A 57,671-nucleotide genomic window follows, 5' to 3' on the forward strand; every position below is an offset into this window, starting at 1 on the left:
TGCTCAACGTTCGACAAACGATAGCATCGCACGCCGCAGTCAAAAGATCACTCTTGTTGGCTACGTGCCAGTAAATCGCGCCAGGGCCAGTGGCAAGCACCTTGGACAAGGCTTTGAACGTCAGCCCCGCCTCCCCGCCATCGTCCAAGAGTTGGATCGATGCGTTAATGATTTGCTCCCGCGTCAGGGATTGCTCTCGTCTTTGGCGACTGTCGCTCTTTTTTCTCATGGGAATATCTTGACATATATGGAACAACATTCCAACTATGGAATGATATTCCATTGATGCAAGGCAAGAGAATGAATAAGCCAGTCACGATCATCGGCGCCGGTCTTGGTGGGCTCATGCTCGCCCGCGTGCTCCACGTCCACGGCATCGCATCGGCAATCTACGAAGCGGACGCTTCGGCGGACGCGCGCGCTCAGGGCGGGATGCTGGATATCCATGCGGAAAACGGACAGCGCGCACTCAAGGATGCAGGTTTATTCGAGGAATTCTCCAATCTCGTTTACCCCGGCGGACAGCAGAGCCGGGTGTTGGACAAGCATGGGAATGTCCTCTTTGATCACCCGGATGATGGCACAGGCGGCCGTCCGGAAGTGCAAAGAGGCGAGCTTCGTCGTATCCTGATTGAGTCACTTCCGCCGGGCACAATCCGCTGGGGACACAAGGTGAAGTCGGTCTCGTCGCTGGGCAGCGGGAAGTTTCTGGTGAATTTCGCCAGCGGTTCGACGCAGGTTACCGAACTTCTTGTAGGCGCGGACGGAGCATGGTCGAAAGTTCGCCCCCTTATTTCGGATACCAAACCCGCCTACTCCGGGATCTCGTTCATCGAGACCTATCTTTACGGAGTCGACACCTCCCACAAGAAGACAGCCGCGGCTGTCGGTGGCGGCTCCCTGTTTGCGGTCGCGCCAGGCAAGGGGATTCAGGCCCACCGCGAGCCTCACGGAATACTGCATGCCTATATAGCACTGAAACGACCGGAAGCGTGGTTCGATCGCGTCGACTTCTCTGACAGGAAAGCGGCTTGTGCCGCGATCGCCGGAGAATTCGATGATTGGGCTCCGGAGTTGACGAGCCTGATCACAAATGCCGATACAATGCCGGTGCTGCGAATGTTGTATACGTTGCCTGTCGAGCATCGTTGGGACCGCGTACCCGGCGTGACGCTCGTGGGTGATGCGGCGCATCTGATGATCCCTTCAGGCGAAGGCGCCAATCTCGCGCTCTATGACGGTGCGGCACTTGGAAAGGCAATCGCGGCCAACATCGAAGATATAGAGACCGCATTTGCCGGATATGAACGGGAACTCTTTGTGCGCAGCGCCGCTGCGGCTGTGGATGCAAACGAGATCATGCAGGTATTATTCGGAGAGAATGCGCCGCAAAGTCTGCTCGATTTCTTTGCGAGCAACATCAGCGGCTAAACCTTGGCCGGAGACAGCCGCAGGCTCTATGCTGGCCGCGCAAATCTCAGTGAACCTCGTTCCACTCCGCGCGGATTATGCTCTAATCGTATTGAAAATCTTGCCACGTGGCTTTATGCGAAAGCAATCTTCCATATTTTTCCATGGCAGAGACGTAATGAAATTTTGTTTGCCCGGCGTTACAGGACATTTGTTGCGTCCGGCCGATACCCGCATCGGAGGAGAGCCAGAATGGATTTCACCCTGACACGCCGTCAGACATTGATGGGACTTGGTGCGTTGAGCATCAGCACCGCTTTCGGCTCCCCTGCCCGCGCTGCGACACGAAATCTGGCTGTTCTTCATCTGGCGAGCCACGCGCCGAGTTACATCGCTTATGAGCGTGGTTATTTCAAAGATGCCGGTCTCGATATCGAGCTGAAATTTTTCGAAGCCGCCCAGCCTATGGCTGTTGCCATCGCATCCGGCGATGCCGATTTCGGTGTGACTGCGATGAGTGGGGGTCTGATCAGTCTGGCGGACAAGGGCGCAATCAAGGTAATCGGTGGCGCGCTTGCGGAAGAAAAAGGCATTACCGGCAATGTCATCCTGGCCTCCAACAAGGCCTATGAAGCCGGGCTGACCGAACCGTCCAAACTGGCAGGACACAGTTTTGGCATCACCACGGCTGGATCGTCCTTTCATTTCATGGCGCACAAGATCGCCAAGGCCAACAATATTCCGCTTTCCGAGATCCAGTTACGTCCGCTTCAAAAGCTCGGCGCCCTTGTCGGCGCTCTGTCAACAGGACAGATCGACTCCTGGGCGATCCAGCCCAATATCGCCAAGAAACTTATTCGCGAAGGCGCTGCCAAACAGATCGGTCTCGTCTCTGATTATGCGCCGGATTATCAGGTCACGACGGCCTTCACTTCCACCAAGAATGCGAGCGACGAGCGCGCCATGACGGAAGCCTTCGTCAAAGCCTATTCCAAGGCAATCGACGATTATAATGCGGCCTTCGTTGACAACACTACAGACGATGCGGCGCGCGATGACATTGCAAAGATCGTGCACAAATATGTCGAAAGCGACAGTCCGTTCGAAACTGCAAAACGAAACCTGATTGATGGCGCAATGCGCATCAACAAGGGATTGGCCCTGTCGCTCAACAGTTGTGTGGAGCAACTGGATTGGTTCCGATCCGAAGGCATGGTCAAGGAAGATGTCACGCAGGAAAAGCTGTTCGACACATCCTACGTCAAGACAATCTGAGACTGAGCATTCAGTGTCCGGCGGTTTTGCCGGGCACTAAATCCGACAACGGACATCTCAAACCGGGATACTATTGTCGGAGGGTGGACTTTCCGACTGGAGTTGAAATGGATCTGCAACTAAAAAATATCAGCCATTTTTATGGTCCGGTCGAAGTTCTGAACGATATCTCGCTCATCATCCCGCAAGGACAGATTATCTGCCTGATCGGCCCTTCGGGCTGCGGAAAGTCCACGCTCCTGCGTTTTCTTGGTGGCCTCGAAAGGCCATCATCAGGCGAAGTGCTGCAGATCGGCTCGCCGCCGAAGGACTCGCTTAACCCCCTCACCTATGTTTTCCAGCATTTTGCGCTGCTGCCATGGCGCACTGTGGAAGGAAATATCAAGCTGGTGCTGGAGGATCACGGTCTTGGCCGGGCCGAAATGGACAGGATCGTCACCAATGTTCTGGAACGGACCCGGCTCTCGGATTTCCGTCAGGCTTTGCCGAAACAACTGTCCGGCGGCATGCGCCAGCGCGTGGCGATTGCACGCGCCTTGTCGGTGCGCCCTGCCGTCATGCTGATGGATGAACCCTTGTCGGCGCTCGATAGCCAGACACGGGAATTGCTGATGGATGATCTGATTGCGCTGTGGACGCGCCAACCATTCACATCTGTCTATGTCACGCACAATCTCAACGAGGCCGTGCGGCTCGGCCATCGGGTCGTGGTCCTATCGCGAAGGCCGGGGCGGATCAGGGAGATTGTCGATATCGATATTCCTCTTTCCGAGCGTCATCTTGGCGATCCCGTTCTGGAAGAAAAGCAGAAGCAGCTTTGGGAGCTGATGCGAGCTGAAGCGCAGGCCGCGGATCAGGAGTTGATCAATGGTTGAGGTTGCAGAAGTGAAACCGTCCGGCCAGAATGTTCGCCCGGTCCCTTTCCGGGGCGGCGGCTTCGCACCCCAGCCGGTGCGTCATATAGCCTTGATCCTGTTTGTTGCACTGCTTGCGCTGGCAGAAGTTGGAACCCGCAGCGGCTTCATATCCAATCTGACATTGCCGCGCCCCTCCGCTGTACTCGAAACCTTCGTCCAGCTCTGGCAGACCGGCCTTCTGTGGCAGCATCTGCTGCCGTCGCTGCGGCGACTTGTCGTCGGTGCCAGCCTTGGCATCGCGGTCGGTGTCAGTTTGGGAGTCATGATTGGCCTGTTCAGCTATGTGCGGGCCGGTCTGGTGCCGCTTGTGGCTGCCCTCTTCCCGATCCCGAAGATCGCACTCCTACCACTCTTCGTGATCTGGTTCGGGATCGACGAAATGTCGAAATATATGCTCATCGCTTTCGGTACCTTTACGCCCACCGTCGTCGCCACGTACGGCGCGGTGGATAATGTGGACCGTTCCCTCGTGCGCATGGGACAAAGTTTTGGCCTCGAATGGTGGTCGATCGTGCGCAAGATCATCCTGCCGGGAGCCTTTCCTGCGATCCTGTCGGGATTGCGGGTGTCGATCTCCATCGCCATCATCCTGCTGGTCGCAGCGGAAATGCTGGGCGCACAGTTCGGCATCGGCTCTTATATTCTTGAGGCGGGATCGCTTTACGACCTTGAAAAGCTGTTTGCCGGGGTCACGATCCTGTCGGTGATGGGGCTGATCGTCAATTTCGTCATCGGGCAGATCGAGAAGCGCTTCCTGACCTGGCGCGGCTGATTGCAACAATATTTCGTATAGACATATTTTTGTCGATAGAATGAAATGCGTTGTCCGCTTTTCGTTGCATGTTGTTGCCGGGACGTTATACGAAGGGACTCTATCGCAAATTTTTGCGCCTCACTTATGACGGACAAGTTTATGCATCTTGTCTGTTCCCCCGTTTATGAGGCGCTACCCGAAAAGGAGCGGATATATGAGCCGTTATGGCAAAGCACATCGTCAGTTTACCGGATGTGACGAGCGATGAACGCCGAACCAAGCCGTATTCAGCCGAAGGAAACAGGCAAGGCAGTAATCGCGCTCAAGGATGTGCAGATTTCGTTCAAGCTGGCCGACGGTGGTCGTTTCGACGCCGTTGCCGAAAGCAATCTTGAAGTTGCTGAAAACGAATTCGTTGCGATTGTCGGTCCGACGGGTTGCGGAAAATCCACATTGCTCAATGCTGTTGCCGGGCTTCTTGTGCCGGCCGGTGGCACCGTCGAAATAAACGGCCAGCAGTTACAAGGTCTCAATCGCAAGGCAGGCTACCTCTTCCAGCAGGATGCGCTCATGCCATGGAAGACCGTGCTGGATAATGTTTCCATTGGGCTGGAGATTGCAGGCATGCCAAAAGCGCGGGCACGCGAGCAGGCCCGTGAATGGCTTGGCCGCGTCGGTCTTGCAAGTTTTGGCGATCGTTATCCGCATATGCTTTCTGGTGGACAGCGCAAACGTGTCGGCCTTGCACAGGTACTGATCCGCAATCCGAAATATCTGCTGATGGATGAACCGTTCGGCCCCCTCGATGCGCAAACCCGCATCATCATGGGCGACCTCCTGCTCGACCTCTGGTCGCAGGACAAGAAGGCTGTCATGTTCGTGACCCACGATCTGGAAGAGGCCATCGCGCTGGCGGATCGCGTCGTCATCATGTCCGCCGGACCGCGTGCCCGCATCATGGCGGAATATAAGATCCCCCTCGCCCGTCCGCGCGAGATTTCCGAAATTCGTCTCGACGATCAGTTTCACGAAATTCATCGCGAAATATGGAGTGCACTCAAGGAAGAGGTTCTCAAGGGCTATCAGCAGACGAGTGGGGAAAAGAAATGAAAAAGCCTATGCTGTTTCTGGCGCAGCTCAGCGTGGCTGTCGTCGTTATTCTGGTCTGGCACCTCTTCACCGCTACCAATTTGCTGGGTAATCCGGCCAAGGCGAAGTTCTTCTTTGCGACACCGGGCGATGTCGCTCTACGCATCTATAAATGGTTCATGGATGGAACGATCTGGTATCACCTCGGCATCACGCTGCTTGAAGCCATGCTGGCTTTTGCCATCGGCGCAATTGGTGGCGTGCTGATCGGGTTCTGGTTTGCACGCAAGCCCCTGCTTGCCGCGATCTTCGACCCTTATGTGAAGGCGGCCAATTCTCTGCCGCGTGTCGTTCTGGCGCCGATCTTCGCTTTGTGGCTCGGCCTCGGCATCTGGTCGAAGGTGGCGCTTGGCGTTTCGCTGGTTTTCTTCATCGTCTTCTTCAACGTCTATCAGGGCGTGAAGGAAGTGAACCAGACAGTACTCGCCAATGCGCGTATGCTCGGCATGAACGAGCGTCAGCTCCTGCGCAACGTCTATCTGCCATCTGCGCTGTCGTGGATGTTCTCAAGCCTGCACACGGCCGTCGGCTTTGCCGTCGTCGGTGCGGTGGTCGGCGAATATCTCGGTTCGTCGGCGGGCCTCGGCTACCTGATCCATCAGGCGGAAGGCGTGTTCGACGTCACCGGCGTCTTTGCCGGAATGCTGGTGCTGACGGCATTCGTGCTGGTCATCGACTGGGGCGTATCCATCGTTGAAGCGCGTCTGCTTGTCTGGCGTCCGAAAGCTGCAGGTCACAACGGTTAAAAAGATTCAAGGAGGAAACCATGACGACAACGCGTAGAGATATATTGCTGGGCGCCGCCGCCTTCGGGCTTGCAGGCATCGCCTCGCGCCTTCCCGCCTATGCGCAGGATGCATCCGCAACGCCGGAAAAGCCGGAGCTGATGTTCGGTGTCGGTGGCAAACCGCTCTTCTATTACCTTCCGCTCACTATTGCCGAGCGCAAGGGCTTCTTCGAGGAAGAAGGCATCAAGGCGACCATCAATGATTTCGGTGGCGGCGCAAAGTCCTTGCAGGCGCTGATCGGTGGTTCTGTCGATGTGGTGACCGGCGCATACGAACACACCATTCGCATGCAGAACAAGGGGCAGGATATCAAGGCTGTCTGCGAGCTTGGCCGCTTTCCGGGCATCTGTATCGGCGTGCGCAAGGACCTTGCCGGTGAAATCAAGACGATTGCCGATCTGAAGGGCCAGAATGTCGGCGTCACGGCGCCCGGCTCTTCGACATCGCTGTTGCTGCAATATGCGCTCATCAAGAACGGCCTTCCCGAAGATGCCGCTTCGATTATCGGTGTCGGCGGTGGTGCAAGTGCTGTCGCAGCAATCAAGAAGGGCGAAATCGCCGCCCTCGTCCATCTCGATCCGGTCATCACGCGACTGGAAGTGGATGGCGACATCACGTTGCTTCTGGATACGCGCACCGAAGAAGGCACGCGCCAGCTTTTCGGTGGCACCAACCCAGCCGCGACCGTCTACGTGCAGCAGAGCTTCATCGATGCAAATCCGGTTACCACGCAGCGGGTCGTCAATGCTTTCGTCAAGTCGCTGAACTGGATTCACAAGGCTTCTGCCGATGAAGTGGCAGATGCCGTGCCGGAAGAATATCTGCTCGGCGACCGCGAGCTGTACAAGACCGGTTTCGAGAAGTCCCGCGCCATGTATTCCGAAAAGGGCCTGATTGCAGAAGACGGCTTCAAGAGCCTGTTCGAAATGCTCAAGGCACTCGATCCGGAACTGGCAAGTGCGGATATCTCGTTTGCGCAGACCTTCGATCCGCGCTTCGTGGAAGCTGCAAAGGTATAATCGGCTTTGGGCAGGGTCATTCCCTGCCCTTTGCAAGCTGCAGACTGGGCACTCAAAAGCGGCTTTTTGCAAAGCGCTCCTGCAGCCATTGTGCGGCTGGCCCCTGCCGTCGCCGCTTGTTCCAGATCAGCTCCAGCGCGACCGGATGCGCACCTTCATCAAACTGCAGTTTGGGAATGACAAGCTCCGGCGCCAGCGGAGAATCCTTCAAGATATGTTCTGGAATGAACGCCCAGCCAATCCCTCGCGTGAGGATTTGCAGGATGACCCAGTGGCTTTCGACCCACCAGACCTCGGCGCCGACCCGCAGACGGCGGCTTTCTGCGGTGTCGCTGTGTTTTCGGGCCATGATCTGGCGAAACGACCTCAAATCTTCCCAACTGACCGCAGTATGCGCCAGCGGATGCTCGCGCCCGCAGACCAGCACCAGAGGCACCCAGCCGATCGTATGGAAGCCAAGCTCATCCGGCATCTGCTCGGCACGCCACATGACGCCGAGGTCCGCCTTGCCTTCCAGCACAAGCCCGCTTATCGCGGTTGACGGCGGAAAGGTCAGCTCAAGCTCGACATGTGGAAACTCCTGCGCAAAGGCTGCAAACAATATCGCGATGGCCGGTTCGGGGTAAAGCTCGTCGATTGCAACCACGAGACGGCTTTCTACATGATCGCCAAAGTTTCTGGCGACGGAAATCAGATGCTCCCGTCTTGCAAGCAGCAGCCGCGCTTCCGGCAACAGCCTCGCTCCCGCCTCCGTCAGCACCGGATTGCGGGATGCCCGGCTGAACAGCTTGACGTCGAGATCGTCTTCCAGTGAGGAAACCAGCACGCTCACGGCAGACTGCGCCTTGTGCAGATATCGCGCGGCAGCGGAGAACGAGCCATGATCCACTGAGGCCACAAAGGCTTCGAGTTGCTCCAGTTCAATGCTCATCTATCTGAAATCCAGATACTATCTAACTTTTATTATTGTTAGAATAGGATAGAAGCACGCGCATTAACAATAGGGATTAAAGGAAATGCGCAGTTTTATGGACCGTGTCCGCCACGCAACGATGTTCGAAATCATCGGACTGGCGATCTTCATACCCGGTTCCGCCTTCATTCTGGACAAGCCTGCAGCAGAGATGGGCGTTATCGGCATTGTTTCGGCAACCACCGCAACCGTGTGGAATTTTCTGTTCAATCTGGGCTTTGACAAGGCGATGCTGCGCTTCACCGGCAGCGTCAACAAGAGCATGGCCGTCCGGGTTCTTCACGCGATCTTTTTCGAAGCCGGGTTGATCGTGCTTCTGATCCCGTTCATCGCCTGGTATCTGGGAATTTCGCTGATGACCGCCCTCGTGATGGATATAGCGATTGTCGTCTTCTATCTGGTCTATGCGTTCGTGTTCAACATCGCATATGACAGACTGTTCCCGCTGCCACTCGGGCATACCGCAGAAGCGGTCTAGCATTTGCAATAGCGATACTGCCGCGTCTCAACAGGGGGCGCGGCGCTTGCGCAGGTTTGCCTGTCGCTGCTCCCACGCGATGAGCAGCAAGCTTGCCAGCACGATCAGGAATGCACCGGCAAACACATTTGCTGCCGGAACTTCCGCCCATATGAGATAGCCGTAGATAAAGGCCCAGATCAGCCCGCTATATTCCACCGGCGCCAATGCCGAGGCGGGTGCGTGGCGAAATCCTTCATAAAGAAGGAACTGGCCGAGCGTCGATACAAGCCCAAGACAGATCATCAGAAGCCAGCCGGAGAGATCGGGGTCCTGCCATGTCCACGGAAAGGACAGTGCACAGGCAAGACCGAACAACAGGCTGGTCGCATACATCTGCGTCATCGTGGTTTCGCTGCGGCTGACAAGCCGGATCAGGATCGTGCTCCATGCCCAGCAGAAACCCGCAACGATGCACATGGCAGCGGGAATGAGATTAGGCGAATGGGTCGGATTGGCCGCAACCGTTACGCCGATAAAACCGATGGCACATGCGATCCACCTCCCCGGTCCGATCTTCTCCTTGAGGACGAGGATCGACAGGAACATGACCATGATCGGCGCGGAGAAATAAAGCGTGGTCAGTTCTGCCAGCTCGAGATGGCGAGCAGCATTATAGAACAGCAGCCACGCGCCAAGCATAAGCGCGGCACGCAGAACGACGGTGTTGCGATAAGGGCTTCGGAAAATTGATGGATGACGGCGATAACGTATCAACACGCCGGTAATGAGCACGATCACCAGACTGCGCATGAACAATATCTGCGGCACCTGATAGGTCGCTACAAGCCATTTTACCATGGCATCCTGAAGGGCAAAACAGGCGTAACCGCCGCAGGCAAGCGCAATGCCTGCGAGCGGTCTTGAACTAACTGACCCGGTGTCCATGAATTCCTCGATCCGGCCCAGGAATCCCCGCTGCGGGAAGGGCCACGAACGCTGAATTTGCAGGACTGGAGCGCGTAAGCAAGAGGCTGATATATGACGACCGCAGACGGGAGCGCCAATGTAGCCGGAATGCAACAAATTGGGAGGCTAAAACACCAAGGATCGATGCGCCGCAGTTCCCGCCGTCACCCCATCAGCCACCGACCACGCGACACTGTGCGCACCGCGAGTGATATCACCGGCTGCGAAAATTCCGGGAACCGTTGTCGTTTTCAGCCCGTCTGTCTGTATCGTTCTGCCGAGCGGCAGTTCATCCATTGCGCAGCCGAACGTGTCGGCAATCTGACTGTTCAGGCGATTGCATGGCCCAATGTATAGCGCGCTAGCAGGAACCAATCGCCCGTCTTCAAGTTCGATCTCCGAAAGTTCGCTACCCTCGCCGCGCAATGCACTGACCCGGCTGTGTTCGATCTTCACGCCGCGCCGTTCCAGTTCTGCGAGTGCCTCTGCATCCGGCTCCAGTCCGTTATCGATAAAGAAGGTTGTCGGGCCCCATTCAGAGATCAGCATGGCCTGATGGACCGACATGGGCGACAGATTGAGAACGCCGAGCTGGCGGTCGCTGAATTCATAGCCGTGACAATAAGGGCAATGAATGACGGAATTGCCCCATCGCTGCGCGAGGCCCGGAATATCCGGCAGTTCGTCCGATATGCCGAAAGCAAGGATCAGTCTGCGCCCCTCAACGGTCTCGCCGCTATCGAGTTCGATCGCGAAATTGTCGATTTCGCCGCTACCGGAAACGGCTTTCCCTTGGGTGAAGGTCACAGTCGGATAGGCTTCGACCTGTGCCTTTGCCGTTTCCAGCATGGACAGCGGATTGCTTCCGTCCTGCGCAAAGAAACCATGCGAATGTTCTGCGAACCGGTTGCGTGGTTTTCCGGCGTCGATCACCCGGACAGATCGTCTGCCGCGTGCCAGATAGGTTGCAGCAGACAAGCCTGCGAAGCTGCCGCCGATAATGATTGCATCATGATGCATGACTGGTCTCCAGATCGAATGTTACGCCGCGCTCCAGCGCGCGCTGATGAAAATCCGCGCTCAACATGGCCAGCGTGACCTCGCCAAAACGCTCCAGAAGCAGGTTTTCGGCGTCGTTAAATGCCTTGCTGAGCGAAGCATTGACCGCCTGCTCCACAAGACAGCCCGGCATTTCCGTGCGGTTGCCCATAGCCAGAAGCGCTGGCTCCCCGATGGCTTCATAAATGTCACGCAAGGTAACCTTGTTAAGGTCGCAGGCGATTTCCCAACCGCCACCGTGTCCCTTTTCCGAGCGAACGTAGCCCTGCTCGCGCAGACCGCCCATGACACGTCTCACGACGACCGGATTGGTGGTCATGGCCTTGGCGAGGACCTCCGACGTGACCGGCCCTTTGTGTTCCGCCATGTGAAGGAGGACGTGCAGAACGCCCGATAATTTGCTGTCTCTTTTCATGTAACAATAGATGTTACGAGAATCGATAAATGTCAACACAGCCGGTGAAAAACACCGGATCAGATAAATGTGATCGCGAAGCGGAGAGTTAATTTATCTATATATTTCAGGCTTATAGCGGCTGCCGAGACGATAGCGGTTACCGGCGTAGATCAGCTTGTTGACAGTCGCTACCGTCTCGCCCGTCCATGTCCGGCGATCCAGAAGCACACAGGCAGCCCCATCGTCGAGACGCAGCAGACGGGCTATTTCAGCGTCAGGAGTGATTGCTGAAATGACCTGCTCAACCTCGGTCATCGGGGTGCTTTTCTGAAGGTAGTCGTAGGTCGTGATCGCCCGAAAATCCTGCAGCTCATAATGCTGCACGAGGTTTGTATTGACGAAACGCTCCTCGAGCTGCACCGGCACGTTGTTTTCCAAGTGCACGATCAGCGAGTGAGCGACTGAAATGCTCCTTTGCATTTCGAACGCGTTGAGCAATTCGGGCGTTGGTTCGATGACGTCGAGGGTGACGACTTCGGCACGATGTTGCCCGCCGCGCGCCTTGATTTCATTGGCGATGTTGACGACTTCGATCAGCGTCGTTTCCGGCTTTGGAGGGGCAACGAAAGTGCCGACGCCCTGAATGCGCTTCAATATGCCCTGATCGGTCAGTTCTCGCAGCGCGCGGTTTACGGTCATCCGGGAGATGCCGAGGGCATCCACCAGTTCATGTTCAGACGGCAGGCGGTGATTGCCGGGCCAGCGACCGGAGCGGATATTATCCAGCACCTGCGCCTTGACCTTTTCATAGAGCGGCCCGGCGGTTTCGGGCAGTTCGATGCCGGCGATATGATGGGGTTCCGATTTGTCGCCAGCGCCCATGGGTCACGTCCCTGTCAGTATGATTGTTTTCAAGCCGTTCGCCTCACCGGCTATCAGCCGGGCATAGGCGTCCGGAACCTCGTCGAGCGAGATTTCCCGGTCGACAAGCTGCAGCAGCGGCGCCTCAAGATCGGGCAGAAGCTTTGCAATTTCATGCAGTTCAGCCTGATAGGCATGGCAGCCGATCAGGCTGATTTCCCGCTCGACCAGACTGTTCGGATCAAGCTCGATCTTGCCATGGGATATGCCGACCAGTGCCAGCGAGCCGCCGCCGGAAAGCACGTCGAGCGTTGCCTTGAGGACGCTGATATTGCCGGTGGCATCTATGGCATAGCGGATCGGTTTGCCATCGAGTGCGGCTTCAATTGAGGCATTGTCGAGGGACACCTTGATTGCACCGGTGACGGTCGAAACGAGACCGGCGCGCTGATCGTTGCGGTCGCAGACCAGCACCGGACCATCATGCAAGCGCGAAAGAAGAAGCGCGGCAAGCCCGCCGATTGGCCCGCAGCCCACAACGAGAACCGCTTCGCCGGATGGAACGCGCTGCTTGCGGATAGCGTGCAGCGCCACCGAAAGCGGTTCGCCCATAGCGGCGACCACCGGGTTGATGGCCGGATCGTAATGAACGAGGAGCCGTGCGGGAAGTGCTGTCTCCTCGGCAAAACCGCCATCACAGACTTCGCCGATGAAACCGAGCGTTTCGCAGACATTGTGCCTGCCGCTTTTGCAGGAAGGGCACGCGCCGCACCAGTAGCGGGAGTCCGCAATCACCGTATCGCCGGGCTTGAATCCTGTTACGTCAGCGCCGGTTTCGGTCACGATGCCTGCAAATTCATGGCCCGCAACCGACGGCGAACGGCTGATCCACTGCCCGGTCATGAAGTTATGCAGATCGGAGCCGCAGATACCTGCAGCCGACACCTTCAACCGAACCCAGCCCGGCTCCAGATGCGTCGGCGGGTCGATTGTCTCGACCCGCAAATCCTTCGCCGCATAAAGCCGAACAGCCTTCATTGCACGCACCTTCCTCAGAGATAGTCTTTGCGGATTTCCGACACGGCATTCTCGTGTGAGGAGAAACCCTCATAACGCGCCAGCGTGCGAGCGTGCTTTGCAAATTCCGGATAAGCGGATGCCGTCACATAGCCGATGGACGAACGCTTGACGAAATCCGTAACCGAAAGCGGACCATAGGTGCGCGCCCAGCGGCTGGTCGGCAGCACGGCGTTCGGTCCAAGGCCGAAATTGCCGATGACGACCGGCGTGTGCGGCCCCATCAGGATTTCGGCAGCTTCGGTGATGTGGCCGAGATGCGCAAACGGATCGGTCGAAAGAAGTTCTAGATGTTCCGGCGCATAGTCGTTGATGAACTTGTAGCTCTCTTCTACGGAAGACGTCAGGACGATGCCGCCATATTTGCCGGTAAGCACGGTTTTGGAGAAGCCGACGCGCTGTTCGGTCATGCGCGCCCAATGATCCGGCAATGCGGCAAGCGCTTCTTCCGCGACGCGGCGGCTGTGCGTGACGAGCCATGCCGACGAATCCGGGCCATGTTCCGCCTCGATCAGGAGGTCGAGCGCGGCAAGCCCGCCCTTCACCGTGTCGTCGGCGAAAATGACAGCTTCCGAAGGGCCCGCAGGCAGGCCAGGATCGATGACGCCGCCAAGCAGGCGCTTGGCTGCGACCACCCATGGGCTGCCGGGGCCGACGATCTTGAGCGCCGGTTTCACCGTTTCCGTGCCATAGGCGACGGCGGCAACAGCCTGTGCGCCACCGACCTTATAGACGGTTTCCACACCGGCAAGGCGTGCTGCAACGAGTGTTGCGGCATCGACGGAACCGTCCGGCGTGGGCGGAGTGACAATGGCAAGATCAGGCACGCCAGCGACTACAGCCGGAACCGCGGTCATCATGGTGACAGACGGAAACGCCCCCTTGCCGCGCGGAATATAGAGCGCGACGGAGCGAATTGGCGTGAATCGGTCGCCCGCAAAGGCGCCGGGACGCATTTCCTTCAGCCACATGGCCTCCGGCTTCTGCTCCTCATGGAAATGGCGGATATTGTCGATGCCGAACTGGATGGCCTCGATCACATCTTTTTCCACCTTGTCGAAAGCGGCATCAAATTCGGCTTCCGTGGCCTTGATATTGGCCGGATCGACTTCAGCCTTGTCGAGATCGCGCGCAAAGCGGACAAGCGCCGCATCGCCTTCGGTGCGAACGGCCTCGATGATCGGCTTTACCCTTTCAATAAAACCGGACAGGTCGGTTTCCGAGCGCTTGAGAAGTTCGGCGCGCGCTGCGTCGTCCAGTTTAGCCAGTTCGTGAAAAGAAACATCGGACATGATCGGCTCCTTGCTGGTTGCGGTGGTGGCGCAACCGGTCATTTCGATTTGAGGAAGATGTCGAGCCCGACCAGCCGGTCGAGCAGGAAGATGGCGGCAGCGGCACAGGCGATGAAGACGACGGAGATCGCCGCAAGGTCCGGCGTGATGATGGACCGGATCGAATTGTAGATCTGTACCGGCAGCGTCACGATGCGCGCATCGACCAGAAGCAGGCTGACCAGAAATTCGTTCAGCGCCAGAATGAACATCAGAAGAGAGCCGCTGATGACGCCCGGCACGACGACCGGCAGCGTGACGAAGAAGAAGGTCGAGATCGGCCCTGCCCCGCAATTGGCGGCGGCAAGTTCCAGATCGGCATCGAGATTGGCGGCACTTGCCGTCACGGCCCAGATCATGAAAGGCAGATTGATGACGCAGGCCGCAATCCCCACCGGCCAGAGTTGGCCCAGAATTCCCGCGTGGCCGAAGATCAGCATGAGACCGATGCCGGAACCGATCAGCGGAATGGTGAAAGGCAGCAGCAGATAGATCTGGATCGTCTTTTCGAACCGCACCGCATATTTCGCCATCGCTATGCCAGCGAGCGTTCCAATCGGAATGGCGACGATAGTGCAGATGAAGGAGACGTAGAGCGAGCGCAGAAATGCATCCCAGAGGTCGCTTGTTCCGGCGATCTTCTGATACCATTTGAGCGAAAACCCTTCCGGCGGAAAGGTAATCATGTTGCCAGACGTGAACGACGCCCCAAGCACAACGATGGTCGGTGCGGAAAGAAGCACGAGAACGGCAATCACAAACGTCCAGATGACGATGGATTTCGACAATGGCGAGGTCATTTGCGCGCCCTCCCCATGGCAAGCGTGCCTGCCCCGAACAGCGTGAACACGATCCCGACGAGGATGGAACCGACGCCGACCAGAAGCAGCGCCAGCGTCGCGCCGAGCCCTTGATCGGACGTGCGGAAAAACTGGTCATAGATCGCATTGGCGATGAAATCCTGCGATCCGCCGCCTAAGATTGCCGGTACCGCAAAATCAGTGAGCGACAGCGTCATCACCACCAGTCCCGCACCGATCAGGCCCGGACGGGCCATGGGCAGAACCACGTGGGCGAAGGTCCGCAGCCAGTTTGCACCAAGCGAACTTGCCGCCGCTTCCATTTCTTCGGGAATGGCGGTCAGCGCGGGTGCGAGCATCAGCACGGCGAATGGCAGCATATACTGAATGAGACCGAACAGGACTGCTGGATAATTATAGAGCAACCGCATCGGCGCGATGCCGACAAGGCCGAGCGCCTCGTTGACCATGCCCTGATTGCCGAGAATGATGAGCCAGCCATAGGCGCGTACCACCTGACCGATGAAGAACGGTAGAAACAGCGCGATCAGCAGGAATTTTCGCAATGCCGCCGATGGCGTGCGCACCATGAGATAGGCATAGGGAAAGGCCAGAACGAGCGTGAACGCGGTTACGACAAGCGAGCCGGACAGGCTGCGCCACGCCACGGTTGCGAACAGGCTTTCCGTCAGCGCGCGCTTGTAATTGGCGAGCGTGTAATAATCCGACATCAGGAATGTGGAGGTGTCGAGCGTGCGAAGACTGGTATCGCCAATCTGGATCAGGCCCAGCACCAGCAGCCCGACCAGAACAATCGCCGGAAACAGCATCAGATAGGGCACGGCGCGATTGAACCGCGCTGGCCACAAAAAGGCTGCGATTGCTTCCAGCGCGTCCATGATGCGCCAGACAACCGGATAGGCAGTGCGTGCCGCTCGCATGTTTCAATTCCTGATTATCTGATTGGGAGCTGCCCCAGAAGCCACATCTGAAGGCAGCTCCGATAATGGTAGCTGGATCAGCCCTGCATGATGGCCTTGAACTTCGAGAACCATTCGCTCTCGTTTTCCACCTGCACTTTTGCCGAGATGCGGATGAGGTGTTTGAAATCCTCGTCCTTTGTCGGATAGGCCGGATCGTTCACAAGGTCTGCGGGCGGCGTCAGGCCCGGAACCACGCCCGGCAGACCAAGCCCGTCGAGCCAGACCTGCTGCGCATCCTTGGTAAGGGCGAAATTGATATATTCCTTGGCCCAGTAAAGCTCGTTTTCCGGCAGGCCCTTTGGAATCCAAAGGCCGTCTGTGTCGAACTTCGCGCCCTCTTCCGGAACGGTCCAGTCGATCTTGACGCCGTTCTTCTGGGCTTCGCGCGCATTGGTGGAAATGGTGCAAGCCAGATCGATTTCACCCTTCTGGAACCAGGTGGTGAAATCTGGGTCTTCGCCAAGAAGCGGCTGCTGCTGCTTCACCTTGGTGATGAAATCCCATGCGGGCTGCATGTTGCCCGGAATGTCTTCCAGCTTGCCGCCACCGGCAACCTGTGCCGGGAAGTGGAAGCCGATACCGTCATTATAAAGCGCGATGCGGCCCTTGAACTTCGGATCGAGCAGAGCGTGCCACGACTTCGGCGGGCCATCCGGGAAGGCTTCCGGACGATAGGCCAGCACATAGACATAGCCATAGGTGTTGACGATCGGATAGCCGTCGAGACCAACCGGCTTGGCAAGATCGGTGGTATTCTTGAGGTTCGACAGGTCCGACAGGTCTTCCGTCACGCCGCGCAATGCTGATTTGGTCGCATTGGTGGTCGTATCCCAGTTGACGTGGATCGGCGGAACACGTTTCTGCGCGACTGCAGCCCAGAGCTTCGGCTGGATTTCGTTGTCTTCCGTCAGGTCATGACGGATGGAAATGCCGGTCTTGGCGGTAAACGGATCGGACACGCCAGCTTTCAGCGCTTCCACCCAACTGCCGCCCCAGGCGCGAACGATCAGTTCCTTGGGCTTTGCCGGTTCTTCAGCGAAAGCGCGCGAAAGGCCGAGCGATGTCGTGCCGACTGCAGCGGCAAAAGCGCCTGCGCTCTGCAGGAAGCGGCGGCGGTCGAGTATCAGAAAAGGCTTCTTCAGATTGCTCATTTTGTTTCTCCTCTGGAGTTTCCCCGTAACGTTTCAATTCATGCGGCAAAGACGATGAGATCGCGGGCGTTCCAGCCAAGATGCACGGTTTCACCTTCTGCAAACTGGCTATGGCCGATAGGGTCGTGATCGAAGACGCGCATCAACACGTCTCCCAAGGCAGGAACCCGCAATTCATAGACGATGCGTTCGCCTTCAAAGATCGCATCGGTAACGATGCCTTCAAGCACGGTATCGAGTTCTGAATGCGCTGCGGCGCTGCCGCCGATACGGATCTGTTCGGCACGGATTGCGCACGAGACATTTGCGCTGGCGGCAACCGGTCCGCGTCCCTCGCCTGCCATGCCTACCAGAGGCATTCCGGCATCGACATGCACGAGATTGCCGTCGAGCGACGATGCCTTGCCGGAAATGAAATTGGTGACGCCGATGAAGTTCGCCACAAAGGCGTTGGAAGGGTTGCGATAGGTCTCGGATGGCTGCGCCATCTGCTGGATTTCACCGCCATCCATGACGATGATTTCGTCAGATACGACGAGCGCTTCGCGCTGGTCATGGGTGACATTGATGGTCGTGACGCCGAGTTCCCGCTGGATACGGCGGAATTCGAGCTGCATCTCCTCGCGCAGCTTGCGGTCAAGCGCTGCCAGAGGTTCGTCGAGCAGAAGCAGGTCCGGTTCGAAAACCAGAGCGCGCGCGATGGCGACGCGCTGCTGCTGGCCGCCGGAAAGCTCGTGCACACGCCGTCCGCCAAGACCGTTGAGGCGAACGAGGTCGAGATAGCGTTCCACCCGCTCAGGGATCGAACGCGCATCGAAACGGCGCATTTTCAGCGGAAAGGCGACGTTTTCAGCCGCCGTCATATGCGGGAAAAGCGCGAGCTTCTGGAAAACCATGCCGATAGAGCGCTTGTGCGGCGGCACGGCGCTGACAGCTTCATCGTTGATGAAGATTTCGCCGATACTGGGTTTCTGGAAACCGGCAATGAGCCGGAGAAGCGTCGTCTTGCCGGAACCCGATGGCCCGAGAATGGTCAGAAAACGGCCCTTGGCGAGATCGAAAGATGCCGCACGCACGGCATGGAAGCCGTTATAGATCATGCTGACATTGTTGACCGATACGGCAGCCGGTCCGTTGGAAACGTTACGGCCAGTTCCGGTTTCGGTTGTATTCATCGTAGCTTCCCATTTTAGTCAAGCACCGGAAGGCACTTTATAAAGTTATTTCAATGTCATTTCGCTATCTGCTGATATTCTTCTTGAGAACATCAGATAGATGCGAGGTAGCCCCCGTCAATCGGGATAACCTGCCCCGTGACATAGGATGATGCGGCGCTTGCCAGAAACACCACAGCGCCCGCAACATCTTCCATGGCACCGAAACGCCCCTGCGGAATTTTGGCCAACATCGCCTTCTGCCAGTCGTCGTTTTCATAAAACACATCAGTCATGGCCGTGCGGAAATAGCCCGGCGCAATGCCGTTGACGCGAATGCCGGAAGGCGCCCATTCGGTCGCCAGAGCGTGTGTCATGCCCATGAGGCCGGATTTGGAAGAACCATAGGGAGCGGCGGTCGGCACACCGACATAGGAGGTTAGCGAGCACAGATTGATGATCGCCCCACCCTTTCCGCTGTCGGTCATATGGCGGGCAGCGGCCTGCGCGCAGAAGAATGCGCCTTTGAGATTGGTTGCCATGATGCGATCCCAGAGCGCCTCGTCGACGTCAAGCGAGGGACGGATTTCTTCATAACCTGCATTGTTGACGAGAATATCGAGGCCGCCGAGAGCATCGGTCGCTTGCGCGACAGCGGCACCGCAGGCAGCGACATCGCGTACATCGAGCGAAAGGGATGCCGAGGCGCGGCCATGAGCGGCGATACGGGATGCCGTGTCGGAGAGATCGTCGGACTTGCGCGCTGTAATGGCGACGTCGGCACCAGCCGAGGCGAGCGCTTCGGCAATGGCCTGTCCCAGTCCCCGGCTCGCACCGGTAACCAGCGCTTTACGCCCGCGAAGGTCGAAAAGCGATAAAACCTGCATCATGTTCCCCTGCGGACCTTTGGCAAAACAATATTGTTGCCCGAACTTCTACTTGTTCCGGGTCGAATGTTTAGCAATTTTTTGTGGTCTCCCCAGCATAGGACCATCTTTTTCATAACTTGTCTATACATATATATACAAAATTGGATTTTAGTCTTAGAACTTCTCTCCAAAAGGCGCATGTCATGCGATGCGCTGCATTGGAGGAGAACGTGGATGGCACAGGAAAAAGCCCGGCTTGGCGATCTGATTCGGCCTGAAATTCGCTGTCTTAGCCCCTATAATGCTGGTCTCACCATTGCCGAGGTGGAAGCGCGTTATCACCCTCCGTCGATTGCAAAACTGGGCTCCAACGAAAACCCGCTCGGACCTTCGCCGAAGGTGCAGGCCCTCTTTTTTGGTGCCCATGATCTGCTGCGGCTCTACCCTGATCCGTCTGGGCGCGAACTGACGCGGGAAATCGCGACTGAGTTCGATTGGCCGCAAGATTGCATCATTCTCGGCAACGGATCGGAAGACCTGATCGGCGTTATCTGCCGGACGGTTTTGCGGCCCGGCGAGCGGGTGGTCACACTTTACCCATCCTTTCCGCTGCATGAGGACTATGCAACGACAATGGGCGCGACCGTCGAACGGGTTGAAGTGACGCCGTCGCTTGAGGTCGATATCGATGCGCTGGTGGCTGCGACTGCAACGGCTCCACGTCTCGTGATGTTCGCAAATCCGCTCAATCCGGTCGGAACATGGCTGACACCGGAAGCTATGCAGCGCGTTATCGAGGCTGTTTCGCCAGAAACGTTGCTGGTTGTTGACGAAGCCTATGCGGAATATGCGGCTGGTGAGGATTATCCGTCTGCCGCTGCACTTCTGCGCGACAGCGGTCTCAACTGGGTGGCGCTGCGCACTTTTTCAAAGGCTTATGGGCTGGCTGGAGCCCGTCTCGGGTTCGGGCTTGTCAGCGACCCGGAACTGCGCGGATTTCTGGACCGGGCCCGTACGCCTTTCAACGCCAATGGCATTGCGCAGGCAGCGGGACTGGCTGCGCGCCGCGACAAAGACCATCTTGTTAAGGGGATTGCGCTTGCGCTTCGTGAACGGGAGCGTCTGGCCGGCTTCCTGAGTGAACGCCAAATCCGCTTTGCCCCCTCCAAGGGGAATTTTCTGTTCATCGACGTAAAGTCAGATTCCGTTGTTTTTGCCGAACGGCTCCTGCGGGACGGCGTCATCGTGAAGCCCTGGAAGCAAGAGGGCTATACGACCTTCATTCGCGTCAGTGTAGGCGCACCGGACGAGAATAATCTTTTCATGCGCTCTTTCGAAAAGGTCATGGGGCTGGCGTAAATTTGAAAGCAGGTTTCGGGAGGCTCGCTCCTGATCTCGTGCTAGAAAGGTCGTATGAGAGATCTTTTCGACCCGATTGAGCTGCGTGAAATCCTGGCACCTGGAGCCGTGCTTCTGCGCGGCTTTGCACTTCCGAGCGAGGCCGCTGTTCTGAAAGCGGTGGCCGATGTTTCCGCCGCCGCGCCTTTCCGTCACATGACGACGCCCGGCGGGTATCGCATGTCGGTCGCGATGACGAATTGCGGAGAGTTCGGCTGGGTCACTGACCGGACCGGCTATCGCTACAGCACTGACGATCCGGAAACCGGCCTGCTTTGGCCCGCGATGCCGGATGCTTTTCGCGCGCTTGCCCAAAGTGCTGCCCGTGAAGCCAGCTATCCCGATTTTGTGCCGGATGCCTGTCTCATCAATCGTTATGAACCGGGCGCGAAACTTTCATTGCATCAGGATAAGGATGAACAGGATTTCAGCAATCCGATCGTTTCCGTGTCGCTCGGCCTGCCTGCGACTTTCCAGTTCGGCGGATTGAAGCGAACCGACCCGATTGCGAAATATATCCTGCATCATGGTGACGTGGTTGTGTGGGGTGGACCGTCACGTCTCTTCTATCATGGCATACTTGCCTTGAAGCGAGGCGAGCATGAAAAACTGGGTCCGTTTCGCCTCAATCTGACATTCAGAAAATCGCGCTGACAGTTGCCAAACGCGATTTTCGGAGCGGAAAAGCGACAGAAATCGCCTTTCAATTGCGGCGAACGACCGTTCTTTTTGCGGCAATTTTGTGGCGGGTAGCGTTTTTAGTTAAACGCCCCGCCATCGCTTTTGCTCTCCGGACGCTCCTTCGCAACCTTGTCGCGGTAGCCGCTCGCCCTGTAAGCGGCAATCGGTTCGATGGTTCCGCCAGTGCGGCGGCGCGCTTCCGCGAGGATCGGTTCCACATCTGTCCGGTAAGCGCGTTTCAGAGTATCGGATGCCATCAGCGCATCGTTTTCCTGCTGGTAGGTTTCCAGCGCCTCGCGGTCCACCAGCAGCGCCTGTGCGTAAGCACGGCGGATTTCATTGGCGGATGAGATCAGGCTTTCCAGCGGATCGGTGACATTGTGCGACTGGTCAATCATATGGGCCGGGTGAAAATCCTTCACGCCGCGATATTCCACATCGACCAACTCATTGAAAACAAGGAACAATCGATATGGATCGATTGACCCGGCATCAAGATCGTCATCGCCATATTTGCTGTCGTTGAAATGGAACCCACCGAGTTTTCCGAATTGAACCAGCCGTGCGACGATCATCTCGATATTGGTGTTTGGCGCATGGTGACCGAGATCGACCAGACATTGCGCCTTTGGTCCGAGCGTCGAGGCGATGAGATAGTTTGTGCCCCAGTCCTGAACCACCGTCGAGTAGAAGGCCGGTTCATACATTTTATGCTCGGAGAACAGGCGCCAGTCATCGGGCAAAGCCTTGTAGATTTCGCCCATGGCATCCAGATAACGCTCGAAGGCACGGGTGAAATTCTGCTGGCCAGGAAAGTTGGAACCGTCGCTCAACCAGACGGTCAAAGCCTTGGAACCTATGGCTTTTCCGATTTCAATGCATTCGATATTGTGCTCGACCGCCTGCGCCCGCACCGCCGCATCGACATGGGTGAGTGATCCGAACTTGTAGGAAAGCTTCTGGTCCACCGCATCGGCAAACGTATTGGAATTCATGGCGTCGAAACCAAGCCCCAGCGCTTCGGCATGGGCTTTGAGCTTCTTCGGATCGGCCTTATCCCACGGAATATGCAGCGAAACATTCGGCGTTGCACGGCAAAGCTCGTTGATGACGGCGCAATCATCCAGCTTGTCGAAAATGCCGCGCGGTTCGCCTTTCCCCGGAAAGCGCCCGAAACGGGTGCCCCCCGTGCCGGTGCCCCATGACGGAACGGCGACGAAATAGGTTGCCACCTTGTTGGTGATCTTGTCGATCTCGATGCCACGGCGCAAAAGCTGTTCGCCGAGCGCCTGATAATCGTTCTTCAGTGCATTTTCGAAACCGGAATTATGCTCGGCGATGAAATCGGCCGCAATGCGTTGCTCGGACATGGTTCCTCCCAGAATGTCCAGATTATACGATCAGCGCGGAAAACTCTGCTGGTTCCCGGCATCGACATTGATGATGTTGCCGGTGGATTTTGCCGAAGCGTCGCTGGCGAGGAAATAGATCGCCTCGGCGATATCTTCCGGCAGAACATTGAGCTTCAGCAGCGACCGCTTCCGATAATGCTCCTCCAGCTCCGAAACATCGATCTTGGAGGATGCCGCGCGCTGTTCGCGCCACTCGCCGTCCCAGATCTTGGAGCCGCGCAGAACCGCATCGGGGTTGACCACATTGACGCGGATACCGGCATCTGCGCCTTCCAGTGCCAGACAGCGGGCCAGATGGATTTCGGCAGCTTTCGCCGTGCAATAGGCAGATGCATTGGGCGATGCGGCAAGACCATTCTTGGAAGCGACGAACACCACATTGCCACCGATCTTCTGGCGGCGGAACAGACGAAATGCCTCACGCGAAACGAGGAAATAGCCGGTCGCCAGAATGTCGATATTGCGGTTCCACATTGACAATTCGGTCGCTTCCACCGGGGCCGATGAGGCAATACCGGCATTGGAGACCAGAATGTCGATGCCGCCCAGCTCGACGCTGGCTTCGACAAAGGCGTTTGCGACGCCCTTTTCGTCAGTCACGTTCAGCTCGACACTGCGTACCTGATCGGCGCCAAAGCGCTTCGACAAACTAGCGTGAGCGGATTTGAGCGATTCTGCGTCAATATCCGCCAGAACCACGCAAGCGCCCTCACCCGCCAACCGCTCGGCCGTGGCATAGCCGATGCCGCCAGCGCCGCCTGTGATAACCGCGACGCGCCCGGCAAGGCTTTTCGGCTTCGGCATGCGCTGCAGCTTGGCTTCTTCAAGCAGCCAATACTCGATGTCGAAGGCTTCCTGTTCCGGCAGTCCTTGATATTCCGATACACCGGATGCGCCGCGCATCACATTGATCGCATTGACATAAAACTCGCCTGCAATGCGCGCCGTCGCCTTGTCGCGGGCGAAGGACAACATGCCGACTCCGGGAATCAGGAAAATCACCGGATTGGGGTCGCGCATCTTCGGTGAATTGTCGTGTTTGCAGGACTCATAATAGCGCTTGTAATCGGCGCGATAGGCTTCCAGCGCGCCCTCGAGCCCGGCAACCACGACGTCGATATCGGGCTTGGCCGGATCGAAATCGACGACCAGAGGACGGATTTTGGTGCGCAGGAAATGGTCCGGGCAGGATGTGCCCAAAGCAGCCAGCGGGCGCAGTTCCTTCGAGTTCGCAAATTCCAGCACCGCATCCTGATCGTCGAAATGACCAAGCTTGCGCTCTTCCTTGCCGATAAGTCCGCGAATTTCCGGCATCAGCCGCGCGGCAATGGCGCGGCGCTCGGAAGCCGCCAGGCTCTGTACGACGGCACCACCGAAAGCGGCCTTGCCTATCGTCTTCTGGTCCAGCCATTCAATGGCCTTGTTGATGATGGCGAGCGTCGTTTCGTAGCAGGTTTTCGCATCGTTGGCCCAGGTGAAAAGCCCATGACTTTCAAGGACAACGCCTTTTGCGTTGGGATTTGACTTCACGAAGGCTTCAAGGTCGAGGCCAAGCTGAAAACCCGGACGGCGCCACGGCAGCCAGCCGATATCGTCGCCGAAAATTTCTGCCGTCAGTTCGTGGGAATTCCTGGAAGCGGCGATGGCGATGATCGCATCGGGGTGCATGTGATCCACATGCTTGAAGGCGACAAAACCATGCAGCGGCGTATCGATGGAAGCCGCGCGCGGATTGAGGTTGAAGGTGCAGTGCGGCAGGAAACCGACCATGCGGTCCTCGTCCTCGACACCTTTATAGATGCCTTTCAGCGCGTCGAGCTTGTCCTGATAAAGTGTGGCAAAACCATCGAGCTTGATGGTGCCGACATCGCCGCCCGAACCCTTGACCCAGAGAACCTGAACCTTTTCACCGGTCAGCGGATCGATTTCCTCGACCTTCGCAGAGGTGTTGCCGCCGCCGTAATTGGTGATGCGCTTGTCTGACCCGAGCAGATTGGAGCGGTAAAGCAGCTTTTCCGGCTCATCCATCGTTGCCGCCTTGGTGTCGTCCCAGCGATTATCGAGCAGCCGATTGCTGACCACCATTTCATCCTCCCAAGTCTGTTATGCCAAGTCTGTTATGGCCAATCGCTGTGCGTATCTCCGTCCCACGCGCAAGCGATCATGTTGGCGGCAGATATGACGTATCAAACGAATTGCTGTCAATCACAAACGATCATATTCAATCATTAATGTGATTAATGTGCACCATTGTGATTGTTTGTGATTGACATTCGCTGCATTTATGCCCGATACAAAAGACAGGAGGAGCCATGCACGAAAGAGAGCGCCACCGCATCATCCTGAGCGCTGTTCAGGAGAAGCCGGTGATCACCATTCAGGATCTGGTGGAATTGACGGAGGCGTCGGAAGCGACCCTTCGGCGCGATATTGCATCGTTGCATATGCAGGGCCGCATCAAGCGTGTGCGCGGTGGCGCAGAAGCCATCCACCCGCCGCAGTTCGGCAGTCTGACGGGGCGTCCGTTCAAGGTTTCGGAGTCGGAAAATGCGGACCGCAAGCGCGCCATCGCCCGTGAAGCTGTGGCGCTTTGTGATGAAGGCGACAGCATCATCATCAATGGCGGCTCCACGACGTTCCAGATGGTGCATTATCTTGCGCCGCGTCGCCTTCAGGTGCTGACCAATTCCTTCGCCATTGCCGAACATCTGTTGCGACAGTCGAAAAGCACGGTGATCGTGCCCGGCGGCGCGATCTATCGCGACCAGAGCCTGATCCTGTCGCCGTTCGATAATGACGTCATCCGTAATTTTTACGGAAGGCGCATGTTCATGGGCTGTCAGGGTGTCAGCCCGCTTGGCGTGATGGAATCCGATGCGCTGATCATCCAGAGCGAACAAAAGCTGATGGGCCAGGCGGATGAACTCGTCCTGATGGTCGATTCATCGAAATTCACACGCCGGTCCAGCCTCATTCTCTGTCCTCTCGACAGGGTCAGCACGCTGATCACTGATGATGGCATTTCCGATGAGGCGCGGCGGATGGTGGAAAATGCGGGTATCCGGCTCATTGTGGCGCAGGTTTCCGCGAATACCGGCAAGGGCGGCGAACAGGGGGATTCCGCCGAGGTTGCCTGAGCCGACTATATTATGACCCCGGCTCTGCCGGGTTATCGTGAAACATATGTCTTTATACTGGGAGGAATGAGACATGAAGCTTTTCAAGAAACTGGCACTCGGTACTGCACTTGCCGTCGCCTTCATGGCTGCCCATGCGCAGGCCGCCGACATGAAGATCGCGCTCGTCGCGAAGTCGCTCGGCAATGGCTTCTTTGAAGCTGCCAACAAGGGTGCGCAGGAAGCGGCCAAAGAGTTGGGCGACGTCGAGGTCATCTATACCGGCCCGACCACCACGACCGCTGAAGGCCAGATCGAAGTCATCAATTCGCTTATTGCGCAGGGTGTGGACGCCATTGCCATTTCCGCCAACGACCCTGATGCGGTCGTCCCTGCCCTGAAAAAAGCCGCGCAGCGCGGCATCAAGGTGATCTCGTGGGATTCCGGTGTCGCTCCGGCTGGCCGTATTGTGCACCTCAACCCATCGTCCAACGAACTGATCGGCAAGATGTGCCTGAAGCTTGCAGCCGATCACCTGCCGGACGGCAAGGGCGATTTCGCAATCCTGTCGGCCACCACCACCTCGACCAACCAGAATATCTGGATTGGCGAAATGAAGAAGCAGCTCAAGGACTTTCCTGGCCTCAATTTGGTCACGACGGTCTATGGCGACGACCTTGCCGACAAGAGCTATCGTGAAGCACAGGGCCTCCTGAAGTCGAACCCGAACGTCAAGGTCATCGTCGCGCCGACCACCGTCGGCGTGCTGGCCGCTTCGCAGGCCGTGAAGGATGCTGGCAAGATCGGCGATGTCTATGTGACGGGCCTTGGCCTGCCGTCTGAAATGGCTGGTGCCATCAAATCGGGCGCGACCAAGGAATTCGCCATCTGGAACCCGATTGATCTCGGCTATTCCGCAACCCAGATTGCCTATCACCTCGTCAAGGGGGATACCGATGGCAAGCCGGGTTCCGAAATCGAAGCTGGACGCATGGGTAAGATCAAGATCGGCGAGAACGGCGAAGCCGCGATGAGCGATCCGTTCGTCTACGATGCGTCGAACATCGACCAGTTCTCCAAGGTTTTCTGATGGGAAAGCGCATCCTGAAAAGATGCGCTTTCATAAAAAGAGGCGGCATTCGCTGAACGGATGCCGCCTCCCGTTCCCCGGAATCGATTTCAGGTATCTGCAATGAATGCAGCTTTTCACTCAAGCGGCGATTCCAGCGGTGAGCAGACCCTCGCTATGACGGATCAGCCCATTTTGGAAATGCGCGGCATTGCCAAGACATTTCCCGGTGTGCGTGCGCTCGATGACGTCAATATCGCGCTCTATCCCGGCAAGGTGACGGCGCTGATCGGCGAGAATGGCGCGGGCAAATCCACGCTCGTGAAAATCCTCACCGGCATCTATCAGCCCGATGAAGGCGAAATCCTCATCGACGGCAAGCCGGTGCATCTGGCGACCGCGCAGGATGCGACCGATCACGGCGTCACCGCCATTCATCAGGAAACGGTGCTTTTCGACGAATTGTCAGTGGGTGAAAACATCTATCTGGGCCACGCTCCGCGCACGAAATTCGGCTTCGTCAACTGGAAGGCCGTCTATGCCCGTTCGCAGGCCTTGCTGTCGTCGCTGGAAACGACGGTCGATGCCCGCATCAAGCTGAAAGAATTATCGATCGCCCAGCGCCATCTGGTCGCGATTGCCCGCGCCCTGTCCGTGGATTCGCGCATCGTCATCATGGACGAGCCGACCGCAGCCCTGTCACGCAAGGAAGTGGACGATCTGTTCCGCATCGTCGCGCGGCTGAAAGCGCAGGGCAAAGCCATCCTGTTCATCAGCCACAAGTTCGATGAAGTCTATGAAATCGCCGATAATTACGCGGTTTTCCGTGACGGTCACGCGGTCGGGCACGGTACGTTAACCGATACGCGGCAGAACGATATCGTGCGCATGATGGTCGGGCGGTCTGTCGATCAGGCTTTCCCGAAGCAGGATGTCGCCATCGGCGGGACTGTACTCAAGGTCGAAAACTATTCGCATCCGACCGAGTTCCGCGACATTTCCTTAGAGCTGCGCAAGGGTGAAATCCTTGGCGTCTACGGTCTTGTCGGCGCTGGACGTTCGGAATTCGCGCAATCGCTGTTCGGTATCACCAAGCCATCCCGTGGCCGTGTGACGCTTGAAGATCGCGAGATCAGCATTCGCCGCCCCGGCGACGCGGTGGCGCATGGCATCGTTTATGTGCCGGAAGAGCGCGGACGTCACGGCGCGGTGCTGCAACTGCCAATCTTTCAGAATGTTTCGCTGCCATCGCTTGCCCGCACCTCGCGCAACGGCTTTCTGCGCATGGCGGAAGAACTGGCGCTGGCGCGCAAATATGCCGAGCGCTTCGACCTGCGCGCCGCCGCCCTTTCCGTACCGGTCGGGACGCTTTCCGGTGGCAATCAGCAGAAAGTCGTCATCGGCAAGTGGCTTGCCACCAATCCGAAGGTCATCATTCTCGACGAACCGACCAAGGGCATCGATATCGGTTCCAAGGCTGCGGTTCACGCCTTTATCAGCGAACTCGCCGCTGAGGGTCTGAGCATCATTATGATCTCGTCGGAACTGCCGGAAATCATCGGCATGTCCGACCGTGTGATGGTCATGCGCGAAGGCCTCATGGAAGGCGTCTTCGAACGCACCAGCCTTGATGCGGAAGTACTGGTGCGTGCCGCCACAGGAAATACGGAGTAGACAATGAAACAGTTGCTCAAGCAGCGCGAACTCCTGCTCCTTGTCATCATCGCTCTTCTGGTGGGGCTGTTCGCAAGCCGCGCGCCGGGCTTTGCCAGTGTCGGCAATCTGGCGGGCATGTTCAACGACACGTCGATCCTGATCATCATCGCGCTTGGACAGATGGCGGTCATCCTGACCAAGTCCATTGATCTGTCGGTCGCCGCCAATCTCGCCTTTACGGGCATGGCTGTGGCGATGCTGAATGCGACCTATCCCGGCTTGCCTCTGGTGCTGTTGATCGTGCTTGCCATCGGCATCGGTGCGGTTCTGGGCGCAATCAACGGCATTCTCGTCTGGAAGCTCAACATTCCGGCGATTGTCGTTACACTCGGCACGCTCACCATCTATCGCGGCATGGCTTTTGTGCTTTCCGGCGGCGCATGGGTCAACGCCCACCAGATGACCGCACCGTTTCTCAACACACCGCGCACGCCTTTTCTTGGCTTGCCGCTTCTCGGCTGGACCGCGATCCTGATCGTCGCGCTCGTCTATGTGCTGCTGACGCGAACATTCTTCGGTCGCGCCCTTTATGCTTCCGGCGGCAACCCAACCGCCGCCGTCTATACCGGTATCGATGTCGGGCGCACGCGCTTTTTCGCCTTCGTGCTTTCGGGTGCGCTCGCCGGCCTTTGCGGCTATCTCTGGGTGTCGCGCTATGCCGTCGCCTATGTGGATGTGGCTGCCGGGTTCGAACTCGACAGCGTCGCGGCCTGCGTCATCGGCGGCATCTCGACGCTTGGCGGGATCGGCTCTGTTGCCGGTGCAGTGCTGGGCGCGCTGTTTCTCGGCGTCATCAAGAATGCCCTGCCCGTCATCGACATATCGCCCTTCTGGCAGATGGCGATTTCCGGTTCCGTCATCATTCTGGCCGTGATCTTCAATGCAAGGCAGGAAAAGCGGCGCGGACGCATCATCCTGCGCGACAAGGCCGCAAAGACTTACGAGGAGGTTCCGGCATGAACAACGAACAGCGTCGGCACATTCCGGACCGCCTCGGAACGCCCTTCTCGCGCATCTTTGCAAGCTGGGAAATGCTGCTGCTTGGTGTGGCGATTGCGATTTTCATCGCGAATTCCTTCGCCTCGCCCTATTTTCTCGATGCGTGGAACCTTTCCGACGCCACGTTCAACTTCACCGAAAAGGCGCTGATCGCCTTTGCGATGACGCTGCTCATCATTTCCGGTGAAATCGACCTCTCGGTCGCCGCCATCATCGCCCTTGCGTCGACGGCGATGGGCGCGGCGGCGCAGGCGGGTGTCGGCACGTCGGGTCTGGTCGCCATCGGCATCGGTACCGGCCTTGTCTGTGGCGCGATCAATGGCGGGCTGGTGGCCGGGCTGAAACTGCCGTCCATTGTCGTGACCATCGGCACGATGAGCCTGTTTCGCGGTATTTCTTATATCGTGCTCGGCGATCAGGCCTTTGGCGGCTATCCGGAAAGCTTTGCCTATTTCGGCCAGGGCTATGTGTTCTGGGTCTTCTCGTTTGAATTCGCGCTTTTCGTCGTCTTTGCCGTGCTGTTCGGGGTATTGCTGCATGCCACCAGCTTCGGACGCCGCATCTATGCCATCGGCAATAATGAGTTCGCGGCCCGCTTTTCCGGCATTCCGGTTGAGAAAACCAAATTCGTGCTCTTCCTGATGACCGGCGTGATGAGCGGTATCGCCGCCGTCTGCCTGACCTCGCGTCTCGGCTCGACACGTCCGTCCATCGCGCAAGGATGGGAACTGGAAATCGTCACCATGGTCGTGCTGGGCGGCGTATCGATCCTCGGCGGTTCGGGCACCATTGTTGGCGTGGTGATTGCGGCTTTCGTGATGGGCCTCGTGACCTTCGGGCTTGGCCTTCTCAACGTGCCGGGCATCGTCATGTCAATCTTCATCGGCCTGCTCCTTATCGTCACGATTTCACTGCCGATCCTTATCCGGCAGTTCAAGGGAAGGCGCGCGGCATGACCAATGACCGCTATGCATTTCGCATGAAGCTCAATCCGGGCATGGAGGCGGAATATCGCCGCCGTCATGACGAGATATGGCCCGAACTGGTGGACCTTCTGCACGAGGCAGGCGTGTCGGACTATGCCATCTATCTCGATGAAGAAAGCAATGCGTTGTTCGGCATTCTGACGCGCACAACCACGCATGGCATGGCGGCCCTGCCCGATCATCCGGTGATGAAAAAGTGGTGGGCGCATATGGCCGAAATTATGGCGACGAACCCCGATAATTCGCCGGTTTCCGTCGATCTCAAGCCTGTCTTTCATATGCCATGAAGCGCATTGCCATTCTGGATATCGGCAAGACCAATGCCAAGGTTGTGGTGCTTGATGCGGCAAGCGGCGAGGAAATTGCGGCGCGCCGCACGCCGAACACAATGCTGCGCGACGGCCCGTATCCGCATTATGATATCGAGGCGCTTTGGCGCTTCTTTCTGACAAGCCTCGCGGAATTCGCACGGGAACCGGGCTTTGATGCCATCTCCATCACCACGCATGGCGCAGCGGCGGCTCTCGTCGCAGAAGATGGCACATTGGCGATGCCAGTTCTCGACTATGAACTCGAATATCCAGCCGAGATCCGCGCTTCCTATGCGGCCATAAAGCCGGATTTTCGCGATACGTTTTCGCCGACCCTGTCGCTCGGCCTCAATCTCGGTGCGCAGCTTCACTATCTGAAGACAGTCTTTCCCGCCGATTTCGCGCGCACGCATTTTATATTCACCTACCCGCAATATTGGGCCTGGCGTCTGACTGGCATTGCCGCATCGGAAGTGACGTCGCTCGGTTGCCACACAGATTTGTGGCTACCGAAGGATTCCGCTTTTTCGCCCCTCGTTGACCGGCTGGATATTCGCGACAAACTCCCGCCGCTCCGCTCCGCTTTCGATGCACTCGGCAACGTGCTTCCGGAAATTGCACAGGAAATCGGCCTGAAAATGCCTGTTCCGGTGCGTTGCGGGATTCACGATTCCAACGCATCGCTGCTCGCACATCTGATGGATCGCAAAGGTCCGTTTTCGGTGGTTTCGACGGGCACATGGGTGGTGAGCTTTGCCGTTGGCGGTAATCTCGACGGGCTGGACCCGAAACGCGACACACTGGCCAATGTCGATGCCTATGGAAGAGCAGTTCCATCCGCGCGCTATATGGGCGGGCGTGAATTCGATCTGATGACGGAGGAACTGACAGTACCTCCCGACGCCGAACTGCCCGAAATTGTAACAAAGGTTCTGGCGCAGCAAACCATGGCGTTGCCTTCAGCCGTACCCGGTTGCGGTCCCTTTCCAAACTCGAGCTTTCGCTGGGTCAATGCCGACACGGCCAGCGATATGGAGCGTCATGTTGCCGCCTGTATCTATGCGGCGCTCATGACGGAAACCTGTCTCCACCTGTTGGGTGCCGATGGGCCTATTATCGTGGAAGGGCCGTTTGCCGGAAATTCAGTCTATCTTGACGCGCTGACAAACTTTACTGGGCGTAAGGTCGAAGCTGTATCAGGATCGACCGGAACTTCGCTTGGCGCCGGATTGCTGGCTGGAGCAACCGTGCCGGAGAAACATGGGCGGATTTTCAGACCGGGCAATGATGCTTATGCCGCTTACCAAAAGCAATAGATAAAGAATATCGCATAAATGACTGAAATAAGATGGAATAAGCCCGGAATCCATGAGTGCCTTCCGGGCTTATTCTATTCAGCTTAGTGCCTTCTGCCGCGTCTCCACATCAATGAAGAAGGCGATGATACCGGCCAGCGCCAGAAGTCCCGCAAATAACGCCACTGCAACATAAAAGCTCTGGCTGATGACGAGCGCCAGCGCCGATGGTGCAAGCAAGCCGCCGAGGCGAGCCATCGCGCCTGCTGCTCCCATTCCGCTTGCGCGAAGCGCTGTCGGATAAAGTTCCGGTGTAAAAGCGTAGAGCGCGCCCCATGTGCCAAGCAGCGCAAAGCTCATGATGAGGATAGATGAGCCGACCACTGCCGAACTGTTGGCGACAGTAAAGAGAGCGCAGGCAGCAGCGCTGATGAACAGGAACGCGATCAGCGTTTTCTTGCGTCCCCATGCCTCCACGCCATAGGCCGCAAGCGCATAGCCCGGCAATTGGGCCAGTGCGACCACGACAAGGAACCCGTAGCCGCGGACGAAACCGAAACCGTCACCGGCAAGCTTTGCCGGTATCCATGTGAAAATGCCGTAATAGGACACCGAAACGAGGAACCAGATTGCCAGCGTGGTCAGTGTGCGCTGGCGCAGATTTGGCGAAAGAAGCTTTTCGCCCGTCATCATGAGCGGCGCTTCAAGCCGGGCCTTGGGTGGCAGCTCCGGTTTGCCATTACGGCGAAGCACACGGTTCATGACCGATTTTGCTTCTTCCGGGCGTCCGGATTTCAAAAGATGCATCGGGGATTCCGGCACCCAGAGGCGCAGCCAGATGCCGATAAGGGCCGGAGCTGCCGTGACGATGAAGATATAGCGCCACGCATCCTCTACGCCTGCAAGGCTGGTGGCCCATGCCGCAAGGGCGATGATAACAGTGCCGACGGCCCAGAAACCTTCGAGCATAACCAGCCATCGACCGCGATTTTTGGCCGGAAGGAATTCGGCCATCATCGCATAGTCAACTGGCAATGTTCCGCCGACTGCCACGCCCGTCATGAAGCGCAGGGCGAGCAAAATACCGAAACTTGGCGCAAATGCCGAAAGCAGTCCGAATATCGCATCGCAGGCGACAGTGATGAGAAGCACGCGACGGCGACCATATTTATCGGCCAGTCGTCCGAATACGGCTGCACCGATCAGCATGCCAAGGAAGAACAGCGTTCCGGTCTGCAATGCCTGTGGAATAGTCAGCCCAAAAGTCTTTGCAATGGCAGCGCCGGTAAAGCCTACGGCCAGCACTTGCATGGCATCGGCGGCCCAGACAAGACCGAACACACCCAGAAGACCGCGTTGAAATGCGCCCGTACCTGCCTGATCGAGCGTCTGTTCGATGGTAACTTTCATGCCGCGACGTGTCCCCTGCTACCGGCTGAATATATGCTGCCTTTTACAGCGCCGACGATGGGCTGCTGTCAATCGCCCTTTTCAGATATTGCCCGATCTTTTGCCTGCAAATATTCCCAGAAGCTCTCGGCATGGGCCGGAAGTGCCGCATCGTGACGATAGATGCGGACCTCGACCGTGAAATCCCAATAGGGATCAGTTGAGGCCGGTACGAGTTCGCCGCGCTGCAGTTCATCATAGATGAGGCTTTCGGGCAGCCAGGCCATGCCCCAGCCTGCAAGCGCCATGGCCTTCAGACCGATCGACATGGTGTTTTCGTGCACCACCTGACGCTTGAACGCGGTACCGGATGCAAATTTCTGCGACAGGGCAGCGCCAAAGAAGGAAAAGTCGCCATAGCTCAGATATGGCAGCGGTTCCCCGCTGGCGACCGCGTGATCGAGGATCGGGCCTGTCGGTGATGGGCGTGAGACCGGCATCAGCCGTTCGGTGCCGAGCACGATATAAGGAAATTGCGTGCGGTCGATCAGGATGGGCACGAAATTATGCGCATAGGTCAGGAAGAAGTGAACCTCTCCTTCCGTCAGCGTCGCGATATTATCCTCAAAACCGCCGCGATCCGGACTGAGCAGGGAGCGGATGCCGCCGATGTCATCGTCGATCTGTTTCAGCCAGTGCGGAAAGAATGTGACGGTCAGTGTATGCAACGCAGAAAATGTGAGGACCGGGTTTTGAACCTCGCGACTTGGCTGTAGCGCCTTGCGCGTACTGTAGAACTGGCGAACGGTATCCTGTGCGACAGGCAAAAAGGTTCGTCCCTCGCGAGTCAGCTCGGCTGGAAAAGTCGCACGATTGACCAGCGTCACGCCTAGCCAGAGCTCAAGCTGCTTGATGCGGCGGGAAAACGCGGATTGCGTTACGTGACGGGTGTCGGCCGCGCGCGAGAAACTCGACGTTGCCGCCAGCGCGATGAAGTCTTCCAGCCATTTCAGTTCCATTAGGTCGGGGCCTTTCTTGCAAAGGGCAATAAGGCAGTATGGCAATAGGGCAGTATGTTAGGAGCGGCCAAACGAGACCTTTTCCTACTGCCTTACTGCCCTACTCACTTACTGCCCTAGCCCTTATGCAATTTTTGCATAGTGATTGCAAAACATAGCATTGGCAGCTCCAAAGGTTTTTTCTTACCGTCCGGCCCAATCAACCACACAGATGTCCGAGGACGTGTTTTGGCCAGGGTAATTTATTTGAACGGCGCCTTCGTCGCTGAGAGCGAAGCGAAGGTGTCGGTGTTCGATCGCGGTTTTCTTTTTGGTGACGGGATTTACGAAGTCAGCGCTGTCATCGATGGCCGCCTTGTTGATAACGAGCTTCACCTCGCCCGTCTGGAGCGTTCCGTCACGGAACTCGGAATCCCTCTGCCTGCTTCCCTCGAAGTCATTCGCGCGGCACAGATCGAGCTGATGAAACGCAACGAACTGCATGAAGGCGTTGTTTATATGCAGGTGACGCGCGGTGAAGCTGAGCGTGATTTCGTCTATGCCGACGACATCAAGCCGAATTTCATCATGTTCACGCAGGCCAAGAATCTCGCCAATTCGCCATCGGTCCAGAATGGCGTCCGCGTGGATGTTGCGCCCGATACGCGCTGGGCGCGCCGCGACATCAAGACCGTCATGCTTCTGGCGCAGGTGCTGGCGAAGAAGCAGGCCAAGAGCAAGGGCTATCATGAAGTCTGGCTGGTCGAAGACGGTTTCGTCACCGAGGGCGGCTCATCGACGGCCTTCATCATCACCAATGACAATGTGCTGGTAACGCGACCCAATTCGCACGCCATCCTGCCCGGCTGCACGCGCCGCGCCGTCATCAAGATCGCAGAAGAACAGAACCTGCGCATAGAAGAGCGCCTGTTCACGGTTGATGAGGCAAAGGCCGCCAGGGAAGCATTTCTCACGAGTGCATCAAGCTTCGTGACACCGATCATCGGCATTCAGGATCACACGATTTCCGATGGCAAGCCGGGGCCAATCACCCGTCGCCTGCAGGAGATCTACATGGATATGGCTCGCACGGGAGCGGAGCCAGTACTTCAACCTTAACCTCAACAAAAGAAAGCAAGAGGGGACAATGACAATAAAAAGACTACTGAAACAAACGGCTTATGGCGCACTTTTCGCCAGTGCAGCGGCGCTGGCAGGTGCGGGAGCCGCATCGGCAGCAACCGAAGGCTACGGCGATTGCCCGCTGACCGGCGAAAAGGGTTCGGCGAAGATCAATCCGGCGGTTGAAGGGCAGTTTACTGTCATCATCAACCTGCCTGCCCTTGGCCAGTTCAACGGTGATACGCCGGACAGCATCAAAGACGGCTATGAATTCTGCATGGCGGTCAACATCGCGCATCGCCTGGGCCTCGACAAGGTAAAGCTCGTCAACGCTTCGTTCGATTCCATCGTTGCCGGTCAGAACAGAGATTACGACATCGCGCTTGCACTGATTTCGGTCACGGAACCACGCAAGAAGGTCGTGGACTTCTCCGTTCCGTACATGAATTCCGATTACGGTGTCGCCGCACGCGCTGACAAGCCGGTTGCGGAAAGCGATATGAAGACGGTGAAGGTTGGAACGCAGGCCGGTACCACACTGGTTCCCTTCGCACAGGACACGCTGAAGGTCGCAAGCCTCGACGTGTTCGACGATACGGCTTCGATGTTTACTGCCCTCGCTGCGGGTAAGGTCGATGCTGTGATGACCGACCTCTCGATCATTCTCGGACAGGTGCAGAACTCCAACGGAAAACTGGCGGTTGTCGGCAAATATGAGTCCGGCGGCCAGACGGCGGGCATCTACCCGAAGGGTTCGGAAAACAAGAAGGTCATCGACCAGCTTATCGAGGACATGAACAAGGATGGCACGCTGAAGAAGCTTGAAGCTGCCTATCTGCTTCCGTCCTGGGGCACGTCGCCTGCGGACGTCCCGCTCTGGAAGCCATGATCTGACGGTTTTCGGGTCGCAATCGCAATGCCGGTTGCGATCCGGACTGACCGGCATTCAGAACCCGATCTTTGCGGCTGGCGTTCCCGATTGTCGGGAACGTTTCCCCATCTGTTTCAGCGAGAATAAACCATGTCTTATCCGGCACCGGATGCAAGCGCGGAACGCGCGCGGCAATGGCGTGTCCGAAACAAGGTTCGTACCCATGGCGGTCGTTCCTTGTTCGCTTTCGTCTTCTCTTTCCTCACCGTTCTGGCTGCGGGCCAGACGGTCTACAGCGTTTCGACCTATACGATCTCGCAAGGCTGGCCTGCGGTGCCTGTTCTGGCCGTAAGCTTAGTGCTGCTTATCGCACCACTCGCCGTGCTGTGGTTTGCCTGGCGTACCTTGCAGCTTTCGGGCGAAGCGGGAAAAAGCGCCGATGTTTATCGGGGACGCGAGCTGGGCGCACAGGCTTCGGACCTCTCCTGGCAGGTAATTTCATACGCCGTTGCTGTCCTCATCATCTGCGCCGGCGCATGGTTCATGATCGTCAACGACGCTGCCGTCAGCCGAACCTTCTTCGACGTCAGCCTGATCGTCAAATCGGCAGGTACGGTGCTGAAGGCCTTTGGCACGAACATTGTCATCTTCTTCGTCTCGGCCATCCTGATCCTCGTCTGGGCGCTCGTCATCGCCGTTGCGCGCACGCTGCCGGGCAAGGCTGGCAAGCCTATCCGCGTGCTTGCGACACTCTACAGCGACCTGTTTCGCGGACTTCCGGCCATCATCACGATCTATCTCATCGGTTTCGGCCTACCGCTGACCGGCCTGCCGATCGTGAAGGATCTGTCCTCAAACGCCTATGCGATCATTGCGTTGACGCTGACCTATGGCGCCTATACGTCCGAGGTCTATCGCGCGGGTATCGAAAGCGTGCATCCGAGCCAGATTGCGGCAGCGCGTTCGCTCGGCCTCTCCTATGTGCGCACCATGCGCTATGTCGTTGTGCCGCTTGCCGTGCGTGGCATCATTCCGCCGCTGATGAACAATTGCATCAGCCTGCAGAAGGACACCGCACTCGTCGCCATCATTGGCACCATCGACGCCTTCAACCAGTCGAAGATCATCGCCGCGAACTACTTCAACCTGTCGGCTGTCACCACTGTCGCCATTCTGTTCATCGTCATCACCATTCCGCAGGCCCGTTTCGTGGACCGCCTGATCGAACGTGATCGCAGAAAAATGCGCTCGAGCATGTAAGGGGGACGGGATAATGGCACTCGTAGAAATCGACAAGGCAATCAAGCGCTACGGCTCACTGGAAGTTCTGTCCGGGATCAGCCTGGACATCGAGGAACATCAGGTCGTATGCCTGATCGGACCTTCCGGCTGCGGCAAGTCCACGCTTCTTCGCTGCATCAACCGGCTCGAAACCATCGACGAAGGCGAAATCCGCCTGCATGGCGACCGCGTGACCGGACCGGGCGTGGACCTCGACATCTTGCGTCGCGAGATCGGCATCGTCTTTCAGGGATATAATCTGTTTCCGCACATGACGGTTATGGAAAATGTCACGCTGGGGCCAACAAAAGTGCTGGGCATGCCGGTGAAGGAAGCCGAGGAAAAGGGTCTGGCGCTGCTAGCGCGCATCGGGCTCGATCACAAGGCGAAGGAATATCCGGACCGTCTGTCCGGCGGGCAGCAGCAGCGCGTCGCTATCGTGCGCGCGCTCCTGATGGACCCGACGCTGCTGCTGCTCGACGAAATTACGTCGGCACTCGATCCGGAACTGGTGTCGGAAGTGCTCGACATCGTGCGCGACCTTGCCAAGAAAGGCATGACCATGGTTCTTGCCACGCATGAAATGGGTTTTGCTCGCGAGGTTGCGGACAAGGTCTGTTTCCTGCAAAACGGCAAGGTCTATGAAGAAGGCCCGCCATCGCAGATTTTCGGCAACCCGCAAGGCGAGCGCACGCAGGCTTTCCTCAAACGCATTATCGAGGCCGGGCGTCTCTGACGCCCTGCCCCAACATCTGACGGAAAATGACCATGACAGGCAAGGCACGCGACTACGGGATCATTTGCGGCATCATGCAGCCGGGTGAAAACAACGCCATCACCGATGTTCCGGGCGTGCGCGTTGGGCACCGCACCTTGCGCGATGGCGATATCAATACCGGCGTGACCGCGATCATTCCGCACGACGGTAACCTTTATCGTCGCAAGGTGCTGGCCGCCTGCGACGTCATCAACGGATTTGGCAAGAGCACCGGCCTCGTGCAGGTTGAAGAGCTGGGCACGCTGGAAACGCCGATCCTGCTCACCAATACATTCGGCGTCGGAACCTGCGCCAATGCGTTGATCCGCGAGGCGATTGCGGGCAATCCCGATATCGGGCGCACCACGGCAACCGTCAATCCTGTCGTTCTGGAATGCAATGACGGTCCGCTCAGCGACATTCAGGCGATGGCCGTCACGGAAGCGGACGCGCAGGAAGCGTTGAAGGTCGCCGGAACGACCGTGGCCGAAGGCAATGTCGGCGCCGGAACCGGCATGAGCTGCTTCGGCTTCAAAGGCGGCATCGGCACATCCTCGCGCCGGTTCGAACTTGACGGCAAGGTCCATCATCTCGGTATTCTCGCACTGACCAATTTCGGTCGGGCCGGTGATCTGGTTCTTCCCGATGGACGCAGGCCCTCGCCGAAAGCGGACGATCAGCCCGAAAAAGGCTCGGTCATTCTGGTGCTTGCGACGGATGTTCCGATGGAACACCGCCAGCTCAAACGCGTGACCCGCCGCTGCGGCGCGGGACTGGCGCGTCTTGGTGCATTCTGGGGGCACGGCAGCGGCGATATTGCCATCGGCTTTTCAACGGCGGTGACATTTGACCATGATGAAACGCGCGATGTCATCGAGATCGCCGTGTTGAACGAAAACTGCATCGACACACTGTTTCGTGCCGCGGCGGAAGCCACGCAGGAAGCCGTCCTCAACTCCATGTGCATGGCTGAGCCCATGCGCGGCCGTGCTGCAAACCGCCGCTCGCTTGCCGACTGGCTGGAAAGCCACGGGGACTAGACACGCGAACGCCCGTCAGGCTTCATAAAAATCCTGATATTTCCTGTGCATTGCCACATTTGCCTTCGATCATTCGCTGATGATCGGGGGCGAAGAATGGCATTATGCCCCCAACCGCGACTCGGCGCGACCCATGGCATGCTCCCACGACTTTGGGCTGCTTAGGCACAACCGTTGCAGGTATAAGGGGCGCTTCGTTTTCGGGGCGATCAAATGCCGACCTGATCACAGCACCGAAATTTCAGGACCAATTTTTTGACGAGATCGTTTGTTCGCCTGACCGTACTGGGAAGTTTCCTGCCGTTGCTGGCGGCATGCGTCACTGTTGGTCCTGACTATCAGAAGCCAAATGTGCTGACCCCCGCCGGTTGGAACAGCAAGGCTGACAGGCGGGCGCCGCAACTTGGCGACTGGTGGAAGAACCTGAAAGACCCGGTCCTGGACCAACTGATCGCGGATGGAATTGCGGGTAGCCCGGATGTAGCGACTGCGAAGGCAAAGGTGCGGCAGGCACGTGCCAATTACACGTCGGCTGGCGGTGCACTGTATCCGCAGCTCGACGGCAGCGGCAGCTATTCACGGTCCGACAGCGGTAACACCCTCGCCTCCAATCAGTCGAGCATGGGTTTCAAAACCCAATGGGAGCTGGATCTTTTCGGGGGTAACAAACGCGGTGTGGAAGCGGCTTATTACAATGTCGAATCCGCAAACGAACAATTGCGGGCAGCGCTCGTCACGCTGATCGGCGATATCGCCACCAATTATGCGAATTTGCGCGGGGAGCAGGCTGATATCGCCATAGCGCAGCGCAATGCTGCGTCCCAGCGACAGACCGTGGCGCTGACACGCAGCCAGCTTGAAGCGGGACAGATTTCGCAAGTCGATCTTTTGAGCGCCGAGACACAGGCAGCATCGACGGAAGCCCAGATTCCGGGGCTGCGGATCAGTTATGCCCAGTATCTCAACCAGTTGTCGGTCTTGACGGGTCGGTCTTCTTCGGCGTTGGCTGGCGTTCTGGACAAGTCGCGTCCGATCCCATCAATCCCGCGCAAGGTTTCTGCCGGAGTGCCTGCCGATCTGTTGCTCAGCCGTCCGGACGTTCGCGCAGCAGAACGGGATTATGCAAGCTCCAATGCCAGTGTCGGCCAGAAGCAGGCCCTGCTCTATCCGAGCATTTCGCTCACAGGAAACATCAACACAGGCGGCGCCAATTTTGGTGATCTTGGAAAGCTGTCGACAATCAGTTGGGCTTTCGGTCCCAGCCTGAACGTACCCATCTTCCATGGCGGTCAGTTGAATGCTGATGTGGAAGCTGCGAGAGCCGCGCGCGATCAGACTTTCATCGCCTATCGCAAGACCATCCTGACAGCGCTCAGCGAAGTTGAAAATGCCAGCGTATCGCTCAACCAGAACCGTCTGCGCACAGGGCAGCTTCAAAAAATCGTCGCCAACAGCCGCAAGATTAACGAGCTGACGCTGGAGCAGTACAGAGCTGGCACAAAGAGCTTTGTCGATGTGCTGACGGCACAACGCGATCTTCTCAGTGCGGAAACCAATCTCAGTCAGGCCCGGACCGATCTTGTCTTGAATTATGTCGCCCTGCAGAAAGCACTGGGCGGCGGCTGGAACGGCCTCATCGATGTTGCAAAACCTGAAGTTGTCGACGGCTACACAGGACCACGCATCATCAAGACGACGCCCATTCCTCCGCTGACAACCGATAAGAGGCCGCTATGAAACCCAAGCCGAAACGCCGTTTTCGCTGGCGCCTGTGGCTGGCCGTTCTTATTGCACTGTTGATCGTGGGCTATTTTGTCGTCCGTTCCCTGACGAAAGAAGAGGCATTGCCCGCTACGACCATTATCAAGCGCGGCGAGATCGAAAGCTCGGTACTTGCCACGGGCACGTTACGGCCGAAAAATCTGGTCGCCATCGGCGCGCAGGCAACCGGTCGCATCCTCTCACTCAAAGTAAAGCCTGGCCAGCAGATCAAAGCTGGTGACGTTGTTGCGCTGATTGACTCGACCAACCAGCAGAATGAGCTCAACAAGGCTCAGGCATCGCTTCGCCAGAACGAAGCCACCCGTGCCCAGAATCTTGCCGATCTGGAGTTGGCCAGACAGGATCTGGCCCGAAACCAGATGATGATCGGCAAGAACGCCGTTGCACGTGCGGATTACGACAAGGCGGTCAGCACCGTGAAGTCGAAGGAAGCGCAAGTCGCCAATAGCGAAGCGGCAATCGCAGCCGCAGAAGTCGACGTTCAGATCGCCGAAACCAACCTCGCCTATACCCGCATCACCGCACCTATCGATGGCACCATCCTCGCGACGGTCGTTCAGGAAGGCCAGACGGTCAACGCCCAGCAAAGTGCGCCGACAATCGCCATTCTTGGCCAGCTCGACACGATGACCGTCGAGGCGGATATTTCGGAAGCGGACATCACGCAGGTTCGTGAAGGAATGCCGCTTTATTTCACCATATCGGGACAGAATTTGAAGCGTTACGACGCGAAGCTGGAAAAGATCGAACCGGCTCCGGATTCCATTGTCAACGACAAGAGCTTCACGACAACGGCTGCCAGTTCTTCCAGCACGACAACCGCTTCCGCCATTTATTACAAGGGTATTTTCAGCGTTCCCAATCCGGATGGACTGCTCAGAACCTACATGACAACCGAGGTTCACATTCTGCTTGCGAAGGCAAAAGATGCATTGATCGCGCCTGTAACGGCCCTCAAGGATACGAACGAACCCGGCAAGGCTACGGTGCGCGTGGTGACTGGCGCCAACAAGATCGAGGAACGGACAGTCGAAATCGGCATTACTGACAAGATCAACACCGAAATCCGTTCAGGCCTGAACGAGGGGGATAAGGTCGTGACCGATAATCAGGTCACCTCTCTGGCCCCTGCCGGTGTCTGACATGAGTGACGCGCCGCTGCTCTCGCTTAAGGGTGTTTCACGACACTATCCATCGGGTGACGATTTCACGACGGTTCTAAATCGTGTGAACCTCACCATCGAGCGCGGCGAGATGGTGGCGATTATCGGTGCGTCCGGTTCGGGCAAATCCACGCTGATGAACATTCTCGGCTGTCTGGATCGTCCGTCGGAAGGTGAATACCTGATCTCCGGTCGCGCCACGTCCGAGCTTGAAGCCGATGAACTGGCCCAATTGCGGCGCGAGCATTTTGGTTTCATTTTCCAGCGCTATCATCTGCTTGGTGAACTCGACGCCGTGGGCAATGTTGAGATTCCGGCCATTTATGCAGGTCAGAGAAAAGAGGAGCGACGCGAAAAGGCTGAAATGATCCTCCGGCGCCTCGGCATGGGTGAACGCACGCACCACAGACCGAGCCAGCTTTCCGGCGGCCAGCAGCAGCGCGTCTCCATTGCCCGCGCTCTCATCAACGATGCGGATGTCATTCTGGCTGATGAACCGACGGGCGCGCTCGACAGCCATAGCGGTGAAGAAGTCCTGGGCATTCTTCAGGAGCTGAATCGCGAAGGGCGCACCATCGTCATCGTTACACATGACCGGCAGGTTGCCGCGCGCGCGCAGCGCATTATCGAAATCCGCGACGGTGAAATCATTTCGGACACGAGAAATGGTGAGGCCGTGCGACCGGCAACGGCGGTGCCGGTCGTGAACGAGAAGCATGCCAAGCCAAGGCTCATTGCCGGGATTCGCGATCGGTTCAACGAGGCATTCGCTATGGCGCTCCGCTCGATGAATGCGCATCGGCTCCGCACATTTCTGACAATGCTCGGCATCATTATCGGTACGGCATCCGTCGTGTGTGTCGTGGCGCTCGGGCAAGGTTCACAACGGCAGATTCTGGAACGGATCAGCGATCTTGGCACCAATACGCTCTATATCAGCCCCGGCAGGGGATTTGGCGATCTGAAAGCGGCCCAGATTACGACACTCAATCTCGGCGATGCCAATGAGATCGCAAAATTGCCCTATGTCGTGGCTGCCACGCCATCCGACACGACCAGTTCCACCATTCGCGTCGGCGACAAGGAGGTCAGTGTATCGGTTAATGGCGTCGGTGCGGAATATTTCGCCACGCGCAACAGCAAGCTGCTCGAAGGTCGCTTTTTCGATCAGCGCAATGTCGATGATCTGGCGCAGGTTGCGGTCGTCGACGAAACCGCCAAGACGACCCTTTTCCCGCATGAGGTCGGCTCGGTGATCGGCAAAATCATCCTTCTCAAGAAGGTGCCGGTGCGAATTGTCGGCGTCGTCAAGGCCGAAGAACGCGGTCCGGGCGGCGCACAGACACTCGAAGTCTACCTTCCCCACACGACCGTGCAGACGCGTATGACCGGCTCGCGCTCGTTGCAGATGATCCTCGTGCGCGTCGCCGACACGATGGATCCGTCGGAAGCCGAAAAGTTGATAACCACGTTTCTGACAAAGAGGCATGGCGAGAAGGACTTCTCCATTTTCAACACCGATAGCCTGCAGAAGACCATTCAGGCCACAACTGCGACGCTTGCCCTTCTGGTATCCAGTATCGCAGGCATATCGCTTTTTGTCGGCGGCATCGGTGTTATGAACATCATGCTGGTAGCCGTTTCGGAAAGAATCAACGAGATCGGTGTTCGCATGGCAATCGGCGCACGTCAGAGCGATATTTTACAGCAGTTTTTGATTGAAGCAGTTCTCGTCTGCCTCATTGGCGGTGTGCTTGGCGTTCTCATCGCTGCCGGATTTGGCATGTTGTTCGCGCAGTTCAGTTCGATGTTCCAGCTCATTTATTCGCCGACATCAATCGTGGTTGCGCTTGTCTGCTCAAGCCTGATCGGCATCGGATTCGGCTTCATTCCGGCCCGCAACGCTTCCAAACTCGACCCGGTTGTGGCGCTTGCCCGGGACTGATGTCTGAGTCTGCCGGTGTGAGTCTCTTCGGTCGTTGAGCGAAGCGTCAAAGCCGTAGAATTAACAGGCTGTGTAAACTACCCTTGATTGTTTTTATGCACATAAAACACTATAAGAATACACTTTATATAATTGATATTGTTTAATTTAAGTATGCAACCGATGGTAACAATGCCTCGGTTCCGTTCTCTGTGGCCAATCATATCCCGCAATAATTTTCTGTCATTTGGGGCATTTCGGAAGGGGGTTGTTAACCTTCATTTTTTATTACTTGGGCTCATTCAGGCGACAGTATCTATGGTTCAGGTATCATGCGTAATTTGAGAGAAAATTTCCCCCAGTCGACAGGAAATCGTGCAGAGAACGCCCAGGACCCGAAGCTGCCTCGCGGTCAGACGGGAAGTCACGATCCGAATAGTGACGATACCTGGAAAGCCCATTTTTCACTCGGGGCGAATGTTCGCTTTACCCGTACGCCGGAAGTCGAGCTTCTGCGTCGTCGCGGCGAGGAACTGCCGAGCATCAATGAGCGTTTGCAGACGACTGCAGCCGGAGCTACGCCTGCAGTCAGTGTTGAGAAGGTTGCGGAAGCTCAGCCCATGGCTGTAGCTGAACTCCAGAAGACCGTATCGCACAGCATGGTTCGTTCGCCGGTAGCACCGGTGCCGCCTGTAATGCCTGCAGCTCCCATTGCCGCTATCATCACGCCGGCGGAACCGGTCTTGGAAGTGTCTCCCATTGAGACTGAAGCTGCACATCCCGCTCAGCCATCCGCTTTCGCCTATCTTTCCGACTTCGCTTTCTGGGAAGGCTGCGGCATCGATACAGCACTGGCGCCCGCGGAGCCCCTCGTTTCTGCGGTGCCCGCAGAGCCGCGCAAGCCTTTGCCTACGGTCGAATCCATTCTTGCCCAGTTCCGCATTCGTGAATGGAACAAGCAGCCGGAGCCGGTTGCTGTTGCACCTGTTCAGCCAATCGCAGAAGCGCCGGTTGCTGCTGTGCCGCAGGTAGTGGTGGTTGCTGAACCTGTTGTGGTGGCTCCGGAAATTGCCCCGGAAGTAAGCGGTGAAGCCACCGACGACGAAGTCGTGCTGACGGTTGCCGAAGCAGAAGAACATATCGCCGAGGCAGTGGAAGCACCGGAGCCGGTCATTACAACGCCCGCTCCTGTCAAGACTGCACCGTCGATCGCGCTTTACCAGCCGCAGCCCCTCCCCCGGGCAGAAGCACCGGTCATTCATGGCAGCTATGAGTTTCCGCCGCGTAATCTCTTGCAAATGCCGCCCGAACTGGACGGAAATGTCATCACGCAGGAAATGCTGGAGCGCAGTGCCGGCCTTCTCGAAAGCGTTCTGGAAGACTTTGGCGTGCGCGGCGAGATCATCCATGTCCGCCCCGGCCCGGTCGTCACGCTCTATGAGTTTGAACCTGCACCCGGCGTCAAATCTTCGCGTGTCATCGGCCTTGCCGACGATATTGCACGCTCCATGTCGGCCCTTTCTGCCCGTGTTGCAGTCGTTCCGGGTCGCAATGTCATCGGCATCGAGCTGCCAAATGCCAATCGCGAAACCGTTTACTTGCGCGAAATGATCGATAGCCGCACGTTCGAAGCTTCGAATTACCGCCTGCCGCTTTGCCTTGGCAAAGGCATTGGGGGCGAACCGATCATAGCGGAACTGGCCAAGATGCCTCACCTTCTGGTCGCGGGCACGACAGGTTCGGGCAAGTCGGTTGCCATCAACACGATGATTCTGTCGCTGCTCTACCGCTTCAAGCCGGAAGAATGCCGCCTGATCATGGTCGATCCGAAAATGCTGGAACTGTCCATCTATGACGGTATCCCGCACCTTCTGACCCCGGTTGTCACCGATCCCAAGAAGGCTGTCGTTGCGCTCAAATGGGCGGTGCGTGAGATGGAAGAACGCTATCGCAAGATGGCCCGTCTCGGCGTGCGCAATATCGAAGGTTTCAATGCCCGCGCCGCTTCGGCCAAGGGCAAGGGCGAAACCGTCATGTGCACGGTGCAGTCCGGTTTCGACAAGGAAACAGGTGAGCCAACCTATATTCAGGAAGAACTCGACCTGACGCCAATGCCGTACATCGTGGTCATCATCGACGAGATGGCCGACCTGATGATGGTTGCAGGCAAGGATATTGAAGGCGCCGTCCAGCGTCTTGCCCAGATGGCTCGCGCCGCCGGTATCCATCTCATCATGGCAACGCAGCGCCCATCGGTCGACGTCATTACCGGCACGATCAAGGCCAACTTCCCGACCCGCATCTCGTTCCAGGTCACCTCGAAGATCGACAGCCGCACCATCCTTGGTGAAATGGGTGCAGAGCAGCTTCTCGGTCAGGGCGACATGCTGCATATGGCAGGCGGCGGCCGCATCGTCCGCGTCCATGGTCCGTTCGTTTCCGACGAGGAAGTGGAAAAGGTGGTCAATCACCTGAAGGAACAGGGGCGTCCGGATTATCTGGCGACCGTCACGGAAGACGAGGAAGACGAGGATACTGCGCAGGAAGTGGCCGTATTCGATGCGACCTCGATGGGTTCGGAAGACGGCGACGACGTGTACGAACAGGCCATCAAGGTGGTGATGCGTGACAAGAAGTGCTCCACTTCCTATATCCAGCGCCGCCTCGGCATCGGTTATAACCGGGCTGCCTCCCTTGTTGAGCGTATGGAAAAGGACGGACTGGTCGGTCCGGCCAATCATGTTGGAAAGCGTGAAATCCTGACGGGCAACCGCGACTGATTATCGACCAGGAAGAACACAGAAAAAGCCGGATTGCACCTGCGATTCGGCTTTTTGCTGCGCCTTGCCAATGGGTTAGAAACTGTTGCGCTAATGCGCTTGTCAAGATGTAAAATTTAGTTAATACTTAGTTCATTCGTACATTCTTGATAATAGGTCGAGATAGCCTCGAAAGCTGCTTTTCGGCCAAAAGATAGGGAGAATGATCGATGAAAAGCATAATTATCGGTCCTGTCACTACCGACAAGGATCGCACAGTTACACAGCAGATTTTGCTGCGCATTCATGAGCAGATGCCGAAGCCCTCGGAAGACAAGACTCAGGTTTGCAACGTATTGCGCCTGTCGAAGGGTGGCTATTCGCATCGCAGACGCAGAATTCATAAACTTGCCTGACAAACAAGCGGGATGACCGAAACTCAGCTCAGCGCCACGCGTTCATTCGAATGCGGCAGGCGCTGTAATTTTGCCGGTATATGCATGGAACTTCTGACCTGATAGAGCTGACGGCGAGTGAGGTTTCCTCAGCCCTGAAGGTTGAGCGCGCGATGAAGCTCGGTGTCCCCTGCTTCCCCGCTCATACGCTCAGCGAGAATCCGCCCGGTCGTAGGCCCGAGCGTAAAGCCTTGATGACCATGCCCGAAATTCAGCCACAATCCCTTGTGTCGCGGAGCCTCCGCAACGACAGGCATCATTCGCGGCATGCAGGGTCGGCTGCCGAACCATGGCGTCTGCTCCACCGGGGAACCCAGATCGAATAGCTCGTTAATGGCTTTGACGGAACGGTCTAGCTGGCCCATACGTGCGGGGCTGTTGATCGGCGTCAGCTCCGCTCCCGTCAGTATTCGCAGACCTGCATGCATAGGTGCGGCAACCGTCGAGTTATTCACATCGACGATCGGTGTTTGAGGCCCTGCCGCGACATAGTGGCGATGGTAGCCACGTTTGATTACCATCGGAATGTTATAGCCAAAACGACGAAGAATAAGCGGCGTCCAGGGGCCAAGTGCCAGAACGATATTGGGCGCATGTTGCGGCCCATTAGCGGTATCGATCTGCCAACCGGAACCGTCAGGTCGCAATCTCTGAGCGTCCGCATGTACAAATGCTCCGCCTCGTTCCGTCAGCAGTTTGACATAGGCTTCGACGAGAGCGCCTGGATTGGAACAGGACCAAGCATCGGTCCAGTGAACGCCCCCTGCAACGCGCCTCTTAAGGTTGGGCTCGGCAGCCGCGACTGCCTCCCCGTCCTCTATGACGCTGGCGACACCAAATTCCTGCTTCTTCCATTCTGCACCATGCGCAGACAATTCCAGTGTACGCGGGTCACGATGAAGTTCTCGCAACCCACCGCGCCTGATCAGGCCCTCTGCTCCCGCCGCAGCAATGAAGGGTGTGTGATCACTTGAAGCTTGCCGGATCATTTGCGCATAAATTCGCGCAACAGCCAGATGGCGGCTTTTTTCAGAATGATGCCAATAGCGTGTGATAGGCCCGATTAAGCCTGGTAAGTCGCGAAACTGCCATGCAACCTGATTGTTGGCGCCACAAGCAGCTTTCAACAATTCCACGGGTGAACGCGGCAATGCATAGGGAAGCACCGCTTCCGTTTGAATGATTCCGGCATTGCCATAACTGGTTTCGGTTCCCGGATCGCTGCGATCGATAAGAAGAACGGACCAGCCCCTTTCCTGCAAGGCGAGTGCAGTCCCGACACCCACCATACCGGCACCCAGAATGATACAATCTGTCATATCAAGCTACTTTTTCAATCCACGCAGAAACTGTGCAAAGCTATTCAGCATTGAGAATGCATCCACAAAGCGATAAACTATTTTTGGATAAATTGCACATTAAAGCAAACGGTTAGAACATCGACCCAGTTTGATTCGATACAGATGTAACTCGATATGACAGTGAAATTTGTTTAGGAGACTGCTCTAACCCGCGGTTTCGGGTACCTGGCTCATTTTCTCTGCCTGACCATCCAGGGCGCGGTAGGTTTCCTTTTCGAAATCCGCGTAGAGGTCATCCCAAGGTTGTTCCCAGAACGGCAGCGTCTGCGTCATGATGACGGCTGCAACGTTGCTTGTCGGATCAAACCAGTAATGTGAATTCAGAACGCCAGCCCAGCTTTGTGATCCAGCTTTACGTCGCCCCGGAATATCGTTGGTGTTGCGGACGAAACCAAAACTATGCGTAAGGTGCGCTCCACCAAAAGGCTCCACATCAGCAGTCAAGGGAGAGGCTGAAGTCATTCGGTTCAAGCTGAGACCATTCATATGGTCCTGAAGCATCCATTTCACTGACGGTTTGGAGAGAATTCGCTCGCCGTCAAGTTCTCCTTCATTCAGGAACATGCGAAGGAAGCGAATATAGTCCGGGGCCGTGCCATAAAGGGCATGTCCCATTCCGTAGACCTCGGGGCAAGAAGGCGGGTTCAGTTCAATTGCAGAAAATTGCCCGCCCTCTGCCCGTAGATAGACATCTGCCAGACGATCCGCTTTCGAGGCCGGAACCTCAAAGCTTGTATCTGACATGCCAAGCGGATCAAAGATTTCCGCCTGACAAAAGTCGACGATCGAACGGCCATCGATCTGCTCGACAATGCGCCCCAACCAATCGATGTTGGGCCCGTACCCCCAGCGTGTTCCCGGCTCTGTCATCAATGGATAATAGAGCGACTGTTCCAGCCCGGACAAAACGCCCGGATGGCCAGTTACTTCCATGTATTTGACAACATCCGTATTCCAAAATTCATATTCCATACCCGAAGTATGCGTCGCCAAATGTGACACGAGTGGCTTTCGGGTTGGGGGAACCAGAACAGGTTGTCCGTTCTCGTAACCCTTCAATAAACGAACATTCTTGTACTCCGGCAGAATGGCTTCGACCGGCGTATCGGGCTCAAGCTTGCCACGGTCGATCAGGATCATGGCCGCTGTGGCACCAATGGCTTTAGTCATTGAAAAAATGCGGAAGATAGTATCTTCACCTGCGGAAACGCCCTCGCAAGCATTCCCGGCAGCACCGGAGAATTTCACTTTTTCGGAATCCGCCACCATGCCGACCGCAAACGGAACCCGATTGTCGGTGACTGAGGTTTCAAGCACCTTTTGTAGTCTCTTCATATCAGCTTCCCTCCCGGCACATGAAAGCGTGCTCCCGAGAAAAACTTAGCTGAACGAAAGCAATATACAGTGGCCGGAAACGCAAGTTCATGTCAGATTGCGCAAAATGAACATATTCTGTTTCGGGAGGCCGTCAGTGTCGTGCATTACCTGGGCAACACATGCGGTAGAAGACAGCAGGCGTTTTGAATACTACCGGGATGGCTTGTGTGCCTCTTATGCAAGGCTTACGCCGCATAAAACAGCAACTGATCTGCCGCTGGACGTGTGTTTGCGCCTATGGGCGCATGACGACAAATCGTTTTCACAACTATCCTCGACCAGTCATCTGCTCTCCCGAACTGCCAAGGATATTCGAACCGCAGAAGATGATCATCTCTATCTGAATTTTGTTGCTACGGGTGAAATGTATTTCGAACAGTCTGGCATCCGTCATAGGCTGACATCTGGTCAATTTGTGCTTGTAGATAATGCCCGCCCCTTCGAAGCCGATCTCCGCAATATTAACGGTCATACCCACCTCGCTTGTCGCATGCCACGCAACCGGATTTCCATCGATCTGAGTGAGGCGACGCAGAGATTGTCACGCCATAAACTGACCCCGTTACTGGTGCGACTGTTCGATCACGCCAACGAAAGTGATGATGATTGGGCAGAGGACGACATGTTGGGAACATTCGAGGCAATTGATGGATTAACGCGCGTCATTCTTTCTGGACCGGACAGTCTGTTGGATCAATCGAGAGCTATGGTAACGAGAAAGAAGGTAGAGCAGGAAATTCGGATCCATTCCCACGAAGCTACACTCGACATAACTGTCATTGCCGATGCCGTAGGTATTCCGGTTCGCACGGTACAACAGCACCTCATGCTCTGTGGTACAAATTTCAGGCGGCTGCTTTCTCAAGCCAGATGCGACGCTGCGCTCGCCCTGTTAAGAAGAGACGGTCAGATGAGCCTCGAAGAAATAGCGTTTGCCGTAGGATTCTTGGAAACAAGCAGCTTTTATCGGGCATTCAAACGACATTTTGGTGCACCGCCGCGTAGTCTAAGAAACTGATTGCAATCACGTTCTTTTGTGGTCCAACCCTTTCTTGCCATTGCATTTTTGTTATAGAAGGCCACTTTCTGAATCAGGCTCTATTGGCTGCCATGGTTGAAGGACAAGATGATGCCCTCCCCCCAGAATGAACAAGCGATCCAGAAGACTTCATCTCGTTTCTTCCTTGGTCTGATTTCGGTGCTGGGGATGGCTTTTTTCATTCTTTTCATGGGGCTGGGCATCTGGCAGGTCGAGCGGCTGCAATGGAAGCTTGATCTTATTGAAAGGGTCGATGCGCGGGTCCACGCTGAGCCGGTCGCAGCGCCGGGAAAAGACGACTGGGCCAACGTAAACCAGAAGGATGACGAGTACCGTCATGTTACGTTGACCGGCACCTATCTGAACGACAAGGAAGTGCTGGTCCATGCACTGACCGAGCGCGGTGCAGGCTATTGGGTTCTGACACCGATGCGCTCGCCTGACGGGGCGCTGACTTTCATCAATCGTGGCCTTGTTCCAAATGATAAGCGCAATCCGTCATCGCGGCAGGAAACGCAGATCGCCGGAGAAACAACCGTAACAGGCCTGATGCGTATGCCGGAACCGGATGGTTTCTTCCTCCGCCCGAACGATCCAGCACGCAATGACTGGAATTCGCGCGATGTCGCGGCCTTTGCGCAAAAGGAAAATCTGGGACCGGTTGCGCCCTATTTCATCGATGCCGATGCAACAGCCAGCGCGGGAGCACTTCCCATCGGCGGACTGACGGTCGTGAAATTCCGTAACAGCCATCTTTCCTATGCAATCACATGGTTTGCACTCGCTGCCATGGTTGCCGGTGCCGCCATTTTTCTCTGGCGGCACGAGCGTAAGTCAAAAGGTTAGATATGTAAGGCGTGACCGAGCGCTTTCATGCTGGCTTCGGCAAAGCCCTCGCTCAATGTCGGGTGCGCGTGGATCGTAGCGGCGATGTCTTCCAATCTTGCCCCCATCTCCACCGCTTGTGCGAAGGATGATGAAAGCTCGGATATGCCGACGCCGACAGCCTGAATGCCGACAATCAGGTGATTATCCGCACGCGCAACGACACGGATCATGCCGTCTTCACGCTCGATGGTCATTGCCCGGCCATTGGCCTGAAACGGGAAGATACCGACCTGAATTTCATGACCAGTCTTGCGGGCCTCGTCCGGCGACAGCCCGACAGTGACGATTTCCGGATCGGTGAAGCAGACGGCAGGAATGCAACGCTTGTCCCAAACCTGATTTCCACCTGCGATGATTTCCGCCACCATCTCGCCCTGTGCCATGGCGCGATGCGCAAGCATCGGTTCGCCGGTCACGTCGCCGATGGCATAGACGCCACGCATGGAGGTGCGGCAGCGCTCGTCAATTCGGATGAAACGTCCGTCCATATCCAAACTGATTTCGCTGAGACCCCAGCCATCGGTCTGCGGCTTGCGACCCACAGTGACGAGTATCTTGTCGGCCTTGATGGTTTTCGTGGTTCCATCGGCGGTCAGGACTTCCAGCCCTGCCTCATTCTTCGATAGTCCCTTGGCTGAAGTGCTGGTCAGGACTTCAACGCCCAGCGCCTTCAGGCGTGCCATGACCGGACGCGTCAGTTCCGCATCATATTGCGGCAGGATGCGGTCGGTTGCTTCGACCACGGTGACCTTTGCACCAAGCTTGGCGAAGGCCGTGCCGATTTCCAGCCCGATATAGCCGCCGCCGACAATGGCAAGCTTTTCCGGGATTTTGTCCAGCGACAGCGCTTCGGTGGACGAAATGACTTTTCCGCCAAATGGCAGCGCCTGAATTTCAACCGGGACCGAGCCGGTTGCGATCACGATGTTTTCGGCATGGATCGTCTGACGGCCCGTATCGGTTTCGACGAGAACCGTCTTCCCGTCGAGAAAGCGAGCTTGCCCATGGAACATGCGCACACGCGACCGTTTCAGGAGACCAGCCACACCGCCATTCAGACGGTTTACAATACCGTCCTTCCATTCAAGCGTTTGGGCAAAATCAATCGCCGGATTCTGAGCCGTAATGCCGAGCGCGCCTTTCGATGCGAAGACAGAAAGGTGATGGAACTCGTCGGCTGCATGGATCAGCGCCTTGGATGGAATACAGCCCACATTGAGGCAGGTGCCGCCTAGCCGTGTCTTTTCCACCAGCACCGTATCGATGCCAAGCTGGCCTGCCCGGATACCGCATACATAGCCGCCGGGACCGCCGCCGATGATCAGGAGTTTGCAGGAAATCTCACTCATTCGATCAGCCTTCTACAAAAATCATGGCAGGCGTCTCCAGCAGGCTTTTCAGCTTCTGGACGAAGACCGCTGCATCCCAGCCGTCGATCACACGATGGTCGAAACTGCACGACAGGTTCATCATCTTGCGCGGCACGAACTGCGCACCGTCCCACATCGGCCGCACAGCCATCTTGTTGATGCCGACAATCGCAACTTCCGGGCGATTGATGATCGGTGTCGTGGCGATTGCGCCGAGAGGCCCGAGCGATGTGATGGTGATGGTGGAGCCGGTCAGTTCGTCCCGCTTTGCCGTACCGTTGCGCGCCGCATCTGTGACACGCGACAATTCGGAAGCCGCTGCGAACACGCTCATGCTTTCGGCATGGCGCACGACCGGCACGATCAGGCCATTCGGGGTCTGCGTGGCGATGCCGATATGCACTCCGCCGAACTGGCGGATGATATCGGCCTCATCATCAAAATGCGCATTAAGCCCCGGCTGCTCCTTCACGGCTTTCACTATCGCGCGAATGACGAACGGCAACAGCGTGAGGCGCGGACGGCCTTCCTTCTGCTCGTGATTGAGCTTGGCGCGAAGCTCCTCGATCTGGCTGACGTCGACTTCTTCAACGATAGTAATATGCGGAATATGGCGCTTCGCCTCGGCCATGCGTTCAGCAATCTTGCGACGAAGGCCGATAACCTTGATCTCATTAACCGAAGTATCGGTTGCATAACCGGATAGAGCCGGTGCCGCGCCTGTTTCCTGCTGGAAAAAGAGGTCGAGATCTTCATGCGTGATTCGCCCGGCCGGACCCGTTCCACGAACACGACGCAGATCAACGCCTGCATCGCGGGCCCGCAGCCGGACAGACGGTGTGGCCAGTGGCTTTTCACCTTCCTGGCGAACCGGACCCGCACCGGAGAATGCACGGCCTGCGCTTTCACGCTTCGGTGCAGCGGCCTTCGGAGGAACCGGTGTCTGCAACAGAACCGGTGTTTCAGGCACTGACGCTGCTTGCGGCTTGGCCGTTTCCACCGCTGCCGGAGCCGGCTTTTCCCCGGCTTGTTCCACAGGCTTTTCTTCCGTCGTACCGCCCTCGATCTCCAAACGGACGAGTTCAGAACCGACGGCAATCTTCTCGCCGACTTCGCCATTGATGGCGATGACCTTGCCGCCGCGTGACGACGGAATTTCCACCGTTGCCTTGTCGGTCATGACTGCGGCGAGAAGATCATCCTCGCGCACGACATCGCCAACCTTCACATGCCATTCGACAAGTTCGGCCTCGGCAACGCCTTCACCAACATCAGGGAGCTTGATTGCAAAATGAGCCATTTAAGCCTCCATGATCGATGTGAGCGCACGACCTACCCGGTCGGGACCGGGGAAATAGGCCCATTCCTGCGCGTGCGGATAAGGTGTGTCCCAGCCGGTTACCCGCATGATCGGTGCTTCCAGATGATAGAAACAGTCGCGCTGCACGAGTGCGGCAAGTTCCGCACCATAACCGCAGGTCAGTGTCGCTTCATGCACGATAACGCAGCGACCGGTCTTCTTCACCGACGCCATGATAGTGTCCGTATCGAGCGGCAGCAGCGTGCGCAGATCGATCACCTCGGCATCCACGCCGGTTTCCTCGGCAGCGGCAAGCGCCACATGGACCATGGTGCCATAGGCCAGCACAGTCACGTCGCTGCCTTCGCGGCGGATGGCGGCCTTGCCAAGCGGCACGGTATAATAACCTTCCGGCACATCGCCGAGATCGTGCTTCTTCCAGGATGTCACCGGACGGTCGTGATGACCGTCGAAAGGCCCGTTATAGAGCCGCTTCGGTTCGAACATGATGACCGGGTCTGGGTCTTCGATGGCCGCCAGCAGCAGTCCTTTCGCATCGGCAGGCGTGGACGGCATGATGGTCTTGAGGCCCGACACATGGGTGAAAAGCGCCTCCGGGCTCTGGCTATGCGTCTGACCGCCATAGATACCGCCGCCCGAAGGCATACGGATGACGATGGGACAGGTGAATTCGCCCGCCGAGCGATAACGCAGGCGTGCGGCCTCAGAAACGATCTGGTCGTAAGCCGGGTAGACATAGTCGGCGAACTGCACTTCGATGCAGGGTCGCAGGCCGTAGGCAGCCATGCCGATGGCCGTACCGACGATACCAAGCTCGCTGATCGGCGCGTCGAAGCAGCGTTCTTTGCCGTATTTCTTCTGGAGGCCAGCCGTACAGCGGAAAACACCGCCGAAGTAACCGACATCCTCACCGAACACGACGACCTTCTTGTCACGTTCCATGGCGATATCGTGGGCGTTCTGAATCGCCTCGATCATGGTCATTTTGGTCATGAATTAGAACCCCGCTTCCTGACGCTGGCGGACAAGATGCGGCGGCGTCTCCGCATAAACATCTTCGAACATGTCGCGCATTGACGGCTTGCGCCCGTCATGCAGCGTGCCAATGGCTTCCGCTTCGCGCTGAGCAGCAACCACCAGGTCCATCACCTCGGCCTCGGCCTGCTTGTGTCGCTCATCCGACCAGACTCCACGACTGATAAGATGGTTCTTGAGGCGGAGGATCGGATCGCCAAGGGGCCATGCATCGTTTTCGGCCTTGGGGCGATAGGCAGAAGGATCATCCGAGGTGGAGTGTCCGCCGGCGCGATAGGTCACATATTCGACGATGGTCGGCCCAAGATTGCGCCGGGCGCGTTCCACTGCCCATTTTGCAACCGCATGGACGGCCAGATAATCGTTGCCGTCGACACGCAGAGCAGGAATGCCAAAGCCGTGGCCGCGTGCAGCAAAAGTGCCCGAACCACCGCGCGCGATACCCTGAAAAGTGGAAATGGCCCACTGGTTGTTGACGATGTTCATTACCACCGGGGCTTTATAGGTTGAAGCAAAGACCAGTGCCGCGTGGAAGTCACTTTCGGCTGTTGAACCATCACCAATCCACGCCGCAGCGATCTTCGTGTCGTGGCTGATGGCAGAAGCCATGGCCCAACCGACGGCCTGCGTATACTGCGTCGCGAGGTTGCCGGAGATTGTGAAGAAGCCGTGCTCCTGTGACGAGTACATCACCGGAAGCTGGCGGCCTTTCAGCGGGTCATGCTCGTTGGAGAAAATCTGGTTCATCATCGTGACGAGCGGATAATCATCGGCAATGAGCAGCCCGGCCTGACGATAGGTCGGGAAATTCATGTCGCCTTTGCGCAGCGCCTTACGGAAAGCGCAGCTCACCGCCTCTTCGCCCAGATGCTGCATGTAGAACGACGTTTTACCCTGACGTTGAGCCATCATCATGCGCGCATCATAGGCGCGCAGGATCATCATGTGGCGAAGCCCGTCTTTCAGCTCGTCGTCGGTCAAAGTGCCTGCCCAGGGACCGACTGCCTCGCCCTCGCGGTTCAAAACACGAATGATGCTGAAAGCCAGATCACGCATCGCTTCCGGTTTTTCGTCGATTTCCGGTCTGCGAACACTTCCCGCACGCGGGATTTTGACATGGGAGAAATCCGGCGCATCTCCAGGCCGCCATTCTGGCTCTGGAACATGCAGGGATAGTACGACATCATCGCTCATGCGGGTAACCCTCGCAACTGGCCTCGGGAACTTACAGAATGTCGAACGGGGGAATATCGGATTGGTTCCGGGCACCCCGGATCTTTATCGGCGGCTTGATTATGAAACCTGCCGACCTTGTTCCTCCCATGCGACATGGCACCGATTTCCTCCTTCGGCACCATCCAGT

Annotated in this window: 52 protein-coding genes (1 of these 52 only partly in view); 29 read left to right on the plus strand and 23 right to left on the minus strand. The window is 57.1% G+C overall.

The features are described 5' to 3' along the window. Positions 1 to 283 carry the beginning of a TetR/AcrR family transcriptional regulator gene (locus FIB18_RS02645; protein ID WP_235894812.1) on the minus strand. The gene continues 452 nt to the left of window position 1, outside the view, so the window shows 283 of its 735 coding nt (coding positions 1-283); the start codon lies at positions 281 to 283; its stop codon lies off the left edge, out of view. Positions 284 to 300: 17 nt separating this feature from the next. On the opposite strand from FIB18_RS02645, the gene FIB18_RS02650 reads away from it, so the two are divergent. From FIB18_RS02650 to FIB18_RS02685, 7 genes are all read left to right on the plus strand, one after another. Then, positions 301 to 1,431: an FAD-dependent oxidoreductase gene (locus tag FIB18_RS02650; protein WP_140019281.1), complete on the plus strand. Its 1,131-nt coding sequence runs from the start codon at positions 301 to 303 to the stop codon at positions 1,429 to 1,431. A 231-nt stretch (positions 1,432 to 1,662) separates the two neighbouring features. Beyond that, positions 1,663 to 2,685 carry an ABC transporter substrate-binding protein gene (locus FIB18_RS02655; RefSeq protein WP_140019282.1) on the plus strand — a complete coding sequence of 341 codons (1,023 nt, stop codon included), beginning with the start codon at positions 1,663 to 1,665 and terminating at the stop codon, positions 2,683 to 2,685. Between the two features lie 107 nt (positions 2,686 to 2,792). Then, a complete protein-coding gene (locus tag FIB18_RS02660) occupies positions 2,793 to 3,560 on the plus strand; it encodes an ABC transporter ATP-binding protein (RefSeq protein ID WP_140019283.1) in 768 nt (255 codons plus the stop codon). After that, positions 3,553 to 4,374 carry an ABC transporter permease gene (locus tag FIB18_RS02665; protein WP_140019284.1) on the plus strand — a complete coding sequence of 274 codons (822 nt, stop codon included), beginning with the start codon at positions 3,553 to 3,555 and terminating at the stop codon, positions 4,372 to 4,374. The genes FIB18_RS02660 and FIB18_RS02665 overlap by 8 nt, the downstream gene beginning before the upstream one ends. 246 nt (positions 4,375 to 4,620) lie before the next feature. Then, entirely contained in the window at positions 4,621 to 5,466 is an 846-nt protein-coding gene (locus FIB18_RS02675; protein ID WP_140019285.1) for an ABC transporter ATP-binding protein, read from the plus strand. Then, entirely contained in the window at positions 5,463 to 6,251 is a 789-nt protein-coding gene (locus tag FIB18_RS02680; RefSeq protein WP_140019286.1) for an ABC transporter permease, read from the plus strand. Before FIB18_RS02675 ends, FIB18_RS02680 begins: the two co-directional genes overlap by 4 nt. Positions 6,252 to 6,271: 20 nt before the next feature. After that, positions 6,272 to 7,312 carry an ABC transporter substrate-binding protein gene (locus FIB18_RS02685; protein WP_140019287.1) on the plus strand — a complete coding sequence of 347 codons (1,041 nt, stop codon included), beginning with the start codon at positions 6,272 to 6,274 and terminating at the stop codon, positions 7,310 to 7,312. A 52-nt stretch (positions 7,313 to 7,364) separates the two neighbouring features. Here FIB18_RS02685 and FIB18_RS02690 read toward each other — a convergent pair whose 3' ends face one another. Next, complete coding sequence (locus tag FIB18_RS02690) at positions 7,365 to 8,243, minus strand: LysR family transcriptional regulator (RefSeq protein ID WP_140019288.1); 879 nt, start codon at positions 8,241 to 8,243, stop codon at positions 7,365 to 7,367. A gap of 85 nt (positions 8,244 to 8,328) precedes the next feature. On the opposite strand from FIB18_RS02690, the gene FIB18_RS02695 reads away from it, so the two are divergent. Next, entirely contained in the window at positions 8,329 to 8,763 is a 435-nt protein-coding gene (locus tag FIB18_RS02695) for a PACE efflux transporter (RefSeq protein ID WP_140019289.1), read from the plus strand. Between the two features lie 27 nt (positions 8,764 to 8,790). Here FIB18_RS02695 and FIB18_RS02700 read toward each other — a convergent pair whose 3' ends face one another. From FIB18_RS02700 to FIB18_RS02750, 11 genes are all read right to left on the minus strand, one after another. Further along, positions 8,791 to 9,690: a DMT family transporter gene (locus tag FIB18_RS02700; protein ID WP_140019290.1), complete on the minus strand. Its 900-nt coding sequence runs from the start codon at positions 9,688 to 9,690 to the stop codon at positions 8,791 to 8,793. A 147-nt stretch (positions 9,691 to 9,837) separates the two neighbouring features. Beyond that, on the minus strand, positions 9,838 to 10,731 hold the full coding sequence (locus tag FIB18_RS02705; RefSeq protein WP_140019291.1) for an NAD(P)/FAD-dependent oxidoreductase: 894 nt from the start codon (positions 10,729 to 10,731) through the stop codon (positions 9,838 to 9,840). After that, positions 10,721 to 11,185 (minus strand): Rrf2 family transcriptional regulator, encoded by a 465-nt coding sequence (locus FIB18_RS02710; protein WP_140019292.1) that lies wholly within the window; start codon positions 11,183 to 11,185, stop codon positions 10,721 to 10,723. The genes FIB18_RS02705 and FIB18_RS02710 overlap by 11 nt, the downstream gene beginning before the upstream one ends. A gap of 93 nt (positions 11,186 to 11,278) precedes the next feature. After that, positions 11,279 to 12,049, minus strand: coding sequence for a histidine utilization repressor (hutC, locus tag FIB18_RS02715; RefSeq protein ID WP_140019293.1), 771 nt, complete (start codon positions 12,047 to 12,049; stop codon positions 11,279 to 11,281). Between the two features lie 3 nt (positions 12,050 to 12,052). Beyond that, the gene (locus FIB18_RS02720) at positions 12,053 to 13,066 is read right to left on the minus strand and encodes a zinc-dependent alcohol dehydrogenase (RefSeq protein ID WP_140019294.1); all 1,014 of its coding nucleotides are present in this window, start codon (positions 13,064 to 13,066) and stop codon (positions 12,053 to 12,055) included. Between the two features lie 14 nt (positions 13,067 to 13,080). Next, the gene (gene hisD, locus FIB18_RS02725) at positions 13,081 to 14,397 is read right to left on the minus strand and encodes a histidinol dehydrogenase (protein WP_140019295.1); all 1,317 of its coding nucleotides are present in this window, start codon (positions 14,395 to 14,397) and stop codon (positions 13,081 to 13,083) included. Positions 14,398 to 14,435: 38 nt separating this feature from the next. Continuing rightward, the gene (locus FIB18_RS02730; protein ID WP_140019296.1) at positions 14,436 to 15,236 is read right to left on the minus strand and encodes an ABC transporter permease; all 801 of its coding nucleotides are present in this window, start codon (positions 15,234 to 15,236) and stop codon (positions 14,436 to 14,438) included. Then, entirely contained in the window at positions 15,233 to 16,177 is a 945-nt protein-coding gene (locus FIB18_RS02735; RefSeq protein WP_140019297.1) for an ABC transporter permease, read from the minus strand. The genes FIB18_RS02730 and FIB18_RS02735 overlap by 4 nt, the downstream gene beginning before the upstream one ends. A 77-nt stretch (positions 16,178 to 16,254) precedes the next feature. Further along, positions 16,255 to 17,370: an ABC transporter substrate-binding protein gene (locus tag FIB18_RS02740; protein ID WP_140019298.1), complete on the minus strand. Its 1,116-nt coding sequence runs from the start codon at positions 17,368 to 17,370 to the stop codon at positions 16,255 to 16,257. Between the two features lie 38 nt (positions 17,371 to 17,408). Then, on the minus strand, positions 17,409 to 18,545 hold the full coding sequence (locus tag FIB18_RS02745; RefSeq protein WP_140019299.1) for an ABC transporter ATP-binding protein: 1,137 nt from the start codon (positions 18,543 to 18,545) through the stop codon (positions 17,409 to 17,411). A gap of 92 nt (positions 18,546 to 18,637) precedes the next feature. Further along, positions 18,638 to 19,411, minus strand: a complete 774-nt coding sequence (locus tag FIB18_RS02750; protein WP_140019403.1) for an SDR family NAD(P)-dependent oxidoreductase — start codon at positions 19,409 to 19,411, stop codon at positions 18,638 to 18,640. A gap of 216 nt (positions 19,412 to 19,627) precedes the next feature. Here FIB18_RS02750 and FIB18_RS02755 point away from each other — a divergent pair, with 216 nt between their 5' ends. Continuing rightward, positions 19,628 to 20,752 (plus strand): histidinol-phosphate transaminase, encoded by a 1,125-nt coding sequence (locus FIB18_RS02755; RefSeq protein ID WP_140019300.1) that lies wholly within the window; start codon positions 19,628 to 19,630, stop codon positions 20,750 to 20,752. Positions 20,753 to 20,806: 54 nt separating this feature from the next. Then, entirely contained in the window at positions 20,807 to 21,445 is a 639-nt protein-coding gene (alkB, locus tag FIB18_RS02760) for a DNA oxidative demethylase AlkB (RefSeq protein ID WP_140019301.1), read from the plus strand. Positions 21,446 to 21,549: 104 nt separating this feature from the next. Here the strand turns inward: alkB and rhaI are convergent, their stop codons facing one another. Both rhaI and FIB18_RS02770 read right to left on the minus strand, forming a co-directional pair. Then, positions 21,550 to 22,842, minus strand: coding sequence for an L-rhamnose catabolism isomerase (rhaI, locus tag FIB18_RS02765; protein ID WP_140019302.1), 1,293 nt, complete (start codon positions 22,840 to 22,842; stop codon positions 21,550 to 21,552). A gap of 30 nt (positions 22,843 to 22,872) precedes the next feature. Further along, entirely contained in the window at positions 22,873 to 24,969 is a 2,097-nt protein-coding gene (locus tag FIB18_RS02770; RefSeq protein ID WP_140019303.1) for a bifunctional rhamnulose-1-phosphate aldolase/short-chain dehydrogenase, read from the minus strand. A gap of 227 nt (positions 24,970 to 25,196) precedes the next feature. Here FIB18_RS02770 and FIB18_RS02775 point away from each other — a divergent pair, with 227 nt between their 5' ends. The 7 genes from FIB18_RS02775 (at position 25,197) to FIB18_RS02805 (ending at position 32,397) form a co-directional block, all read left to right on the plus strand. Beyond that, on the plus strand, positions 25,197 to 26,021 hold the full coding sequence (locus FIB18_RS02775) for a DeoR/GlpR family DNA-binding transcription regulator (RefSeq protein ID WP_140019304.1): 825 nt from the start codon (positions 25,197 to 25,199) through the stop codon (positions 26,019 to 26,021). A gap of 73 nt (positions 26,022 to 26,094) precedes the next feature. Further along, positions 26,095 to 27,090, plus strand: coding sequence for a rhamnose ABC transporter substrate-binding protein (rhaS, locus tag FIB18_RS02780; protein ID WP_140019305.1), 996 nt, complete (start codon positions 26,095 to 26,097; stop codon positions 27,088 to 27,090). 102 nt (positions 27,091 to 27,192) lie between these two features. Then, a complete protein-coding gene (locus tag FIB18_RS02785) occupies positions 27,193 to 28,743 on the plus strand; it encodes a sugar ABC transporter ATP-binding protein (RefSeq protein ID WP_140019306.1) in 1,551 nt (516 codons plus the stop codon). Between the two features lie 3 nt (positions 28,744 to 28,746). Further along, positions 28,747 to 29,745: an ABC transporter permease gene (locus FIB18_RS02790; protein ID WP_140019307.1), complete on the plus strand. Its 999-nt coding sequence runs from the start codon at positions 28,747 to 28,749 to the stop codon at positions 29,743 to 29,745. Continuing rightward, positions 29,742 to 30,740: an ABC transporter permease gene (locus FIB18_RS02795; RefSeq protein WP_140019308.1), complete on the plus strand. Its 999-nt coding sequence runs from the start codon at positions 29,742 to 29,744 to the stop codon at positions 30,738 to 30,740. The genes FIB18_RS02790 and FIB18_RS02795 overlap by 4 nt, the downstream gene beginning before the upstream one ends. Further along, positions 30,737 to 31,057, plus strand: coding sequence for an L-rhamnose mutarotase (rhaM, locus tag FIB18_RS02800; protein WP_140019309.1), 321 nt, complete (start codon positions 30,737 to 30,739; stop codon positions 31,055 to 31,057). Before FIB18_RS02795 ends, rhaM begins: the two co-directional genes overlap by 4 nt. Next, on the plus strand, positions 31,054 to 32,397 hold the full coding sequence (locus FIB18_RS02805) for an FGGY-family carbohydrate kinase (RefSeq protein WP_140019310.1): 1,344 nt from the start codon (positions 31,054 to 31,056) through the stop codon (positions 32,395 to 32,397). The genes rhaM and FIB18_RS02805 overlap by 4 nt, the downstream gene beginning before the upstream one ends. Before the next feature lie 78 nt (positions 32,398 to 32,475). Here FIB18_RS02805 and FIB18_RS02810 read toward each other — a convergent pair whose 3' ends face one another. Both FIB18_RS02810 and FIB18_RS02815 read right to left on the minus strand, forming a co-directional pair. Next, positions 32,476 to 33,786 carry an MFS transporter gene (locus FIB18_RS02810; protein WP_140019311.1) on the minus strand — a complete coding sequence of 437 codons (1,311 nt, stop codon included), beginning with the start codon at positions 33,784 to 33,786 and terminating at the stop codon, positions 32,476 to 32,478. 68 nt (positions 33,787 to 33,854) lie between these two features. Continuing rightward, the gene (locus FIB18_RS02815; protein ID WP_140019312.1) at positions 33,855 to 34,784 is read right to left on the minus strand and encodes a LysR family transcriptional regulator; all 930 of its coding nucleotides are present in this window, start codon (positions 34,782 to 34,784) and stop codon (positions 33,855 to 33,857) included. Positions 34,785 to 35,012: 228 nt separating this feature from the next. Between FIB18_RS02815 and FIB18_RS02820 the strand changes: the two genes are divergently transcribed. The 10 genes from FIB18_RS02820 to FIB18_RS02865 all read left to right on the plus strand — a co-directional run bounded on the left by FIB18_RS02820 (position 35,013) and on the right by FIB18_RS02865 (position 47,878). Continuing rightward, positions 35,013 to 35,882 carry a D-amino-acid transaminase gene (locus FIB18_RS02820; RefSeq protein ID WP_140019313.1) on the plus strand — a complete coding sequence of 290 codons (870 nt, stop codon included), beginning with the start codon at positions 35,013 to 35,015 and terminating at the stop codon, positions 35,880 to 35,882. Positions 35,883 to 35,910: 28 nt separating this feature from the next. Beyond that, positions 35,911 to 36,774 (plus strand): ABC transporter substrate-binding protein, encoded by an 864-nt coding sequence (locus FIB18_RS02825; protein WP_140019314.1) that lies wholly within the window; start codon positions 35,911 to 35,913, stop codon positions 36,772 to 36,774. Positions 36,775 to 36,906: 132 nt separating this feature from the next. Beyond that, positions 36,907 to 38,016, plus strand: coding sequence for an amino acid ABC transporter permease (locus tag FIB18_RS02830; protein WP_140019315.1), 1,110 nt, complete (start codon positions 36,907 to 36,909; stop codon positions 38,014 to 38,016). A 13-nt stretch (positions 38,017 to 38,029) separates the two neighbouring features. Continuing rightward, positions 38,030 to 38,773: an amino acid ABC transporter ATP-binding protein gene (locus tag FIB18_RS02835; RefSeq protein WP_061345302.1), complete on the plus strand. Its 744-nt coding sequence runs from the start codon at positions 38,030 to 38,032 to the stop codon at positions 38,771 to 38,773. A gap of 32 nt (positions 38,774 to 38,805) precedes the next feature. Further along, the gene (locus FIB18_RS02840) at positions 38,806 to 39,834 is read left to right on the plus strand and encodes a DmpA family aminopeptidase (RefSeq protein ID WP_140019316.1); all 1,029 of its coding nucleotides are present in this window, start codon (positions 38,806 to 38,808) and stop codon (positions 39,832 to 39,834) included. A gap of 255 nt (positions 39,835 to 40,089) precedes the next feature. Further along, positions 40,090 to 41,571, plus strand: coding sequence for an efflux transporter outer membrane subunit (locus FIB18_RS02845; protein ID WP_140019317.1), 1,482 nt, complete (start codon positions 40,090 to 40,092; stop codon positions 41,569 to 41,571). Continuing rightward, entirely contained in the window at positions 41,568 to 42,758 is a 1,191-nt protein-coding gene (locus FIB18_RS02850) for an efflux RND transporter periplasmic adaptor subunit (RefSeq protein ID WP_140019318.1), read from the plus strand. Before FIB18_RS02845 ends, FIB18_RS02850 begins: the two co-directional genes overlap by 4 nt. Before the next feature lies 1 nt (position 42,759). Next, positions 42,760 to 44,724, plus strand: a complete 1,965-nt coding sequence (locus tag FIB18_RS02855; protein WP_140019319.1) for a MacB family efflux pump subunit — start codon at positions 42,760 to 42,762, stop codon at positions 44,722 to 44,724. A gap of 380 nt (positions 44,725 to 45,104) precedes the next feature. Continuing rightward, a complete protein-coding gene (locus FIB18_RS02860) occupies positions 45,105 to 47,483 on the plus strand; it encodes a DNA translocase FtsK (RefSeq protein ID WP_407921840.1) in 2,379 nt (792 codons plus the stop codon). A gap of 209 nt (positions 47,484 to 47,692) precedes the next feature. Then, a complete protein-coding gene (locus FIB18_RS02865) occupies positions 47,693 to 47,878 on the plus strand; it encodes a hypothetical protein (RefSeq protein ID WP_140019321.1) in 186 nt (61 codons plus the stop codon). A 128-nt stretch (positions 47,879 to 48,006) separates the two neighbouring features. On the opposite strand, the gene FIB18_RS02870 is transcribed toward FIB18_RS02865, so the two are convergent. After that, on the minus strand, positions 48,007 to 49,236 hold the full coding sequence (locus FIB18_RS02870; protein ID WP_140019322.1) for an NAD(P)/FAD-dependent oxidoreductase: 1,230 nt from the start codon (positions 49,234 to 49,236) through the stop codon (positions 48,007 to 48,009). 186 nt (positions 49,237 to 49,422) lie between these two features. Continuing rightward, positions 49,423 to 50,613 carry a serine hydrolase domain-containing protein gene (locus tag FIB18_RS02875; protein ID WP_140019323.1) on the minus strand — a complete coding sequence of 397 codons (1,191 nt, stop codon included), beginning with the start codon at positions 50,611 to 50,613 and terminating at the stop codon, positions 49,423 to 49,425. A 136-nt stretch (positions 50,614 to 50,749) separates the two neighbouring features. Between FIB18_RS02875 and FIB18_RS02880 the strand changes: the two genes are divergently transcribed. Both FIB18_RS02880 and FIB18_RS02885 read left to right on the plus strand, forming a co-directional pair. After that, complete coding sequence (locus FIB18_RS02880) at positions 50,750 to 51,673, plus strand: AraC family transcriptional regulator (protein WP_158295677.1); 924 nt, start codon at positions 50,750 to 50,752, stop codon at positions 51,671 to 51,673. 111 nt (positions 51,674 to 51,784) lie between these two features. After that, entirely contained in the window at positions 51,785 to 52,540 is a 756-nt protein-coding gene (locus tag FIB18_RS02885; protein ID WP_407921837.1) for an SURF1 family protein, read from the plus strand. Here the strand turns inward: FIB18_RS02885 and lpdA are convergent. The 4 genes from lpdA to FIB18_RS02905 are packed head-to-tail and all read right to left on the minus strand — an operon-like array spanning position 52,537 to position 57,502. Further along, positions 52,537 to 53,931 carry a dihydrolipoyl dehydrogenase gene (lpdA, locus tag FIB18_RS02890; protein WP_140019326.1) on the minus strand — a complete coding sequence of 465 codons (1,395 nt, stop codon included), beginning with the start codon at positions 53,929 to 53,931 and terminating at the stop codon, positions 52,537 to 52,539. The genes FIB18_RS02885 and lpdA overlap by 4 nt on opposite strands. Before the next feature lie 4 nt (positions 53,932 to 53,935). After that, the gene (locus FIB18_RS02895) at positions 53,936 to 55,252 is read right to left on the minus strand and encodes a dihydrolipoamide acetyltransferase family protein (RefSeq protein ID WP_140019327.1); all 1,317 of its coding nucleotides are present in this window, start codon (positions 55,250 to 55,252) and stop codon (positions 53,936 to 53,938) included. Continuing rightward, positions 55,253 to 56,266, minus strand: a complete 1,014-nt coding sequence (locus FIB18_RS02900) for an alpha-ketoacid dehydrogenase subunit beta (protein WP_140019328.1) — start codon at positions 56,264 to 56,266, stop codon at positions 55,253 to 55,255. A gap of 3 nt (positions 56,267 to 56,269) precedes the next feature. Then, a complete protein-coding gene (locus FIB18_RS02905; RefSeq protein ID WP_140019329.1) occupies positions 56,270 to 57,502 on the minus strand; it encodes a 3-methyl-2-oxobutanoate dehydrogenase (2-methylpropanoyl-transferring) subunit alpha in 1,233 nt (410 codons plus the stop codon). Positions 57,503 to 57,671: the final 169 nt, after the last annotated feature.

This window comes from Brucella pecoris (genome assembly GCF_006376675.1).
GTDB classification, from domain to species: Bacteria; Pseudomonadota; Alphaproteobacteria; order Rhizobiales; family Rhizobiaceae; genus Brucella; species Brucella pecoris.

Coding starts and splice junctions, on each gene's coding strand:
- FIB18_RS02650 (WP_140019281.1), top strand. CDS start 301: ATGAATAAGCCAGTCACGATCATCGGCGCCGGTCTTGGTGGGCTCATG.
- FIB18_RS02655 (WP_140019282.1), top strand. CDS start 1,663: ATGGATTTCACCCTGACACGCCGTCAGACATTGATGGGACTTGGTGCG.
- FIB18_RS02660 (WP_140019283.1), top strand. CDS start 2,793: ATGGATCTGCAACTAAAAAATATCAGCCATTTTTATGGTCCGGTCGAA.
- FIB18_RS02665 (WP_140019284.1), top strand. CDS start 3,553: ATGGTTGAGGTTGCAGAAGTGAAACCGTCCGGCCAGAATGTTCGCCCG.
- FIB18_RS02675 (WP_140019285.1), top strand. CDS start 4,621: ATGAACGCCGAACCAAGCCGTATTCAGCCGAAGGAAACAGGCAAGGCA.
- FIB18_RS02680 (WP_140019286.1), top strand. CDS start 5,463: ATGAAAAAGCCTATGCTGTTTCTGGCGCAGCTCAGCGTGGCTGTCGTC.
- FIB18_RS02685 (WP_140019287.1), top strand. CDS start 6,272: ATGACGACAACGCGTAGAGATATATTGCTGGGCGCCGCCGCCTTCGGG.
- FIB18_RS02690 (WP_140019288.1), bottom strand. CDS start 8,243: ATGAGCATTGAACTGGAGCAACTCGAAGCCTTTGTGGCCTCAGTGGAT.
- FIB18_RS02695 (WP_140019289.1), top strand. CDS start 8,329: ATGCGCAGTTTTATGGACCGTGTCCGCCACGCAACGATGTTCGAAATC.
- FIB18_RS02700 (WP_140019290.1), bottom strand. CDS start 9,690: ATGGACACCGGGTCAGTTAGTTCAAGACCGCTCGCAGGCATTGCGCTT.
- FIB18_RS02705 (WP_140019291.1), bottom strand. CDS start 10,731: ATGCATCATGATGCAATCATTATCGGCGGCAGCTTCGCAGGCTTGTCT.
- FIB18_RS02710 (WP_140019292.1), bottom strand. CDS start 11,185: ATGAAAAGAGACAGCAAATTATCGGGCGTTCTGCACGTCCTCCTTCAC.
- hutC (WP_140019293.1), bottom strand. CDS start 12,049: ATGGGCGCTGGCGACAAATCGGAACCCCATCATATCGCCGGCATCGAA.
- FIB18_RS02720 (WP_140019294.1), bottom strand. CDS start 13,066: ATGAAGGCTGTTCGGCTTTATGCGGCGAAGGATTTGCGGGTCGAGACA.
- hisD (WP_140019295.1), bottom strand. CDS start 14,397: ATGTCCGATGTTTCTTTTCACGAACTGGCTAAACTGGACGACGCAGCG.
- FIB18_RS02730 (WP_140019296.1), bottom strand. CDS start 15,236: ATGACCTCGCCATTGTCGAAATCCATCGTCATCTGGACGTTTGTGATT.
- FIB18_RS02735 (WP_140019297.1), bottom strand. CDS start 16,177: ATGCGAGCGGCACGCACTGCCTATCCGGTTGTCTGGCGCATCATGGAC.
- FIB18_RS02740 (WP_140019298.1), bottom strand. CDS start 17,370: ATGAGCAATCTGAAGAAGCCTTTTCTGATACTCGACCGCCGCCGCTTC.
- FIB18_RS02745 (WP_140019299.1), bottom strand. CDS start 18,545: ATGAATACAACCGAAACCGGAACTGGCCGTAACGTTTCCAACGGACCG.
- FIB18_RS02750 (WP_140019403.1), bottom strand. CDS start 19,411: ATGCAGGTTTTATCGCTTTTCGACCTTCGCGGGCGTAAAGCGCTGGTT.
- FIB18_RS02755 (WP_140019300.1), top strand. CDS start 19,628: ATGGCACAGGAAAAAGCCCGGCTTGGCGATCTGATTCGGCCTGAAATT.
- alkB (WP_140019301.1), top strand. CDS start 20,807: ATGAGAGATCTTTTCGACCCGATTGAGCTGCGTGAAATCCTGGCACCT.
- rhaI (WP_140019302.1), bottom strand. CDS start 22,842: ATGTCCGAGCAACGCATTGCGGCCGATTTCATCGCCGAGCATAATTCC.
- FIB18_RS02770 (WP_140019303.1), bottom strand. CDS start 24,969: ATGGTGGTCAGCAATCGGCTGCTCGATAATCGCTGGGACGACACCAAG.
- FIB18_RS02775 (WP_140019304.1), top strand. CDS start 25,197: ATGCACGAAAGAGAGCGCCACCGCATCATCCTGAGCGCTGTTCAGGAG.
- rhaS (WP_140019305.1), top strand. CDS start 26,095: ATGAAGCTTTTCAAGAAACTGGCACTCGGTACTGCACTTGCCGTCGCC.
- FIB18_RS02785 (WP_140019306.1), top strand. CDS start 27,193: ATGAATGCAGCTTTTCACTCAAGCGGCGATTCCAGCGGTGAGCAGACC.
- FIB18_RS02790 (WP_140019307.1), top strand. CDS start 28,747: ATGAAACAGTTGCTCAAGCAGCGCGAACTCCTGCTCCTTGTCATCATC.
- FIB18_RS02795 (WP_140019308.1), top strand. CDS start 29,742: ATGAACAACGAACAGCGTCGGCACATTCCGGACCGCCTCGGAACGCCC.
- rhaM (WP_140019309.1), top strand. CDS start 30,737: ATGACCAATGACCGCTATGCATTTCGCATGAAGCTCAATCCGGGCATG.
- FIB18_RS02805 (WP_140019310.1), top strand. CDS start 31,054: ATGAAGCGCATTGCCATTCTGGATATCGGCAAGACCAATGCCAAGGTT.
- FIB18_RS02810 (WP_140019311.1), bottom strand. CDS start 33,786: ATGAAAGTTACCATCGAACAGACGCTCGATCAGGCAGGTACGGGCGCA.
- FIB18_RS02815 (WP_140019312.1), bottom strand. CDS start 34,784: ATGGAACTGAAATGGCTGGAAGACTTCATCGCGCTGGCGGCAACGTCG.
- FIB18_RS02825 (WP_140019314.1), top strand. CDS start 35,911: ATGACAATAAAAAGACTACTGAAACAAACGGCTTATGGCGCACTTTTC.
- FIB18_RS02830 (WP_140019315.1), top strand. CDS start 36,907: ATGTCTTATCCGGCACCGGATGCAAGCGCGGAACGCGCGCGGCAATGG.
- FIB18_RS02835 (WP_061345302.1), top strand. CDS start 38,030: ATGGCACTCGTAGAAATCGACAAGGCAATCAAGCGCTACGGCTCACTG.
- FIB18_RS02840 (WP_140019316.1), top strand. CDS start 38,806: ATGACAGGCAAGGCACGCGACTACGGGATCATTTGCGGCATCATGCAG.
- FIB18_RS02850 (WP_140019318.1), top strand. CDS start 41,568: ATGAAACCCAAGCCGAAACGCCGTTTTCGCTGGCGCCTGTGGCTGGCC.
- FIB18_RS02855 (WP_140019319.1), top strand. CDS start 42,760: ATGAGTGACGCGCCGCTGCTCTCGCTTAAGGGTGTTTCACGACACTAT.
- FIB18_RS02865 (WP_140019321.1), top strand. CDS start 47,693: ATGAAAAGCATAATTATCGGTCCTGTCACTACCGACAAGGATCGCACA.
- FIB18_RS02870 (WP_140019322.1), bottom strand. CDS start 49,236: ATGACAGATTGTATCATTCTGGGTGCCGGTATGGTGGGTGTCGGGACT.
- FIB18_RS02875 (WP_140019323.1), bottom strand. CDS start 50,613: ATGAAGAGACTACAAAAGGTGCTTGAAACCTCAGTCACCGACAATCGG.
- FIB18_RS02885 (WP_407921837.1), top strand. CDS start 51,785: ATGCCCTCCCCCCAGAATGAACAAGCGATCCAGAAGACTTCATCTCGT.
- lpdA (WP_140019326.1), bottom strand. CDS start 53,931: ATGAGTGAGATTTCCTGCAAACTCCTGATCATCGGCGGCGGTCCCGGC.
- FIB18_RS02895 (WP_140019327.1), bottom strand. CDS start 55,252: ATGGCTCATTTTGCAATCAAGCTCCCTGATGTTGGTGAAGGCGTTGCC.
- FIB18_RS02900 (WP_140019328.1), bottom strand. CDS start 56,266: ATGACCAAAATGACCATGATCGAGGCGATTCAGAACGCCCACGATATC.
- FIB18_RS02905 (WP_140019329.1), bottom strand. CDS start 57,502: ATGAGCGATGATGTCGTACTATCCCTGCATGTTCCAGAGCCAGAATGG.